General features: G+C 43.1%; 59 protein-coding genes (2 of these 59 cut by a window edge). 22 read left to right on the top strand and 37 right to left on the bottom strand.

Annotated features, from left to right (window positions below; genetic code table 11):
• The 8 genes from L0U88_RS16440 to L0U88_RS16405 all read left to right on the top strand — a co-directional run.
• Positions 1-834, top strand: the final stretch of a protein-coding gene (locus L0U88_RS16440; protein ID WP_234867245.1) for a TonB-dependent receptor. Its footprint begins 1,416 nt before the window's first position; 834 of the gene's 2,250 nt are visible here — the last part of the coding sequence; its start codon lies off the left edge, out of view; it ends in the stop codon at positions 832-834.
• A gap of 12 nt (positions 835-846) precedes the next feature.
• A complete protein-coding gene (locus L0U88_RS16435) occupies positions 847-1,488 on the top strand; it encodes a hypothetical protein (RefSeq protein WP_234867243.1) in 642 nt (213 codons plus the stop codon).
• Between the two features lies 1 nt (position 1,489).
• Complete coding sequence (locus tag L0U88_RS16430) at positions 1,490-2,104, top strand: hypothetical protein (protein WP_234867241.1); 615 nt, start codon at positions 1,490-1,492, stop codon at positions 2,102-2,104.
• Between the two features lie 21 nt (positions 2,105-2,125).
• Complete coding sequence (locus L0U88_RS16425) at positions 2,126-2,416, top strand: winged helix-turn-helix domain-containing protein (RefSeq protein WP_234867239.1); 291 nt, start codon at positions 2,126-2,128, stop codon at positions 2,414-2,416.
• Between the two features lie 70 nt (positions 2,417-2,486).
• Positions 2,487-3,419, top strand: coding sequence for an ABC transporter ATP-binding protein (locus L0U88_RS16420; protein WP_234867238.1), 933 nt, complete (start codon positions 2,487-2,489; stop codon positions 3,417-3,419).
• On the top strand, positions 3,397-4,236 hold the full coding sequence (locus tag L0U88_RS16415) for an ABC transporter permease (RefSeq protein WP_234867236.1): 840 nt from the start codon (positions 3,397-3,399) through the stop codon (positions 4,234-4,236). The genes L0U88_RS16420 and L0U88_RS16415 overlap by 23 nt, the downstream gene beginning before the upstream one ends.
• A 1-nt stretch (position 4,237) precedes the next feature.
• The gene (locus L0U88_RS16410) at positions 4,238-4,927 is read left to right on the top strand and encodes a LolA family protein (protein WP_234867234.1); all 690 of its coding nucleotides are present in this window, start codon (positions 4,238-4,240) and stop codon (positions 4,925-4,927) included.
• A 91-nt stretch (positions 4,928-5,018) separates the two neighbouring features.
• Positions 5,019-9,284: a DUF8696 domain-containing protein gene (locus L0U88_RS16405; protein ID WP_234867232.1), complete on the top strand. Its 4,266-nt coding sequence runs from the start codon at positions 5,019-5,021 to the stop codon at positions 9,282-9,284.
• Positions 9,285-9,291: 7 nt separating this feature from the next.
• Here L0U88_RS16405 and pdxA read toward each other — a convergent pair whose 3' ends face one another.
• Positions 9,292-10,383 (bottom strand): 4-hydroxythreonine-4-phosphate dehydrogenase PdxA, encoded by a 1,092-nt coding sequence (gene pdxA / locus L0U88_RS16400; RefSeq protein WP_234867231.1) that lies wholly within the window; start codon positions 10,381-10,383, stop codon positions 9,292-9,294.
• A 78-nt stretch (positions 10,384-10,461) separates the two neighbouring features.
• On the opposite strand from pdxA, the gene rsmA reads away from it, so the two are divergent.
• The 6 genes from rsmA (at position 10,462) to L0U88_RS16370 (ending at position 16,375) form a co-directional block, all read left to right on the top strand.
• Positions 10,462-11,226, top strand: a complete 765-nt coding sequence (gene rsmA / locus L0U88_RS16395; RefSeq protein ID WP_234867229.1) for a 16S rRNA (adenine(1518)-N(6)/adenine(1519)-N(6))-dimethyltransferase RsmA — start codon at positions 10,462-10,464, stop codon at positions 11,224-11,226.
• Complete coding sequence (locus L0U88_RS16390; RefSeq protein WP_234867227.1) at positions 11,219-12,142, top strand: NAD(P)-dependent oxidoreductase; 924 nt, start codon at positions 11,219-11,221, stop codon at positions 12,140-12,142. The genes rsmA and L0U88_RS16390 overlap by 8 nt, the downstream gene beginning before the upstream one ends.
• Positions 12,143-12,240: 98 nt before the next feature.
• Complete coding sequence (greA, locus tag L0U88_RS16385) at positions 12,241-12,714, top strand: transcription elongation factor GreA (protein ID WP_234867225.1); 474 nt, start codon at positions 12,241-12,243, stop codon at positions 12,712-12,714.
• Positions 12,715-12,805: 91 nt separating this feature from the next.
• Positions 12,806-15,184 carry an alpha-L-rhamnosidase gene (locus L0U88_RS16380; protein ID WP_234867224.1) on the top strand — a complete coding sequence of 793 codons (2,379 nt, stop codon included), beginning with the start codon at positions 12,806-12,808 and terminating at the stop codon, positions 15,182-15,184.
• A 67-nt stretch (positions 15,185-15,251) separates the two neighbouring features.
• A complete protein-coding gene (locus L0U88_RS16375) occupies positions 15,252-15,959 on the top strand; it encodes a toxin-antitoxin system YwqK family antitoxin (RefSeq protein ID WP_234867222.1) in 708 nt (235 codons plus the stop codon).
• The gene (locus L0U88_RS16370) at positions 15,956-16,375 is read left to right on the top strand and encodes an HIT family protein (protein ID WP_234867220.1); all 420 of its coding nucleotides are present in this window, start codon (positions 15,956-15,958) and stop codon (positions 16,373-16,375) included. The genes L0U88_RS16375 and L0U88_RS16370 overlap by 4 nt, the downstream gene beginning before the upstream one ends.
• Here L0U88_RS16370 and ruvC read toward each other — a convergent pair.
• The gene (gene ruvC, locus L0U88_RS16365; RefSeq protein WP_234867218.1) at positions 16,359-16,928 is read right to left on the bottom strand and encodes a crossover junction endodeoxyribonuclease RuvC; all 570 of its coding nucleotides are present in this window, start codon (positions 16,926-16,928) and stop codon (positions 16,359-16,361) included. The genes L0U88_RS16370 and ruvC overlap by 17 nt on opposite strands.
• Before the next feature lie 22 nt (positions 16,929-16,950).
• On the opposite strand from ruvC, the gene L0U88_RS16360 reads away from it, so the two are divergent.
• Entirely contained in the window at positions 16,951-17,967 is a 1,017-nt protein-coding gene (locus tag L0U88_RS16360; protein WP_234867216.1) for a lysylphosphatidylglycerol synthase transmembrane domain-containing protein, read from the top strand.
• A gap of 1 nt (position 17,968) precedes the next feature.
• On the top strand, positions 17,969-18,763 hold the full coding sequence (locus L0U88_RS16355) for a DUF3108 domain-containing protein (protein ID WP_234867214.1): 795 nt from the start codon (positions 17,969-17,971) through the stop codon (positions 18,761-18,763).
• A 24-nt stretch (positions 18,764-18,787) separates the two neighbouring features.
• Here L0U88_RS16355 and L0U88_RS16350 read toward each other — a convergent pair whose 3' ends face one another.
• The 5 genes from L0U88_RS16350 to L0U88_RS16330 are packed head-to-tail and all read right to left on the bottom strand — an operon-like array spanning position 18,788 to position 22,990.
• Positions 18,788-19,651 (bottom strand): MBL fold metallo-hydrolase, encoded by an 864-nt coding sequence (locus tag L0U88_RS16350; RefSeq protein ID WP_234867213.1) that lies wholly within the window; start codon positions 19,649-19,651, stop codon positions 18,788-18,790.
• Positions 19,632-20,972, bottom strand: coding sequence for an MFS transporter (locus L0U88_RS16345; protein ID WP_234867211.1), 1,341 nt, complete (start codon positions 20,970-20,972; stop codon positions 19,632-19,634). Before L0U88_RS16345 ends, L0U88_RS16350 begins: the two co-directional genes overlap by 20 nt.
• 27 nt (positions 20,973-20,999) lie before the next feature.
• On the bottom strand, positions 21,000-21,830 hold the full coding sequence (locus L0U88_RS16340) for an undecaprenyl-diphosphate phosphatase (protein WP_234867209.1): 831 nt from the start codon (positions 21,828-21,830) through the stop codon (positions 21,000-21,002).
• A 10-nt stretch (positions 21,831-21,840) separates the two neighbouring features.
• A complete protein-coding gene (locus L0U88_RS16335; protein ID WP_234867208.1) occupies positions 21,841-22,101 on the bottom strand; it encodes a DUF3098 domain-containing protein in 261 nt (86 codons plus the stop codon).
• A 16-nt stretch (positions 22,102-22,117) separates the two neighbouring features.
• Positions 22,118-22,990 carry a cell division protein FtsX gene (locus L0U88_RS16330; protein ID WP_234867206.1) on the bottom strand — a complete coding sequence of 291 codons (873 nt, stop codon included), beginning with the start codon at positions 22,988-22,990 and terminating at the stop codon, positions 22,118-22,120.
• Positions 22,991-23,134: 144 nt separating this feature from the next.
• On the opposite strand from L0U88_RS16330, the gene leuS reads away from it, so the two are divergent.
• Positions 23,135-25,912, top strand: coding sequence for a leucine--tRNA ligase (gene leuS, locus L0U88_RS16325; RefSeq protein WP_234867204.1), 2,778 nt, complete (start codon positions 23,135-23,137; stop codon positions 25,910-25,912).
• Positions 25,913-26,349: 437 nt separating this feature from the next.
• Here the strand turns inward: leuS and L0U88_RS16320 are convergent, their stop codons facing one another.
• The 13 genes from L0U88_RS16320 to L0U88_RS16260 all read right to left on the bottom strand — a co-directional run bounded on the left by L0U88_RS16320 (position 26,350) and on the right by L0U88_RS16260 (position 35,043).
• Complete coding sequence (locus L0U88_RS16320; RefSeq protein WP_234867202.1) at positions 26,350-26,976, bottom strand: hypothetical protein; 627 nt, start codon at positions 26,974-26,976, stop codon at positions 26,350-26,352.
• Complete coding sequence (locus L0U88_RS16315; protein WP_353620673.1) at positions 26,976-27,332, bottom strand: GNAT family N-acetyltransferase; 357 nt, start codon at positions 27,330-27,332, stop codon at positions 26,976-26,978. Before L0U88_RS16315 ends, L0U88_RS16320 begins: the two co-directional genes overlap by 1 nt.
• A 282-nt stretch (positions 27,333-27,614) precedes the next feature.
• Positions 27,615-28,001, bottom strand: a complete 387-nt coding sequence (locus tag L0U88_RS16310; RefSeq protein ID WP_234867198.1) for a phytanoyl-CoA dioxygenase family protein — start codon at positions 27,999-28,001, stop codon at positions 27,615-27,617.
• Positions 27,992-28,330 carry a phytanoyl-CoA dioxygenase family protein gene (locus L0U88_RS16305; protein WP_234867196.1) on the bottom strand — a complete coding sequence of 113 codons (339 nt, stop codon included), beginning with the start codon at positions 28,328-28,330 and terminating at the stop codon, positions 27,992-27,994. The genes L0U88_RS16310 and L0U88_RS16305 overlap by 10 nt, the downstream gene beginning before the upstream one ends.
• Entirely contained in the window at positions 28,330-28,575 is a 246-nt protein-coding gene (locus L0U88_RS16300; protein WP_255723185.1) for an arginase family protein, read from the bottom strand. Before L0U88_RS16300 ends, L0U88_RS16305 begins: the two co-directional genes overlap by 1 nt.
• A 125-nt stretch (positions 28,576-28,700) precedes the next feature.
• Positions 28,701-29,237: a DinB family protein gene (locus tag L0U88_RS16295; protein ID WP_234867193.1), complete on the bottom strand. Its 537-nt coding sequence runs from the start codon at positions 29,235-29,237 to the stop codon at positions 28,701-28,703.
• 15 nt (positions 29,238-29,252) lie between these two features.
• Positions 29,253-29,618, bottom strand: a complete 366-nt coding sequence (locus tag L0U88_RS16290; RefSeq protein WP_234867191.1) for a DUF2200 domain-containing protein — start codon at positions 29,616-29,618, stop codon at positions 29,253-29,255.
• On the bottom strand, positions 29,615-30,328 hold the full coding sequence (locus L0U88_RS16285) for a carbon-nitrogen hydrolase family protein (protein ID WP_234867189.1): 714 nt from the start codon (positions 30,326-30,328) through the stop codon (positions 29,615-29,617). The genes L0U88_RS16290 and L0U88_RS16285 overlap by 4 nt, the downstream gene beginning before the upstream one ends.
• Complete coding sequence (locus L0U88_RS16280; RefSeq protein WP_234867187.1) at positions 30,325-31,596, bottom strand: serine hydrolase domain-containing protein; 1,272 nt, start codon at positions 31,594-31,596, stop codon at positions 30,325-30,327. The genes L0U88_RS16285 and L0U88_RS16280 overlap by 4 nt, the downstream gene beginning before the upstream one ends.
• Before the next feature lie 13 nt (positions 31,597-31,609).
• Positions 31,610-32,227 carry a succinate dehydrogenase/fumarate reductase transmembrane subunit gene (locus L0U88_RS16275; protein ID WP_234867185.1) on the bottom strand — a complete coding sequence of 206 codons (618 nt, stop codon included), beginning with the start codon at positions 32,225-32,227 and terminating at the stop codon, positions 31,610-31,612.
• Positions 32,228-32,295: 68 nt separating this feature from the next.
• Positions 32,296-33,375, bottom strand: coding sequence for a transglutaminase domain-containing protein (locus L0U88_RS16270; protein WP_234867183.1), 1,080 nt, complete (start codon positions 33,373-33,375; stop codon positions 32,296-32,298).
• Positions 33,376-33,617: 242 nt separating this feature from the next.
• Positions 33,618-33,947 (bottom strand): hypothetical protein, encoded by a 330-nt coding sequence (locus L0U88_RS16265; RefSeq protein ID WP_234867181.1) that lies wholly within the window; start codon positions 33,945-33,947, stop codon positions 33,618-33,620.
• Positions 33,948-33,969: 22 nt separating this feature from the next.
• Entirely contained in the window at positions 33,970-35,043 is a 1,074-nt protein-coding gene (locus tag L0U88_RS16260) for a serine hydrolase domain-containing protein (protein ID WP_234867180.1), read from the bottom strand.
• Positions 35,044-35,202: 159 nt separating this feature from the next.
• Between L0U88_RS16260 and L0U88_RS16255 the strand changes: the two genes are divergently transcribed.
• Positions 35,203-35,883 (top strand): DUF2202 domain-containing protein, encoded by a 681-nt coding sequence (locus L0U88_RS16255; protein WP_234867178.1) that lies wholly within the window; start codon positions 35,203-35,205, stop codon positions 35,881-35,883.
• A gap of 3 nt (positions 35,884-35,886) precedes the next feature.
• Here L0U88_RS16255 and L0U88_RS16250 read toward each other — a convergent pair whose 3' ends face one another.
• From L0U88_RS16250 to L0U88_RS16185, 14 genes are all read right to left on the bottom strand, one after another.
• Complete coding sequence (locus L0U88_RS16250; protein WP_234867176.1) at positions 35,887-36,687, bottom strand: bestrophin-like domain; 801 nt, start codon at positions 36,685-36,687, stop codon at positions 35,887-35,889.
• Positions 36,688-36,762: 75 nt separating this feature from the next.
• A complete protein-coding gene (locus tag L0U88_RS16245) occupies positions 36,763-37,473 on the bottom strand; it encodes a CPBP family intramembrane glutamic endopeptidase (RefSeq protein WP_234867174.1) in 711 nt (236 codons plus the stop codon).
• A 49-nt stretch (positions 37,474-37,522) separates the two neighbouring features.
• Positions 37,523-38,095, bottom strand: coding sequence for a Crp/Fnr family transcriptional regulator (locus tag L0U88_RS16240; RefSeq protein WP_234867172.1), 573 nt, complete (start codon positions 38,093-38,095; stop codon positions 37,523-37,525).
• Positions 38,096-38,109: 14 nt separating this feature from the next.
• Positions 38,110-39,054, bottom strand: coding sequence for a hypothetical protein (locus L0U88_RS16235; RefSeq protein ID WP_234867170.1), 945 nt, complete (start codon positions 39,052-39,054; stop codon positions 38,110-38,112).
• A gap of 34 nt (positions 39,055-39,088) precedes the next feature.
• Complete coding sequence (locus tag L0U88_RS16230; RefSeq protein ID WP_234867169.1) at positions 39,089-39,634, bottom strand: hypothetical protein; 546 nt, start codon at positions 39,632-39,634, stop codon at positions 39,089-39,091.
• Positions 39,635-39,683: 49 nt separating this feature from the next.
• Positions 39,684-40,943 carry a S41 family peptidase gene (locus L0U88_RS16225; RefSeq protein WP_234867167.1) on the bottom strand — a complete coding sequence of 420 codons (1,260 nt, stop codon included), beginning with the start codon at positions 40,941-40,943 and terminating at the stop codon, positions 39,684-39,686.
• A gap of 31 nt (positions 40,944-40,974) precedes the next feature.
• Positions 40,975-42,057: a hypothetical protein gene (locus tag L0U88_RS16220; protein ID WP_234867166.1), complete on the bottom strand. Its 1,083-nt coding sequence runs from the start codon at positions 42,055-42,057 to the stop codon at positions 40,975-40,977.
• A gap of 21 nt (positions 42,058-42,078) precedes the next feature.
• Positions 42,079-42,729 carry a hypothetical protein gene (locus L0U88_RS16215; RefSeq protein WP_234867164.1) on the bottom strand — a complete coding sequence of 217 codons (651 nt, stop codon included), beginning with the start codon at positions 42,727-42,729 and terminating at the stop codon, positions 42,079-42,081.
• Positions 42,730-42,752: 23 nt separating this feature from the next.
• Complete coding sequence (locus L0U88_RS16210; RefSeq protein ID WP_234867162.1) at positions 42,753-43,277, bottom strand: hypothetical protein; 525 nt, start codon at positions 43,275-43,277, stop codon at positions 42,753-42,755.
• Positions 43,278-43,301: 24 nt separating this feature from the next.
• Complete coding sequence (locus tag L0U88_RS16205; RefSeq protein ID WP_234867161.1) at positions 43,302-43,919, bottom strand: hypothetical protein; 618 nt, start codon at positions 43,917-43,919, stop codon at positions 43,302-43,304.
• Positions 43,894-44,295 carry a hypothetical protein gene (locus L0U88_RS16200; RefSeq protein WP_234867159.1) on the bottom strand — a complete coding sequence of 134 codons (402 nt, stop codon included), beginning with the start codon at positions 44,293-44,295 and terminating at the stop codon, positions 43,894-43,896. The genes L0U88_RS16205 and L0U88_RS16200 overlap by 26 nt, the downstream gene beginning before the upstream one ends.
• A 12-nt stretch (positions 44,296-44,307) precedes the next feature.
• Positions 44,308-45,192 carry a hypothetical protein gene (locus L0U88_RS16195; protein ID WP_234867157.1) on the bottom strand — a complete coding sequence of 295 codons (885 nt, stop codon included), beginning with the start codon at positions 45,190-45,192 and terminating at the stop codon, positions 44,308-44,310.
• Positions 45,193-45,197: 5 nt separating this feature from the next.
• Complete coding sequence (locus L0U88_RS16190) at positions 45,198-46,007, bottom strand: HEAT repeat domain-containing protein (protein WP_234867155.1); 810 nt, start codon at positions 46,005-46,007, stop codon at positions 45,198-45,200.
• A gap of 8 nt (positions 46,008-46,015) precedes the next feature.
• Complete coding sequence (locus L0U88_RS16185; protein ID WP_234867154.1) at positions 46,016-46,822, bottom strand: hypothetical protein; 807 nt, start codon at positions 46,820-46,822, stop codon at positions 46,016-46,018.
• A gap of 274 nt (positions 46,823-47,096) precedes the next feature.
• Here L0U88_RS16185 and L0U88_RS16180 point away from each other — a divergent pair, with 274 nt between their 5' ends.
• Positions 47,097-47,687, top strand: a complete 591-nt coding sequence (locus L0U88_RS16180; RefSeq protein ID WP_234867152.1) for a hypothetical protein — start codon at positions 47,097-47,099, stop codon at positions 47,685-47,687.
• A gap of 87 nt (positions 47,688-47,774) precedes the next feature.
• Here the strand turns inward: L0U88_RS16180 and L0U88_RS16175 are convergent, their stop codons facing one another.
• Together L0U88_RS16175 and L0U88_RS16170 are read right to left on the bottom strand one after the other, a co-directional pair.
• Positions 47,775-48,869 (bottom strand): hypothetical protein, encoded by a 1,095-nt coding sequence (locus tag L0U88_RS16175; RefSeq protein ID WP_234867150.1) that lies wholly within the window; start codon positions 48,867-48,869, stop codon positions 47,775-47,777.
• 123 nt (positions 48,870-48,992) lie between these two features.
• Positions 48,993-52,283: a S41 family peptidase gene (locus L0U88_RS16170; protein WP_234867148.1), complete on the bottom strand. Its 3,291-nt coding sequence runs from the start codon at positions 52,281-52,283 to the stop codon at positions 48,993-48,995.
• A gap of 116 nt (positions 52,284-52,399) precedes the next feature.
• Between L0U88_RS16170 and L0U88_RS16165 the strand changes: the two genes are divergently transcribed.
• Entirely contained in the window at positions 52,400-52,888 is a 489-nt protein-coding gene (locus L0U88_RS16165; protein ID WP_234867146.1) for a hypothetical protein, read from the top strand.
• On the opposite strand, the gene L0U88_RS16160 is transcribed toward L0U88_RS16165, so the two are convergent.
• On the bottom strand, positions 52,867-53,865 hold the full coding sequence (locus L0U88_RS16160) for a LacI family DNA-binding transcriptional regulator (RefSeq protein ID WP_234867144.1): 999 nt from the start codon (positions 53,863-53,865) through the stop codon (positions 52,867-52,869). The two genes, L0U88_RS16165 and L0U88_RS16160, sit on opposite strands and share 22 nt — an antisense overlap.
• 296 nt (positions 53,866-54,161) lie before the next feature.
• Between L0U88_RS16160 and L0U88_RS16155 the strand changes: the two genes are divergently transcribed.
• Together L0U88_RS16155 and L0U88_RS16150 are read left to right on the top strand one after the other, a co-directional pair.
• Entirely contained in the window at positions 54,162-57,158 is a 2,997-nt protein-coding gene (locus L0U88_RS16155) for a SusC/RagA family TonB-linked outer membrane protein (protein ID WP_234867142.1), read from the top strand.
• A 20-nt stretch (positions 57,159-57,178) separates the two neighbouring features.
• Positions 57,179-57,671, top strand: the beginning of a protein-coding gene (locus tag L0U88_RS16150) for a RagB/SusD family nutrient uptake outer membrane protein (RefSeq protein ID WP_234867140.1). Its footprint extends 1,028 nt past the window's final position; 493 of the gene's 1,521 nt are visible here — the first part of the coding sequence; the start codon lies at positions 57,179-57,181; its stop codon lies off the right edge, out of view.

Here is a 57,671-nt window from a genome sequence, read left to right as displayed (position 1 = left end):
GTGGAGCATTCTTCCCTGCTGGGTCGCGCTAATATGGTACCCCGACTTTCCATGGCTTACAAACTGGGAGAAAAAGGACAGGCTTCTCTTGCCTATGGCATTTTTTATCAAAAACCGGAACGCAATCAGCTATTGCTGAACCCGGATCTTCGTTTCACCAAAGCGGCTCATTATATCGCGAATTACCAGGTGATCAACAGTTCCTATACATTCCGCGCCGAAGTGTTTTATAAGAAATACGAGGATCTTGTTAAAACTTTCCCGTCCACGAATAATAGCGGTAAAGGATATGCGAAGGGAATTGAATTCTTCTGGCGTGATAAAAAAACGATTGAAGGAGTAGATTATTGGGTGTCTTATTCTTACCTGGATACCAAACGGGATTACCTGAATTTCCCTGGAAGTCTGCAGCCTAATTTTGCTGCTAATCATACCGCCTCACTGGTCGTAAAGAAATTCATCACCAAGTGGAAGACCCAGTTCAATGCGTCCTATTCTTTTGCAACGGGAAGACCTTACTACAATATCCGTTTTGACCAGGGTGCTAATAAATTCATAGTTGCTGATCAGGGTAAAACGATTCCCTTTAATAACCTGAGCCTGAGTGTAAATTATCTGCCGGCAATTGGAAGATCCGGTGCAAATTCCTTTACCGTTTGGGTGTTATCGGTGAACAACGTCCTTAACCAAAACCAGATTTTCAATTATAACTATTCCTACGATGGTTTAACCAGAAGACCGATTCGTCCGGCTGCCAACCAGTTCTTTTTCATTGGCTGCTTTATCAGTTTTGGTGTAGATCGTTCGCAGGATGTGATCAATAGTAATCTTTAAATATCAACTGTTATGAAACAAACAGCTTTTTTATTGCTTTTCATGCTGGGTTCTTTTTCTCTGTTTGCGCAATCTGAGAAATACCAGAAAACCATGCAACAGCGCATTGCTGAAATAGAAACCGCAGTTCAAAATGGAAACATGCCTGCACTTGCCAATACTTTTGAACGTATTGCGGAGGCTGAAAAAAACCAGTGGCTTCCGTATTACTATGCGGCCTATTGCCAGGTTATGACTGCCTTACTGGAGCAGGATAAATCAAAAGTGGATCCTATCGCTGATAAGGCAGAAGTTCTCCTCAAGAAGGCAGAAGAATTGGCCGGTGGAGCCAATAGTGAAATAAATGTCATCTATAGTATGATTGCAACGGCTCATCTGACCGTGGATCCTGCAGCCCGTTGGATGCAATATGGACAAAGTTCATCCGCTTTTCTGGAGAAGGCCAAAGCCCAGGACCCCACCAATCCGCGTCCGCTATACCTGGAAGGGCAATCCAAATTTTATACACCTGAACAATTCGGGGGTGGTAAAGCTGCTGCAGCACAGGTACTGGAAAAAGCGATCGCTATGTTTGATCAGTTCAAACCTGCTTCCGAGCTCCATCCAACCTGGGGGAAAGCAGCTGCGCAATATTTCTTAGCTCAATGCAAATAAAATGGAAAGAAGAGTACAACCTGAAATGCCAATGAGCAGTGCTGAAAGCCTGATGCTGATCGAATCCATGATTAATAAGGCAAAAAATCAATTCAGTGAAGACGGACATCTCTATTTGCTATGGGGATGGGTGGTCTTTATTTGCAGCCTGGGTCAGTACATCGGTATGCGGTTTTTGAATATTCAGTCCAGCGCTTATATATGGTTGCTTACCATTCTAGCAGTCATATATATGGTGTTTTACCTGGTCCGGAATAAAAAACAGCGCAGGGTCGTTACCTATACCGATGAGGTAATAGGGGCGACCTGGATTGCGTTCAGTATAGGGCTGTTTTTGACTGGCTTTATCCTTGGTCAGGTATTAGGTGCTAAATTTTATACGGTGCTCAACCCGATTTATCTTACTATCTATGGTATTCCAACCTTTGTTTCTGGAGTGGTGTTGAAATTCAGACCACTGCAAACAGGGGCTGCAGTATGTTGGGGACTGGCGGTTTTATCTACATTTATACCGGTTACCGAACATTTGCTCTTAATTGCCGTTGCGATGCTGGTTGCCTGGATCCTACCGGGATACCTGTTAAAACGGCGCTATAAAAATCAATCTGTGAATTAAAGAGGAAGGAGATGCGTTTTCATGTTTAAAGAACTGGATCCCATATTGCATACCCCCCTGAGGCTGGCCATTGTTTCTTTACTGATTAGCGTAAAGGAAGCAGAATTCACCTTTATTAAAGAGAAAACCAATGCAACCGCCGGTAACCTGAGCGTGCAGATCAGTAAACTAAAAGAGGCAGGCTATATTGATGTGGTAAAACAATTCAGGGACAATTATCCGCAGACTATCTGTAAGATAACTCCTGAGGGGGTCCGTGCTTTCGAAACTTATGTCAAAAACCTGCAATCTTACCTGAATGCCGGAAATTAACGGTATTTAAGGCATCGCTGCTCAACAATGGAATTCATCCGCTGTTATAGTTAGCAACTAATTGGGCAGGATGCAACCTTTGATTGAAGTCAACAAACTGGTTAAAAAATTTGATACCCTGGTAGCAGTGGAAAATCTTTCTTTTTCCGTTTATCAGGGAGATGTGTATGGTTTCCTTGGGCAGAATGGAGCAGGAAAATCAACAACCCTGCGGATGCTGCTTTCCCTGATACTGCCCAGTTCTGGCAGTATTCGCTTATTCGGAGAGGAGCTCACGCCTAATCACAAATCTATTCTAAACCGGGTTGGTGCCGTTATTGAGCGGCCTGATCTGTACAAATATCTAACCGCAATAGAGAACCTGCGCATATTTGCAAGGATGAGCGGGGTTAGGCCCAGTCATCGCCTGTTAATGGATCAGCTTGAAATGGTGGGACTTGCAGAAAGAGCCAATAGTAAAGTTGCAACTTATAGCCAGGGTATGAAACAGCGATTAGGCATTGCCGTTGCATTGGTACATAATCCTGACCTGGTGATTCTGGATGAACCCACGAACGGACTGGATCCCCAGGGAATTGCAGATATGCGAAACCTGATCCTTCGATTGAGCCGTGAGTTCCAGAAAACGGTAGTGGTTTCATCGCATTTACTTACTGAAATTGAACAGATCGCTACGCGAATGATCATTCTCGACAAGGGGAAAAAAATGATGGAGGGATCTGTGGCGGATTATTTTCAGCCAGCCAGTAATAAAGTTCACCTGGGTGTGACCAATCCTGAAAAAGCCATTGAATTATTAAAAAAGGAGCCCTGGGGTTTACAGGTGGAACTGTCCAGGGAAGAATTGATCGTTTCCCTTGCTTCCCACCAGGTACCTGCTTTGAACCGTTACCTTGTTGAGCAGGGAGTGGAAATTCAATCCATTCGCTCCGTGAATTCGCTCGAAGCCTATTTTTTATCCTTAACCTCCGGAAATCAGCATGTGGCAGCTTTTACGAATTGAATTGTTTAAGATTTTCAAACGACCCCGTACGTATATCAGCTTTGCTGCCATTGGCGCTATTGTGGCGCTTATTCTGCTGGCTTTTTATGCAGATGGCACCAATTATATGGCATTTGGTATGCAAAGCCTGACCCAGAGTTTTGACATTCAGGGCAAAGTACTCAATGGTTACCTGATTTGCTTTATCATTTTGCAGACCCTCCTGATTCACGTACCACTGCTGATTGCGCTGGTTGCGGGAGATCAGATTGCAGGTGAAGCCAATATGGGAACGCTTCGATTGTTGATTACGAAACCGGTAAGCCGAACAAAACTATTGCTGGCGAAATTTTTTTCCTCCACCATTTATACCATTCTCCTGCTTTGCTGGATGGCTTTGTTGTCGTTAGTCGTTTCTATTTTAATCTTCGGTACCGGCGACCTTATGATCCTGAAAAGCGAGGAGGTAGTGATACTTGAAAAAGCAGATGTGCTATGGCGCTATTTTGCAGCTTTTGGTTTTGCAGCCATCGCAATGACCACCGTTGCAGCGCTCTCATTTTTACTTTCGGTTTTTGCTGAAAATTCTATTGGTCCGATTGTTACCACAATGAGTATCATTATTGTTTTTACTATCCTGACCACTATGGATATCCCCATTTTTAATGCGATCAAACCGTTTCTGTTTACCACGCACATGATTGGGTGGAAGGGCTTTTTTGATGCTCCGGTACAATGGGAACCCGTTTTACAATCCGCAGGTATTTTATTGTTCCATATCATTGCCTTCCTGGTTGCCACAATTCTGATATTCCGTAAAAAAGATATTCTGTCCTGATATGAAAAAATACTTGTTTATATCCTGTTTCCTACTGCTTTTCTCAAGCCTTCAGGCCCAGGATGCAGATAAATTGCTGGCAGCAATTAAGGCCAAACTCGAATCTGTAAAGGATTATACAGGGGAAGCTATACTTTCAGTAAATGTTTCATTTATGAATGTGCCGGATTCCAGGGTAAAAGTTTACTTCCTTCAACCCGATCAATTTAAAATTTTAAAACCAGATGGAATATCAATTCTGCCGAAGGGGGGTATGAGTATCAGCCTGAACTCCCTTATTTCAGGGAAGGAGTTTACTGCAGTACCAGCAGGGTATACTTCGATGAATGGACGTAAACTGGCGACGATCAAACTTTTGCCGGTAAACGATAACAGTGATATCGTATTAAGCACCTTGCTGGTAGATGAAACTACCGCACTGGTATGGAAAACTACTACTACAACGCGCGAAAACGGCACGTATGAATCCATCCTGGAATATGGTCGTTTTGCGCGTTGGGGATTGCCTGACAAAATTCTTTTTGTGTTCAATACCAATACGTTCAAGCTACCAAAAGGGGTAACGATGGAATACGAAGGGAGCAAAAAAGCCGCCACATCCAAAAAAGAGGGAGATGGAAAAGGCAGGGTTACGCTGGTTTATTCCAATTACACCATCAATACCGGTTTAAAGCCTGCCTTATTTAAGTAGTTCTCCGTGTTTTAAGGGTTTTCCATTATTTTTTGTGTAAGAAAAAATATTAATCTCAGTCGGTCGTTTTATAGGAGTCCAACCCTAGATTATGACCACCCGAATCCGTAAAATAGGTTATTTGTTACTGGCAAGTTTACTTGCCTTTCTTGACATTCAGTCGCAGAATCCTGCCACCCGCTCAATAGTTGTGGGTATTGGCAGAACCTCCTGTAACTCAGGAAACAATCGCCTGACTCATTTTGAGTTTAATGAACCTTTGAACAGGTTGAATAAGTTTCCATCTGACTGTAACCCCTCCCTTGGCGGACCAGGTTTTTCCATTTATGGTTCATTGGTTGATTATAACCCCAAAGACAATATGTTGTATTATTTCCGCTGGGTTGGAAATGATACTTATGTGTGGAGATGGACACCAGGTACCTGTCCGACCGGTAGCCTGGCACCGCTGCGAGTGTTTACCAACGCCAACCTCACAGCATCCTTTGATTCAGATGGTTATGCCTGGATGGTGAACATGATAGCAACAGGAAATCCAGTTCGTCATAACCTGACTTTACAGCGCATTGATTTTACTACAGGAGTTGTAGGGGCAGCAGTGCCAGTGACGCTTCCCAGTGGTGTGAATATTTATGAGAAAAGCGGCGACTTCACCATTACCCCTGGTGGTCAGTTTTATTTTGCTTTTGACAATAAGTTGATGACCATGAACTACACTGATTATGGTTCATTGCCCATTAATGCAACTTATATTGATACCATTCGGCTTCCAGCACCTAACCAGGATTTGATTGGTCTGGCATATGCAGGCGGTCAGTTTATTTCATCATTTGTACGTTTTTCTCCCAATACCTGTATTCATAGCCGGATTAATATGTTAACCGGCGACCGTTTCAATGTTACTCCCAATTCTACATTTAGCTCCTATGACAATACCAGTATTACTTCTGGTATTGGTTCCGCCAAGCGACTGGTTTCCTTAACGCCTACCGGAACTGCCGGAGAATATGATGTAGTGTATGATTTGCATGTCAAAAACTATGGGAACTATCCCATTTCCAACCTGCAGGTATTTGATACGCTGTCAAATATCAATTTTGCAGCGAATGTTGTCAGCTCTTCAGCAAGCCTGATCTCCAATCCGGCTGGTGTGGCTTTGAATCCTTCCTATAATGGTATCACAAATACACAATTGTTGGCAGCAGGCCAAACGCTCAAAAATTTTCCGGTTAATGAAAACAACTTTACAATTCGTTTGAATGTTCGCATAAGAAATATTCAGCGGGGTAGAATATATTACAATTCTGCTACTGTAACCGGAACTGGATTTGGGAGCACGGCAACAGGGTTTGGTGTAAATTTAAGAGATGTTTCAACCGATGGCTCGAACCCTGATTTAAACCTCAATGGAAAACCGGATGATGCAGGGGAGTCGGTGCCTACACCATTTGTTGTAACTGTAGCCGGTGAAGCGCCTCCATGTCCGGCTATCAATCGTGTCCTTTATTCGGATGATTTTGGTGCCGGCAACACCAATACAACCCTCAGAACTGGTGTTTCTACGGAATATACCGGATCTACAGTATTCCCTTTAGCTGAGGACAGATATATTGTTACCGGTAACCCTGCAACAGGCAATTCAACATACTGGAATTCTATGCCAGATCATTCAGGTAACCTGAACGGCAGAATGATGGTAGTTAATGCAGACGTTCAGCATAATGTTATATATAGCACAACCATTGATAACCTTTGCTCCAATCTTAAATATTCACTCAATGTTTGGGTTGCCAATATCAGCAACGCCAATCAACGAACATTCTGTTCGGCCGTTGGCGGATTTAAATCTCCTCGCCTAATGTTCCGGGCCCGTGATGCAGTTACCGGGCTTGTGCTTACTGACCTTACTAGTCCTGAAATAACTAGTTCCTCCTGGGAAAGACATGGGATTCGATTTGTATTACCTAATGGATATAGTTCCATAATACTCGAAATTATTAATCAGGGTGAAGGTGGTTGTGGTAATGATCTTGCATTAGATGATATCGAGTTTGGCCTTTGTGATGCAGAACCGGTAATTAATACAACAGCGGTAAGTGCAGGTTGTATTGGGGGACCAGCAACCTTTTCTGCAACACTAAGTGATCCAACTATCATTGATGGCACCATTCAGTACCAATGGCAAACCAGTACCGATAGTATTAGCTGGACAAATATTTCCGGTGCCACCAATTCAACATATTCCATTTCTGCTGTTGATGCTTCACACCAGCGCTTTTACAGGGTTTTAGTTGCATCTGGCGGTAATATAAATAATGCACAATGCCGATATACTTCTCCCGGGTTTTATCTGGCACTTAAAAATCCAAGTACAGCACCACCTTTTGCAATTCGAATTAATCGGACACAAGTTTGCCCTGGTAGCCCTACCCAACTGACTGCGCTTGGAGGCACGTTTGGAACAAATGCAAGATATGTTTGGTACGCAGGTGGGTGTGGTTCAGGGACGCCAATTGGTACAGGTCCAACTATTACAGTTGCACCTACCGCCACTACTACTTACTTTGTACGGATTGAAGGTGATTGTAATAACACTGTCTGTGTAAGCAGAACAGTAACCGTTGCTTGTGACATCGATGATGACGATGACGGTATTCCTGATATTGTTGAAAACAATGGTCTGGATCCGGATCTGGATGCAGATATGGATGGTGTTCAAAACTACCGAGATGCTGATACCCCTGGATTTGTAGATGTTAATAATGATAACATTGATGATAGATTCGACTTCGATCTGGACGGAACAATCAACTCACTTGACCTTGACAGTGATAACGATGGCATTCCTGACGTTGTAGAAGCCGGTGGGGTTGATGCAAACGGAGACGGTCGTATTGATAACTTCACTGACCCCGACGGTGACGGTTTATCGCAAAATGTGGATGCTTCCAACAGTGGTGCTGTAGGTTCCGGAGTTGGGCTTGGACTTCCTGATACCGACGGCGATGGTATCCCCAATATGTTTGATCTGGATAGCGACAATGACGGCATCTATGATGTAATAGAAGCAGGCGGCCCGGATGCTAACAACGATGGTCGTATTGATAACGGAGCACGTATTCTGCGTACCGGTGCGGATACCAATAATGACGGTCGTGCAGACAGCTATCCGTTTTTTAATATGGATCGTGACATGCGCCCGAATCCCTATGACCTCGACAGCGATGGAGATGGCATAACGGATCTTCGGGAAGCCGGTTATCCGGATACAGATTTTAATGGAATGCTGGATGCAGGTACACCCCGTCATTTTGTATATCCCAATTCAGATGGCAGAGGTCCGTTTGATTACCTGGACATAGATTCAGACGATGATGGTGTGCCAGATAATATTGAAGGATTGGCAACAATCAGCTATCAGATGCCAACCGGACTTGATTCAGACAATGATGGTATCGATAATGCCTATGATGGAATGACTGGTTTCGGAGGAGTTGGTATCGTGCCTAACGATGAAGACGCAGATGGTATCCCAGATTACCTTGATGAGGATACAGATGGAGATGGTGATCCGGATATTATAGAAGCAAACGATTTTAACATGAACAATCGGCCAGATGATACTATTACCTTAACCGGAAATGATACTGATGGTGATGGTTTGGATAACCGCTTCGATCGGGATAACTCATCCGCAAAAGGGACCTCAGCCTATATGGGCAATGGGGGCTCACTAACCGGTGATCCGAATCCGGGCTCCAATACCATGGTGCAGAGACATTCAACTGCATCTACCGAACGCGACTGGAGAGTATACCTGTATATCCTTTCTACCCGATTTATTCAGGTAAGTGCCTTCCAGCAAAACAATGGTATTCAACTGAACTGGGAAATCAGTACCACTGAACCGGTTGATTATTTTGAAATTTTGCGCAAGGATGTAAATGGTGCCTATGTTGTGGTTGGTACCGTCCAGAATAGTACCGGTTTCTTTGATACCAAACCTGGTACCGGTTCGGGTGTGCAATACCGTATCAAAGCAGTTAACCGCTCAGGTAAATTTGTGCTGAGTGATGTAGTTCTCGTTAAACTTTCTGTGGTGGAACAGGTATCCGTTATGCCTAACCCGGCACAATCTTACCTGCAGGTGATCATCAGCGCGAAGGAAAAACAATGGCTGGATTGCCAGCTGATGGACGACCGTGGCCGACTGGTTTACCAGCAATCACAACAACTTCAGAAAGGAAACAATACCATTCAGATTACCGGTTTAGGAAAGTTTGCACGCGGTATGTACCTGCTGCGACTGGTGTCTAACAATCAGGAAGTAATTACCCATAAGATAATTCTCAGATAACGATTGCTTACTCTTCAATTTTCTCATCAACCGCATTCGCAAGAAGGCGGTTGGTGAGTTTTTTCATGGGGTTCGCCCTGTTTTCACGATATGCTGTACGCTGACGTATGATGTCAATACAGGTGAAAATAGCACTGATGAAAGAACTCTCATCGCCTTTATTCTTACCTGCAATATCAAAGGCTGTTCCATGATCAGGCGAAGTGCGTATAGCAGATAAGCCCGCAGTGAAATTCACCCCTTCTCCATGAGAGAGTGATTTGAAAGGGATCAGTCCCTGATCGTGATACATGGCCAGTACAGCATCAAATCGCTCATGATAACCTCTGGCGAAAAAGGCATCTGCTGAAAATGGCCCCTGCACTATCGCATTGTTTTGCTGCTTGTATTCCTTGATGGCCGGTTTGATGATATTTTCTTCTTCTGCGCCAATCAATCCTTCATCACCTGCATGCGGATTCAATCCCAGTACCGCAATTTTTGGACGATCAATACCAAAATCCTGTTTCAGGCTGGCTTCTATCAGTTTCAGTTTGGATACAATAGCTGCTTTTGTTATATGAGGACCTATCTCCTGAACCGGCACATGCTCCGTTAGCAGGGCTACCCGCATATTACTGGCCACCATCATCATCACCACTTCTTTTGCGGCAAATGCTTCTTTGAGATAAGGTGTATGGCCAGTGAATGGAAAACTATCTCCCTGTGTATTTTTCTTGTGTATTGGTGCAGTTACCAGGCCCTGAATTTGTCCTGCTTTCAACGCTTCTACGGCCGCAGTCAGAGAAAGAATCGCATATTTGCCTCCTTCCGGTGTCAACTGCCCAGGCGTAATAGCTACTTCTTCTTCCCAGCAATTGAATACATTTACCTGCTTGGGATTGATGCGGGTGAAATCCTTGATCTGCTGAAAATTAAAATTGCTGTCAGGTATGGATTTCCGGTAAAAATTGATCGCCTTGTTGGATGCAAAGATGATGGGCGTGCAAAGTTCCAGCAGTTTGTTATTGGATACTGTTTTGATGATCAGTTCGAGTCCGATTCCATTCAGATCGCCGCAACTAATCCCAATCAGTGGACGTATAGATTCTGTTGACATATGTTCTATCTCGTTGAATAAGCAGTAAAAATACAGTATTCAGCGGCCGCGCCCAATACTGTATTTTTGCTCTATTCTATGTACACGCTTAAAAAATCACTGGGCCAGCACTTTCTTCGTGATGAAAACATCTGTCGTAAAATCGTCGATGCCCTGCAGGAACAGCCTTTTAACCGCCTGCTGGAAGTAGGTCCGGGTGGGGGAGCACTCACCAAATACCTGCTGGAACTGCCCGGGATTGATTTCCGCGCTGTTGAGCTGGATGCCGAAAAAGTGCAATTCCTGGAAGCCACCTATCCGGCTTTAAAAGGCAAGCTAATCCACCGGAGTTTCCTGGATATCGATTGCCCCTTTGAACAACCGTTTACTCTGGTTGGAAATTTTCCCTATAACATTTCCACTCAAATCCTGTTTAAAGTATTGGAGTGGGAGAATCAGGTAGAACGGGTGATCGGGATGTTCCAGAAAGAAGTAGCCCAGCGGGTTGCAGCACCTCCAGGTTCAAAAGTGTATGGCGTGATAAGTGTACTGGTGCAGGCCTGGTATGAGGTGCAGTACTTGTTTGATGTTCCTCCAGGCTGTTTCAAGCCCCCTCCTAAAGTGATGAGTGGCGTAATTGCGCTGGTGCCACGAAATGAGGTGCCGGATATGCGCAGCCGGAGAGATTTTTTCCTGCTGGTGAAAACTGCGTTTAATCAACGCCGTAAGACCCTGCGTAATGCTGTTAAATCCCTGTTTCCTCCTGAAGTATTGACGGACGCGATCTTTCAGCAACGGGCAGAACAGTTGTCTGTAGCTGATTTCGCAGCGCTGACTTTTAAAATGAATGGTAAAAATGGATAAGGTATTAATCACGGCGGGGGTTCATCCCTGGTTGCCGGAAAAGTTGAAATCGCTCGGATTTGAAGTTGATTATCAGCCGGCTATTACCTACGATCAGGTAGTTGCGGGCATTGCTGATTATATCGGTATGATTGTGACCACCCGAATTAAAGTGGATCGCAACCTGCTCCAAAAAGCGGATCGTTTAAAATGGATCGGCCGCCTTGGAAGCGGGCTGGAACTGATTGATCTGGTCTATGCCAGGGAAAAAGGAATCCGCTGCGAAAGCAGTCCGGAAGGCAACCGAAATGCTGTTGCCGAACACGAACTGGGCATGCTCTTATCTCTTCTGAACAAACTGCATTCCAGCGCTGAAGAAGTTCGCCAGGGAAAATGGTTAAGGGATGCCAACAGGGGAACCGAGTTGAGTGGCAAAACTGTTGGGATTATCGGATTCGGTCACACCGGTGGTGCTTTTTCCCGGTTGCTGCAGCCTTTCGGGGTAACTGTCCTGGCTTATGATAAATACAGGTTCGGATTTGCCAAAGACTATATCAAGGAAGCCAGCCTGGAACAGATCGTCCGATATGCACAGGTGATCAGTTTACATGTGCCCCTTACTGAAGAAACCCGGCACCTGGCCAACGATTCGTTTTTTAACAAGCTGGAAAACCAGCCTGTTTTCCTGAATACCAGCCGTGGAAAAGTGCATGATACTGGCGCCGTTATCAGGGCCCTGGAAACCGGGAAAATTGCTGCCGCCGGACTCGATGTGCTTGAAAATGAACAGCTCAGCACGTATACGGAAGAGGAGAAGGCGCGCCTTTCCTGGCTCTGCTCTCAACCCAATGTGCTGGTTACTCCGCATATTGCAGGATATAGTCATGAAGCCTATCTGAAGATGGCTGAGGTGATCGTACAAAAGCTGTTTGGTTAATTAAATTCCCTATATTTGCTACATCTGAGTGCAACGCTTTCGCTATTCGCTGAAGGCGTTGTTCTTTTTTTTTACTTTTTAACCAAAGGAGGTTAATTATGGCAGATGTAATTTATGTGTCAAAAGAGACCCTTGAACAAATGAAGGAAGAGCTCCACCATATGAAAGCGGTGGAACGTCCTGCTGCCTCCAGAGCGATTGCCGAGGCGCGGGAAAAAGGAGATTTGCGTGAGAATGCTGAATACGATGCAGCCAAAGAGGCGCAGGGAATCCTGGAAGCCAAGATCAAAAAACTAGAAAGCGATCTGGCTGTTGCCAGGATTCTGGAAGCAGATTCCATTGATACCAGTAAAGTATCCATCTTAACAAAAGTGACCGTTTCAAACCTGAATACGAAGAAAACCATGACCTACCAGATTGTTTCTGAAAAAGAAGCAGATCTGAAAGCAGGAAAGATTTCCGTAACCTCTCCAATCGGACAGGGATTGCTTGGCAAAACAGTAGGTGAGGTTGCCGAGGTGAAAGCTCCGGCAGGCATTCTGAAATTCAAAGTAGAGCAGATATCGCTTTAAAAAAAGGTTGACAGCAAATTTTAAAAACGGTCATCTTTCAGGTGACCGTTTTTTTTGCCCGGATCTTGTTAATTTCAGACAAACTGCGGGTATGCGATTGATTCTTGTCTGTTTGTTTCATCTTTTTGTTATCGGAGCTGGCACAGCCCAGTCATCTTCAACCATTAATTGGAAGGGGAAATGGATACGTGATCCCAGAACCCATTTTTTTGCTGATGAGAAAGCCTACCAGGAAAATCCGGCGCCGGTTTTTAAAAAGGAATTCCGGCTGCGTAAGCGATTGCGTTCTGCTATGCTGCATATCAGCGCACTTGGCTATTATGAAGCTAGCCTGAATGGAAAAAAAATCGGTAACCGCGTACTGGAGCCTTCTCAAACTGATTATGCGCACCGGATATTTTACAGCAGTTATGATCTAACGTCAGAGCTTAACCGACAAAGCAACTCATTGGAGGTTGTGGTTGGTAATGGCTGGTACAATCCAATGCCGCTTCGCCTGTTCGGTCGCTTTAATTTGCAGGAAACGCTTCCTGTTGGGGAACCTGCGCTGCTTGCGCAGCTGGAACTAATTTATAAAGATGGCAGCAGGCAGTTTATCACTACAGATGAATCCTGGCAGGTGGCCGAGAGTTCCATCCGGAGAAATAGTATTTACCTGGGAGAATGGATTGATCTGCGTGTGAACAACAACGTTAGTGAATGGCGAAAGGCTATCAAAGCTGATCCGACAGCAGGCAAACTGGAGGCGCATCGTAGTCCATCTGTTGTTATTGGCGATACATTGGCTCCTGTTGCCATACACTCAACTAAAACCGGATGGCTGCTGGATTTTGGCACCAATCAAACCGGTGTATTGCAACTTAAAACCCGCCTCCCGGCTGGAACGAAACTGAAGGTCCAATATGGTGAACTCCTGTACCCGGATGGAAGTCTGAATAAAATGACCAGTGTAACCGGTCAGATAAAAGCTGCCGGTATTGGTGGCCCGGGCGCTCCTGACACTGCTTACCAGGAAGATATTTTTATTTGTTCAGGCGGAGAAGATCTGTTTCGGCCGAAGTTTACTTATCATGGTTTCCGATATGCAGAAATCCAGGGCTATCCGGGCAGGCCGGATACTTCAGCTATTCGCGCGCTGGTGTTGCATGCGGATGTGAAAGAAACCGGCAGCTTCTCCTGCTCTAATCCCCGTATCAATGAATTGATGGCGATTTGCAAGCGAACTTTTTTGAGTAATCTGATTGGTGTTCAGTCTGATTGTCCGCATAGAGAAAAACTGGGATATGGAGGTGATATTGTAGCAACGGCAGAGTCTTTCATTCACCTGTTTGATATGTCAGCTTTCTATGCTAAAACAGTTAACGATTTTGCAGATGCCGCCCGGCCCAATGGAGCGTTTACCGAAACAGCCCCCTTTGTTGGTATTGCAGATGAAGGATATGGCGAAGGATCCGGACCTATTGAATGGGGTACTGCGCATCCTGAATTGTTGTGGCAGTTGTACCGGTATTATGGAAATAAAAAACTGCTGCAGGATCAGTATCCGAACGCCAAAAAATGGGTGCAGTTCCTGCGCAGTAAAGCAGTCGATCACCAGTTTCATACTACGATTGGAGACCATGAATCCGTTGCACCCAAAGATATTTCAGTAAGCGCGACTTCCTTTTATTATTACAATGTGAGCCTGTTAGCGCGACTGGCATTTATTCTGGGAAAAGAGGAGGAAGCGATGAACTATGTTGGATTGGCGGAACAGATCAAACAACGGTTTGTGGAAACCTATATTAGTAAGGATTCCGGTAAGGTCGGGATTGGAACCCAATCTACTCAGGCGCATGCATTGTATTTCGGACTGGTGCCTTCTCAATTGAAAACAGCGGCTTTCGATTACCTGGTCAAGGATATTACGTCAAGGCAATCCGGTCATCTCAGTACCGGAATTTTTGGTACGAAATACCTGCTGGAAGTGTTAGGGGAAAATGGCAGAGCTGATCTCGCTTATGATATCATCACAAAAGAAGGTTTTCCCGGCTGGATGCACATGATGGATAATGGCGCTACCAGTTTGTGGGAACATTGGGCTTACAGTGATAATACTTTTTCGCATAATCACCCGATGTTTGGGACGGTAACGGAGTTCTTTTTTAAATGGATAGCAGGGATAAGGAGGATGGAGAAGGGGGGAATGGAAGATGGAGGAAAGGAGGAGGGAGGAAAGGAAGAAAGGTTTGTTGTTCAACCGGATACCAGGAGGCTGGAATGGGCAAAAGCTGCCGTGGGCGCCAAAAATGGGCAGCTTAGTGTAGCATGGAAAAAGACAGGAAATCAGCTGGAGCTGGTGTTGGAGGTGCCTGCTAACACTATAGTACAGTTGCAATTACCTACAACTGAAACCTCGCGAAACCTGAAAACAACTATCCTGAAACAGGGCAAACATACCATCCTGCATACCCTCCTGCATGGCTGGTAACAATTCGGTAACCTTGCGGTAACATTGGGGATACATTCTGGTAACACTGGCCTGATAGTTTTGCGCCATGATTTGGCGACTCCTTTTCATGCTGTTATTTTTCCCCTTGGCCATTCAGGCACAGAAGACCATTAAATGGAATGGCTTGCAGCTGAATGCCATTGATAAAAAAGGTCGCAAGCAGGGCGACTGGCTTTTCTTTGACAAAAAAGGCAATGCGCTGATGCAGTGCCAGTTTCAGAATGATAAAGTGGTAGGCCCCCGGGTATTCTTTAATGAAGGGGATACTGTACTGGTTCGCTTAACCCCCACCGATAGCCTTGAGCATTTTATCTTTTATCACAAGGGTGAAAAAATTAGCGGTGCTTTTGTGCAAAATGAAGATCGCTTCCGGATCGAACTGGATCACATTCCCGCAGGTTTTGGCTCAGCAGAACTGGCCGAACTTAAGCGCTGGTATGCTGTGAAGATCGAGCCGGTGTACATGTTCGCTACTCAAAACCTGATCGATTATTTCAGTGCTGCCTATTATAAAGCGAATGCCATTCCCAACTGGAATCATACCTTTGTGGTCACCATCAATGCATCTGGCAAAGTGACCCATGTGGAATGTCCGTCAAGAGATGAACTCTGGACCGAGAACCTTGAGAATGAAGTTTTTGGCATGTTCTACAACATGGGACGCTGGCAGCCATTTTTTGATACCTGGGAAACCCGGGATATAAAAATTACGATGTCATTGGGGGCAGATTTGCAAACAATCACCTCAAGATGACCATATTCACCAAGTTGATCAACGGCGAAATTCCCTCTTATAAGATCGCTGAGAATGACAAATTCTACGCCTTTCTGGATGTATTCCCCATGACACACGGCCATGTGCTGGTCGTGCCAAAAATGGAAGTAGATAAATTCTATGATGTGCCGGATGCCTACCTGGCGGAAATCCTGGTTTTTGCAAAACCCATCGCGCGCGCTATTGAACAGGCATTTCCCTGTCAGCGGGTAGGTTCTGCTGTAATCGGACTGGAAGTACCACATGCACACCTGCATTTGGTACCGTTGCAATCTGCAGACGACCTGAATTTCACCAGGCCAAAACTGAAAGTGAGTCCGGAGGAATTAAAAACCGCACAGGAAAAAATCCTGGCATATTTGGAAAATCCTGAAGTATTCAGACCGGTTTCCTGATCCGGTGCTCGTTTTTCTTAAGGAAATCTTCCCAGCCTTTTAATTTGGAACCTGCTCCGGGAATGGGAGAAGATGTCTGGTAGTGATGACAGATCGCTACTGCCAATGCATCCGAGGCATCCAGGAATTCGGGTTTCTCTTCTATCGTGAGTATGCGCTGTAACATCGACCAAACCTGGTGTTTATCGGCATTGCCATTCCCGGTGATGGACTGTTTCACTTTTTTGGGAGAATACTCACATACTTCGAGTCCGGCTTGAATGGCGGCAGCAATTGCCACACCCTGTGCTCTTCCCAGCTTGAGCATACTTTGTACGTTTTTTCCAAAGAAGGGTGCTTCGATTGCAAAACTGGTCGGCTGGTATTCCTGAATTAATTCGGCCACCCGGCGATGAATCAGCTCCAGGCGGATATGCTGGTCTTTTTTAGCGTTCAATTTTAGCACATTCATGTGCAATAGTTGGAGCTTTTGACCGTTCACTGCTATCAATCCATAGCCCATAATAATGGTGCCTGGATCAATACCCAGAATTATTTGTGAGGTTTTTTTCAACGAGCGCTTATTTTTAACCCGGATGGTATCCAGCAAAAATATCAAAATCTTTCTCAACTACTGGTTGGGACCCCTGATATTCATTTGGTTGAGCTGGTCGATCTATCGGCAACTGAGTAGCCAGCCCGATTTGACAACCACCTGGCAACAAATGCAGGAGACCCTGAGAACCGAACATGCCTGGAAACTGATTGCTGTGGTTGTGCTGATGTTGGCTAACTGGGGACTGGAAGCATTGAAATGGAGAGAACTCTTATTGCCCCTGCATCGTATATCCATGGTAAAGGCGTTTAAGGCAACACTAGCCGGACTCGCATTTGCAGTGAATACACCCAACCGGATTGGTGAATATGGTGGGCGGGTGCTATATCTGCCGGAGGGTAAAAGAATGGCATCGGTATCACTGACCCTGATCGGAAGTTTCAGCCAGGTATTGGTAACATTGGTAGTTGGTACCATCTCACTCTGGATTTGGTATGCCAATTATCAATCTGTGGACCTGCCTTCGCATTGGAACCTACAGGAAATTTGGGTACCGGCACTGGGTTGGTTGCTGAGTTTTATCAGTGGTGCGGCTATCCTGCTGTATTTTCGCATCAGCTGGGTGGTAAGAGCTGCAGAAAAAATTCCGGGAGCGGGTAAAATCCTTCCGGTTTTGCAGGTGGTGGATCATTTACCGGTTACAATTTTGTTAAGAGTGCTTGGGTGGTCAGTGTTGCGGTACGCGGTATTTGTTATTCAATATATCTTACTACTGCAAAGTTTTAACGTGACGGATGCAATTGGAGTAGCTGCCTGGCTGATCAGCCTCCAGTTTCTGATCATGGCGATTATTCCTACTATTGCACTGGCAGATATTGGGATTCGCGGAAAGCTGGCACTGGAGTTGTTCGGAATGATCAGCACCAACCAGTTGGGTATCATTGCAGCAGCGCTGGGAATCTGGCTGATCAACCTTATTGGCCCGGCTATTGTTGGTAGTTTACTGATCATCCGGATTAAACTCGTAGGTTCCGGTCCGGTCAAAGAAAAGAAGTAGGATGAAAAGAATTTTAGTGTTCATATTCGTAAGCCTGGTGTTTTCCAAAAGACTGGATGCATACAATGAGTTTTGTGGCGTTCGTAATATCGCATTTAAGGATGGAGAATCTACCACCTACAAGGTTTATTATACACTCGCCGGCATGTATATCGGAGCAGGTGAAGCTAATTTCTCTGTCCGTTTAACCAACCTGAATGGAAACCCGGTGTATCATGTAATAGGAGATGGAAAAACCTATAGCTTCTATGACAACTTTTTTAAGGTGCGGGATAAATACGAGTCCTATATCGATACCTTTTCTTTACAGCCGCACAAGTTTATCCGGAATGTGTACGAGGGTGGGTATACGAAATTTCAAACAGTGAATTTTGATCACAAAGCCAATAAGGCGATCGCCAACTATGGCACGTTTGATGTTCCAAACTGCGTGCAGGATGTAGTGAGTTCCATCTACTATGCGCGTAATATCGATTTCGGCAAATACAAACCTGGAGATAAAATTCCTTTTTCCATGTTCCTGGATGATGAAACCTATAATCTCTACATCCGTTACCTGGGTAAGGAAACGATTAAAACCAAGTACGGAAAGTTCCGCGCCATCAAATTCAAGCCGCTGCTGGTGAAAGGAACCATTTTTGAAGGGGGCGAAAAGATGACTGTTTGGGTAAGCGACGATGGCAACAAAATCCCCCTGCGCGTGGAGAGCCCGATCAGCGTAGGAAGTGTAAAAGTTGACATGATGTCTTACCGCAACCTGCGTTATCCCCTCAGTAGTTTGGTAGGAGTGCGGTAGTCTTTCTTTACCCGGCCGGTGAGGTTACAACTCAGTTAATTTCAGCGTTTCCCCTGCCCGCACACCTTTTTCCGTCTGCACCAGTTCTGCCAGTTCAATTTGAGGATCGTGTTCGAAATAGAGCAGGTAGTTGTTTTCGACAGCCTCTGCAAGGAAGGATTTTTTCTCCTGCAGGGTGGTAAGCGGAAACATATCATAGGCCATCACATAAGGTATGGGCAGATGAGCAGCTGAAGGCAGGAGGTCTGCCATATACACAATCGTTCTGCCTTTGTACTTTATCTGAGGCAGCATCATGGAATTGGTATGGCCATTGACCAGCCTTACGGAGAAGTTATCAGTAAACTTCAGCTCTCCCAAACGGCCATCTATAGGCGCAGTTTCCCCTTCAATAAATTTCAATTGTCCCGACTCCTGGATGGGCAAAATATTATCCTTAAGAAAAGATGCTTTCTCCCGGTCATTGGGATGCACGGCCCAGTTCCAGTGGTCTGCGTGACTCCAGTAAGTTGCGTTTTTAAAAGCAGGCAGCAGTTGATCTCCCTGGCGGATAATCGCACCTCCGCAATGATCGAAATGCAGATGGGTGAGAAACACGTCTGTAATATCATCGCGATGAAAACCATGCTGGGAAAGCGAACGATCGAGACTGCTATCACCATGCAAATGATAATGCGAAAAGAATTTGGCATCCTGTTTATCACCAATGCCGGTATCAATCAGTATTAACCGGTTCCCATCCTGTACCAGCAGGCAGCGCATGGCCCAGGTGCAGAGATTGTTTTCGTCTGCCGGATTCAATTTGTTCCACATGGTTTTGGGAACCACACCAAACATGGCACCACCGTCCAGTTTGAAATAACCCGTATCAATTGTGTATAGTTGCATGTGCTTTATCGTAGGCTTTTTTGGTATAGAATAAGGCGATCAATCCCAGTACAAAGAAGATGCCTAATGCTATGATTGAATTGCGCATACTCCCGGTTAGTTCTTCGAGGTAACCAAATGTAAAGATGCCGATCACAATAGCGATCTTTTCTGTTACATCATAGAAGCTGAAAAAGGAAGTCGTGTCCTGGGTAGGAGGCAATAGTTTGGAATAGGTGCTACGGCTCATACTCTGGATACCACCCATTACCAATCCCACGCAGGCAGCGAGAATATAAAACTGCGTTTGTGTCTGTACGTAATAGCCAGCGATACACACCAGGATCCAGATGCTTACAGCTATAATCAGCACCCACATATTCCCGATTTTTTTTGACAACCGGCTCAAACCAATAGCGCCAATAATAGCTACCAGCTGTATCAGGATGATGGTGACCAGCAATTTGGGTTCATCCTCCGGGTTAGGGAAGATCTCTTTTTTTCCGAAACCTGCTGCTACCAGCATCACGGTTTGCACTCCCATGTTGTAAAGGAAAAAGGAAAGCAGGAATCGCTTTAAAACAGCCATCTGTTTGAGCTGTTTCCAAACCAGTTGCAATTCATGGAATCCATTTACGAGTACATGTTTTTTGGATTTGCGCTCCGCCTTGCTGCTGAGGGGCAATACGCGCAGCGTGAATTGAGCAAACCCGAACCACCAGATGCCTACTAGTAAAAAGGAAAATCGGGGACCAAGGGTTTTATCTTTTGGATCAAATCCAAACAAAGTTTCGAGAATTCCCGGATAGAGAATAAGAATGAAACAAATAATTTGTAATAATACTGATCCCACATACCCCAGTGCAAAACCTTTCGCACTGATGCGGTCCTGGTCCTCCGGTGCAGCAATATCAGGCAGATAGGAATTATAAAATACCAGGCTCGCCCAATACCCTAAAGCCGCAATGGAAAAGAAGATGATGCCTAACTCAATGCGTTCGGGGGTGAAAAAGAATAATCCCAAACAGGAGGCGGAGCCCATAAAACTGAACCAGCGCAGGTATACTTTTTTATTGCGCCTGTAATCCGCAATGGAGGAGAGGATCGGGCTGCTGAAGGCCACCAGCAGGAAGACCACACTGAGGGCATAATCCATCAGGGCCGTGTTCACAAACTCTCTTCCGAAAAAAGAAACTTTATGCTGGCCATTGCCATTTCCTGAAGAGGTTATTGCTACAAAATAGGCCGGAAAAATCGTGCTGGTGATGACCAGGTTATACGCACTGTTGGCCCAATCGTACATGGCCCAACCATTGATGACTTTTTTTGGTGCCGTCTGCATGCAGTTGCTTGGTTTTGGAACAGGAGGTTATCCATTATGGATGACACCTGTCCACAGCAATATAAGAAGAATTACCCCAGCCACAATCCGGTAATAACCGAACCAGCGGAAGCCGTGTTTCTGTAGAAAACCAATGAAGAATTTGATGGCCAGCAGCGCAACAACAAAGGCCACAATATTCCCTACAATAAATGCTATCAGATTGTCCTGGGAACTGAGCAGCATTTCATATCCTTTCTGTTCTACGCCATTTGCCCCGGGCCAGTCTTTTAATACCAGGGAATAGCCGGTTGCTGCTGCCATTGTTGGTACCGCCAGGAAAAAGGAAAATTCAGCTGCCACCTTACGTGATAAACTTTGCTGCATACCACCAATAATAGAAGCAGCACTTCTGCTTACACCGGGTATCATCGCCAGGCACTGCCAGATACCTATGATGATGGCTTTACCATAACTGATTTCAGCTTCCTCGTGTATGCTTGGATGTTGAAAACTGCGATCAATGAATATCAGTACAAAACCTCCCAATAACAGGGTGATGGCCACTGTAAGCGGACTCTCCAGCAGGGCATCAATCTGATCCGAAAACAGGAAACCCAGCAAAAGTGCCGGAACCACCGCCAGCGCCAGTTTGATGTAAAAACTGAAACTTTTAAAGTCCACAAATTTCTTCCAGTAAAGCACCACCACAGCCAGGATCGCTCCCAACTGGATGGCTACTTCAAATAATTTGGTGAAGGATTCGGTATGGATACCCAGCAGGGAGCTGGCAATGATCATATGGCCCGTAGAAGAGACAGGTAAAAACTCGGTCAGGCCCTCTACGATGGCTATGATAATGGCTTCAAGAATACTCATGGAAAAAAGATCAGGAGTTGGGCTTTTTGAAGATGGCCACTACTTCCAGCGCCAATCCGGCAATAATCAGAATCGGGGCAATGGTAATCCGCGTAGTGCTGTACACCTCTTTCTGCTCAAATACAGTTGGATCAGCACTTCTGCCACCCGCCATCAGTAATAATCCTAATGCAATCACGGCAATACCTGCCAGCATCCAGATATAGTTGGTCTTTCCGAATAAGCTTTCGGATGTATGAGAGGTAGGAGTTGTAGTTACTTTCTTAGACATGGTTGCAAAATAAGGATTAATAAAGATCATCCAATTTCATCTTCAGGTATTTCACCACGCTGCGGTGGGTACTCAGCAATGAAATCAGGATTCCTAATAATATGATTCCCGCTCCCAGAATAGCCAGCCAGGTGGTATCCCGCATGGCTTTCAGCTCCGGAAGCTGTTGTTCGGCAAAAAAGATCAGGGCGATGATGCCTGCAATCGCAATCACCCCGGCTATAGCCCCATTCAAAATAGCCCGCATATCCATCGGTTTGGCGATAAAGCCCCGGGTGGCCCCTACCATTTGCATGGTTTTGATGATAAACCGGTTGCTGAACATGGCCAGCCGGATTGTATTATCAATCAGCACAATAACTACTACACAGAGCACGATCGCAATAATCAGCAGTATAAGGCTGATTTTTTTGACATTCTCATTCAGATTATCCACCAGCGTGCGGGGGTATTGTACATCATTCACAGCTATATTCTGTTCCAGGTCGGCCTGGATAGCTGCCAGGGAATCAGAATGTACGTATTCATTAATTAGGGTAAAATCGATACTGGCCGGCAGAGGGTTGGCCTCCAGGATATTTTTCCAGTCGTCGTTCCCATCTGCCATGAATTTCTTCTTGGCATCCTCCTTCGTTACATAGGTGTACTGCCGCACATAGGGCTTACTGGCAATGTACTGCGTCAGCTCCACGCTGTCCTTGGAAGAGATATTCTCTTTCAAATACACCCGCACTTCCACATTTTCCTTAAAATATTGCCCCAGTTTGTTGGCATTGATCACGATCCAGCCCAGCAGTCCCAATATGAAAAGCACCAGGGAAACCCCCAGAATGGACATAAAATAAGATGGCTGGGAACGTTTCGCGGAGGATTTTCCGATTTGCGTCATGATTTGATGTTTCGATGGGTCAGTACTTGTCGACGCGGACAAAAATAGCGGTTTTAGCCTTTCTGTTTGTATTTTTGTCGCCCCTTGGCCGGTTCTTTTAAGGCCAATTTCACATTTAAAATATTGTTGATCCAAATAGCAAGCATGGAGTATAGTTTCAGGCAGATCGAAAAAAAATGGCAGGCAGAGTGGAAAGCGCAGCAGACTTACCAGGTTTCCAATGACTCGGACAAGCCCAAATGTTATGTACTGGATATGTTTCCCTATCCGAGTGGAGCAGGATTGCATGTTGGCCATCCCCTGGGTTATATTGCCAGCGATATCTACAGCCGGTTCAAGCGCCTGAAAGGGTACAATGTGTTACACCCGATGGGCTATGATGCGTTTGGATTGCCGGCAGAACAGTATGCCATCGAACATGGTGTGCATCCGGCTGTGAGTACCGAGACCAATATCCAGAATTTCCGCAACCAGCTGGATAATATTGGTTTCTGTTTCGACTGGAGCAGGGAAGTGCGTACCTGCGATCCTTCCTATTACAAATGGACACAATGGATCTTCCTGCAATTATTTGAATCTTATTATAACAGGGCTACCGGAAAAGCGGAGTCAATCAGCTCCCTGGTTGCCATCTTTGAAGAGAAGGGGAATGAAGGAGTTGTTTGTCCGGGTGAACCGGGACTGCAATTCAACGCGGCCGACTGGAAAGCCTATTCTTCTCATCGCCAGCAGGAAATCCTGATGAACTACCGCCTGGCCTATTGCGGTTATGGAGAAGTAAACTGGTGTGAGGCACTGGGAACAGTGTTGGCAAATGATGAAGTGGTGAATGGTGTAAGTGAGCGTGGTGGTCATCCCGTGGTAAAAAAGAAACTACGCCAGTGGTACCTGCGCATCACAGAATATGCAGATCGCCTGCTGGAAGGTTTGGATCGCATTGAGTTCAGCGAGGCCATGAAGGAAATGCAGACCAACTGGATTGGCAAGAGTTATGGCGCGGAGATTGATTTCGCCGTGAAGTCAGAGAAAGGATCAGTGTCCAGTCTGAGAGTATATACCACAAGGCCCGATACCATTTTCGGCGTGGACTTTATGGTTGTGGCACCGGAATTGGATATTGTAGAGGGATTAAAATCTGAAGGGCAGGCTGCTGCTGTAGAGCAATACCTTGATTATGTGAAGAGCCGCAGTGAGCGCGAGCGGATGGCTGAGAAAAAGATTACTGGTGTTTTCACAGGTTCTTATGCGATCAATCCTTTTGATGGAAGAGAAATTCCGATCTGGTTATCAGAATACGTGCTCGCAGGTTATGGTACAGGTGCCATCATGGCCGTGCCTTGCGGAGATGAAAGAGATCATCGTTTTGCAGAACATTTTTCCATTCCCATCACCAATATAATTGGAGCACAGTATGATGGCAAGGAAGCCAATCCTACCAAGGATGCGATTCTCGAGAACAGTGGTTTCCTGAATGGTATTGGCATGCGCGAAGCAACTGAAATCGTGCTGAAGAAACTGGAAGAGATGGGTATCGGCAATCGCAAAGTGAATTACCGGATGCGGGATGCAGCGTTTAGCCGTCAGCGTTATTGGGGTGAACCCTTCCCGGTTAAATGGCAGAATGGGGTGGCGAAAGCCTTACCGGCGTCTGACCTTCCACTCGAATTGCCTTATGTGGAATCCTACAAACCCGGACCAGAAGGGGAGGGCCCCCTGGCAAATATTCCGGAATGGATTGCTGCAGAACTGGAGACCAATACCATGCCTGGTTATGCTGGATCTTCCTGGTATTTCCTGCGGTATATGGATCCCAAAAACGACAAGGAGTTTTGCTCCAGGGCGGCCAGTGATTACTGGGGACAGGTGGATTTGTATATCGGTGGAACCGAGCATGCGGTAGGACATTTATTATACAGCCGGATGTGGACCAAAGTATTATACGATCTCGGACATATCGGCTTTGATGAGCCTTATAAGAAACTGGTAAACCAGGGCATGATCCAGGGAAGCAGTCGGTTTGTTTACAGGATCAATGGCACGAATACATTTGTATCGAAGGGCTTGTTGAATGAGGAAGGAATGTATGAAGGCAAGCTGGTTGACAAACTGCATGTGGATGTGAATATCGTGGATGGATATGCGCTGGATACAGAAGCGTTTAAGAAATGGAAACCCGAATATGCCCAGGCTGAATTTGTGCTGGAGAATGAGCAGTATCTCTGTGGTTCGGAAGTGGAGAAAATGTCCAAGTCCAAGTTCAATACTGTGAACCCGGACCATATCGTAGAGAGATTCGGCGCGGATACCTTCCGTATGTACGAAATGTTCCTTGGACCGGTAGAGATCAGTAAACCATGGGATACCAAGGGCATTGAAGGAGTACATCGTTTCCTTAAGAAGTTCTGGCGTTTGTATGTGGATGAGAACAAGGGCCTGAACCTGACAGATGAAGCTCCAACTGCGGCAGAATTGAAGGTTTTGCATCGCACGATTCGCAAGATTGAAGAAGATACCGAGCGTTTTTCTTTTAATACGGGTGTGAGTGGATTTATGATCTGTGTGAATGAATTAAATGAGCTGAAATGCCGGAAGAAAAGCATCTTGTTGCCATTGTTGGTATTGCTGGCTCCTTATGCGCCGCATATTACAGAAGAGTTATGGCAACTGGCCGGACAGGCAGGATCCGTATTGGATGCAGCTTTCCCCGAGTTTAAGGAGGAATATGTGCGGGAGTCGGCCAAGGCATATCCTGTAGCAATCAATGGTAAAACGCGTACAGAGATCACCATTGGTTTGGAGGCTTCCCAGGCGGAAGTGGAGGAGATTGTGCTGGCAAATGAGCTGGTGCAGAAATGGCTGGAAGGGAAGGCGCCGAAAAAGATTGTGTATGTGAAAAACAGGATGATCAATGTGGTGATTTAGTCGATTTGAGCACTGATGAAATTTCCAAAAAACCGTCGTAAATGTCCATTTATCGACGGTTTTTGCTTGAAGGGCGAAAGAGTTTTTAAAGGGCGAAAAAACACTACATCTTTGTATCAGCAACAGAGAATAGTAGTCCCTAGATCCTAAACCAATCCAATACCTCTGAAGCGACCGTAGAAACAGCAGAAACCAATCCAATCCTTTGAAAGCAGCAGTAAACGAATCCGACATCCGCGAAAACGAGTAGAATCCAACCCAATGAAGAAGATTTATCAATGCGTCCATCATTGGTAGATTGATTGTCCGGGCTCCCTGAAAATGATGAGCTAAACAAAAAAAAGTAAGCAGTTATTGAAAGGCCTATTTCTATGAAACCGTAGGTTGTTGACTCGTCCGGAAAAAATTGAACCGCCCCTCGTGGGCGGTTTTTTTATTTACTCTTCATCGGAATATATACGTTTTTCAGTGCCGAAAAGTACACCTGCATTCCGAAAATAATTTCTAAGAAGTTCATATTTCTCATCACAGAAATCCCCGCCCTTTACTTTTTTTGAACTTAATCTGTTTCCAGTACATTGAAAGCAAACTTCAATAAATGCGAATGTTTTCCCTTTTGAATCATTAAACAGGATGGCATTTCTTGGACTGTAACAAAGTCCCTCGTCAATAGTGAAAAAGGGCCCCTGGTAGGAAATATTATAAAGGATATGAGTTAATGAGTCAATTTGCGAGGCTGATAAGGTTATTATTTCTTTCACCCTTTCCTGGTTGATTATGCCTTTTTTTACAGGCACTTCTCCACCCATTATAACATTAGCTGGCATATCAAATGAAAGTAACTGAACCTGCTTTGCTCTATTGAATGGATAATTTTGAAGTCGTTGTTTTGGTGTATAGCTATTTGTTTCAATACAATGACGATTCGCACTGTCCATTATTTTTTCCTCCGCAGTTAAATGCCTAACTTCTCCTTTAATAACTGTTGGTTGTGCTGTTAAATTGGAGAAGATCCCAAGCAACAACAGGATAATAAGTATGCGCATTTTTTTATACTCAATCATTATTTAAGAATAGCTAACTCTTTTTCCATCAATACAATATTTCTTGACTCAACCTCTATTCTTTCCACTAACTGCCAACCACCTCTTTTATAAAGTGATTCGGCGGTGTAAGTATATAAGTGGAGTTTTGATATTCCTTCTTTTTTGGCCTCTTCTTCTACTTTTTCACAAAGCAGGGCGCCGTATCCCTTGCCTCTCTCCATCGGAATCGTGTATACCAATGCCAACCAATGTGTATAGATATTCAGTCTAGGTATCTTTTCCAGGATACGAACGGTATTGTATACGCCAGCTGTTCCAATAGGAACTCCATCACTGGTCATGACAAGTTGAAACTGATCTTTTTGCCGAGTAATGGCAGTTAGTCTTGATAAGGTCGTCTCCAGAGGGGAATTTCCATTCCATTTGATACCAGTTGGCTATTTGCTGAAAGATATCAGATTGATTATATGTTAGTCGGCTGCATTCTAGTCCTGCCATACTCCAAAATAAATAAATTTTAAATACCTATTTCTTACTCGAGCTCTTTTGCCGGATTTGACTTTCTATCGATTGGCCATCTATCAATGCATAATGTGGTAATACTCTGAGTATTCCTTTTTGAAAACCTTTTCAGTGATGCAGGACTGGAGAAGATTCTAACTGTTATAAGAGAGGGGGATAGATTGCTTCTCTGACCAGCTCAATCCCAGCGGTAATTCAGTTCCGCTAAATTCAATATGTACCACTCTTCTTCGACGATTATTGATAGTTCTGCCCGAAGCATGTAGCAGGAGTGGTTTCATAAGCATGACTCCTCCTGCATCTACTGAGCAGGTTTGTTCGAGATGCTGGTGATTTATTTCATCGGGACGTACAATTCCATTTGTGTTTGAGCCAGGAATGACTCTCAATGCACCGTTTTCGGCAGTTGCAGAATCGAGATGAATTCTAATGGTAAAGTTATCTTCTAATATTTTTGAAGTCGGCTGAACAGCGAATTGGTTCTGCTTGATCGTCCAGGGCCCAAATCCCTCTAATTCCATTTTTTTTTGTCTACCGAAATGGTGAGGTCCTGATGGTAAGCAACAAACCAGTTCGATTCAGCTGGTTTATCAAAATAGATAGATTTAACTACAAAATATTCTTTTCCAAACCGACTCAAAAGTAGGTTTTGGAGATTGTTATTAAACAGCAGCGGGATGCACGCTGGTATCTCTTTTAGAAATTGTCGAATAGCAAAAAGATCGGCGGATTTCCGGAATGTTGCTTTATTGCTCGTATTCTCATTGATAACAGTTATAATTTCCTCTATTTCAGAAGATGAATAAACTGTGTCAATTACTTCAAAACCATTTACATTAAATACATCCATTACTTCACAGAATTTATTGTTTCGCAAATTCTTTTTACAAATTCTTTTGTATAATAACCACTCGGGTCAAGATCCGGATCAAGAATAGTGATTTGCAGGCCCGTTGCCTTATCACTAATTAAAAGCGGTTCCAGAAGCTCAGATAATTCTGAATACCATAATCCATCTGGTGTTCGACTGTCAACTGCGGGCATTATTTCATCGTTAAGTACATCTACATCTAAATGAATCCAAAAACCGTCCAGTTTTTCCTTCCCAGAGGGTGTAAGCGTACGATTTTCCTGATCAGCCCATCCAGTATTTCAAAATGTTGTGTGCTTGTTAGATTTTCCGGTGCTACTGATTCCTTGTGCATGTTATCGAAAAGGGGTTAGATTATTGTAAAGGTACTTTCTCCTTCCCGAAAGGCCCACTCCATATGTTCAATCAAATGTTGACGTATTAGCAGTTGCAGTTGTCCTACGTGATGAGCTGTGTGACGCATATTGTAAAGCAATATTTCAAGAAAAGGGTAATCCATGTCCCCTTCTTCGGCTCCTTCCGTGAAGCGGGTTTGCATCGTTTCTTCAGTTATTGAAAATATAAGCTGCCTGCATTTTGCACGAATGACTTCAACATAATGCATTAATTCTTTTTTGGTGTAAATCGCATCAGGTATCATATCTCCAATGGACTCAGCTGGTCTTTTTTCCTCAGGTAACTGTGAAAAGGGAAGAAGAGGCGAAAAACTTGAAGGTGGAAAACTGGAGTAATAATCAAGGAATAGTATGGTGTGATAAGTGAGATAATAGGCGCGCTTATGTTGGGAGAAGAAATCATCCGGAACAGAATGAATACAATTAGTGAGCATATCGATGCTCGCGCCAAACTGGTTCCATAATTGTTGACTGAAGAGTTTATCTGGCATAGTTGTTGCCAAATATCAGGATTCGCGTAATATTTTTTCCATTTTTTTGCCCTTGGCCAATTCATCTACCAGCTTGTCGAGGTATCGTACCTGCTGAGTTAATGGGTTCTCAATTTCCTCTACCCGGTATCCGCAAATCAACCCGGTTATCAGATGTGCATTTGGATTCATTGTTGCCTGCTGAAAGAAGGTTTCGAAACTGACTTTTTGCTCAATCAGCTCCTGAATTTTAGCCTCATTGAAACCGGTCAGCCATTCGATCACCTCGTGCAATTCTGCTTTGGTTCTGCCTTTTTTCTCCACTTTCGTTATATAATGCGGATAAACGGATGCAAAGCTCATCTTCGCAATTTTTTCGTCATGTGCTGCAGTGGATTTCATACTATTTGATTTGTTTCCGTATCATAAATTAGCAATCCTTCTTCCGTTTTTAACTGAGCAATCCTTCTTCCTTCTTTTGACCAGATGGTGCTTTGTCCGGCAGCCTCAAAATCATCACAGGGGCCGATACAGTTTACCATCACAACCGGCATTGCATACTTTCGGGCAACTTGTGGGAAATAGGCCATCGCCTTATCTACACCCTGTTGTGATTTGGCCACACTTGCCAGGTAGAGATTGGCTCCAAGCTGATAGGCGCACTCAGAATGATCCGGCTGCAGACTTTCATAACAAATGGCGGGTGCGATTTGGTAGTTTTTAACCGGGATTACTACCTGCTTTTCACCGGCTTCAAAAAATGGAAACTCATCCGAATGTAATTGCTGTTTGAAATAGTATTGCCGCGATTGAAAGGGTTGAAAAATGACCATACCAATTCTTGGTTTTTCCCTACCAACTGTTGGCATTCCCACTCCGATAGTTATTGATAATTGGCTGCTAAGGTCCTGGAGTTCATCCAGGGTACTGTCATCCTCTTTCATTGCCAGTTGTTCTGCAAGCGCTGATTCATAACTGGTAATGGAAAGTTCAGGAAAAAAGATACAGTCGGCTCCTTGTTGGGCTGCCATCCGGATGTAATTTTTATGGATAGCCAGATTCGCTTCGATACTTCCTTTTACTGGTTTGATTTGCGCCAGGCTAATTTTCATTTCTGCTTATTAAGGTAGTAGATATTGTCTGTCTCCTTTATCTGTAGTTCTCTTCTTTGGGGAAAGAATTCAAAATAATACCCGCTGCCGGCGTGCATGAAATAGTTATTCCCAATTCGCTCCAGATCAAATACAACGCCCCTGGTTTCAACCGTAAGTTGATTTCCATCCACTGAACAGTTTACTGATAGCTCATTATTTGAATAATTTCCGGTATAGATTTTCAGATCTTCATCAGATCTGTTGCTGAAAGGAAGGCTAAAGGGTTCATCAAAGCAGATTTTCAGCACTCCTTCTATCAGATCCGTGCGTGGATAATGTATGCCGTTGGTACAATAGGCAATGGATAAATTGGCTTCCGGGTAATGCCATACTGCCGCATAGAATTCTTCTATTCTTCCATTGTGCCCATAACTTTTTTTACTGCCATACTTGTTGGCAAACATCCCCATTCCATACTCATTTACGATCGTTTTCATGCTGGCTAAGCTTGCCTGGCTGATAAGTTTATTTGCAAAGAGGGCATTGATGAAACGAATCAAATCATCCGGACAAGAAACAATAGCACCGGCACCGCCATGAATGCTTAAATCAGTTGATTTTTCGGGTGTCCAGTTTCCATTTTTGTTTTTGAAAGAGTAAACTTGCGGCGTTTTTATGCCTGCATCAGTTCCGAACCATGTATTCGTTAATTGGAGCGGATCGCTTATTCGTTTCTTTAAGACCTCTGCATAGGTTTTCTTTGAAATGCTTTCAATAATATACCCAAGTAAAAGAAAGTTGCTATTGCTGTATTCGGATTTTTCACCCGGCTGGAAATCACTTCCTTTTTGTTTGATAATAGTTAAAAGTTCAGCTTTCGATTTGGGTTGATCCATCCAGGTAGTAAAGTCCGTATCCTTCGTATAATCGTGCAAACCTGTTCTGTGATAGAGCATATCTTCAATGGATATGGATTCGGCATTGGGGAGATCAGGATAAAACCTGCTCAGCTTCTGATCTAAGGATAGCTTTTTTTCTTCAATTAACTGAAAGACGAGTACGGCTGTAAATAATTTGGTTACGGATCCAATTCTGTACAACGTGGCAGGACTTAATTCCTTTCGGTATGGAGGCTGTCCCTTTTTTGAGATAGCCAGGCTTCCCATTGCTACTCCCTTAGAAGAAAGCGTTGTTAAAAAACTGTCCAGCTTCCTGGTGTTGATTTGCTGGGCGTACGATGTGCTTATAAATAGCCAGAGAAATATTGAGAGAAGGACTGATTTCATCTAAGGCAACTGCTTATTGCCCCGTCAAGATACGATACTCCTCGGGTAATTCAATTCCGGAAAACTGGTTAGTCAATCCATAAAACAGAATCAATGTGAGTGCTGCTCCCAGAATCAAAATGCCCCATGCTTGTTGAATCGGGCTTAGTATCAAGATAGGTTGATTCATTTTTTTGCTGTGTATTGCCGCCAGGTGTCCGAAAAAAGAGAGGACGGCCAATGCATAATAGGGAATAAAAAACAGGTTGACCGGAAAACTGTTGATACCCGCTGCTCCAAAATAAAAATTAGTATCCAATTTTAAAAAGAATCGACCCGCCAAAACAGCACTGACATGGATCACCAGGAAAATGGCCAGATAAAGCCCACTATAAAGATGAATTTTATCAAAAAAGTTGGCGTTCCTGCTGCTATTCCTTCGAACTAGCCGAAGCCCGGATAGTATTTGAACCACCACTGCAACCAGTAGTATGATTTCAATAAACGGATGGCGGTATATTTTTCGAAGGCTATCCATTAACTCAATATGCCGCTGAATGCCAAAAATGCTGAAAAAATGATTGAATAAATGAATGCCTATAAAGAGAGATAAAATTACCCCTGAGAAGAAATGAACTTGTCTTGCTTTCATTCTAGTTGAATTACTTCAAAGGTCTTAAAAGAAGTTGTTGAGATTCTTGATGAAAGGTAAGAATTTCGTTACTTGTTTTTAATAACCACTTTAAATCGCATGATCCGTGTATAGTCAAAAAGGACATCAATATAATAAAGAGATTCATCTGTTACAGCATAACTGAACTCATAAACATCCCCGGTTTTATGGTAAGGTATATATTGTTGCTTTTTCAATGCCAGGGTATCGAGTTGAATTACTTTTTTTCGCTTCGACAATTGCTCCTCCTTCATTATATCTGGATTTCTAAATTGATTGGAGTTAATTTGAAGGAACTTGAATGGTCTTTTGTAGGCAATTTTAAACTGAATCGTATCGCCTTTTTTGGCTTCAATAATCCCTGTAGCCGGACTAATTAGCTGTATATTCTGAATTTCCCCTGGGTGGTAGTAGGGGTTGGCGGCGAATTTTTCTTTGGTGTAGTTAGGGATGAGCGCCCATTTTCCCGTTACAGGAAAATGATTGCGGGCAAAATCGGAAGGAGGGGTCATCCAATAGTACTCATCAAATTCTTTTATATAGCTGAGCAATTTGCCTTCTTCATTTTTGGTACAGGCCCCTGCCGCCCAGGTAGGGTCCAATAAATAATAGGCACTGTCAATTAAAATAACATTCCAACTGTGATCCATGGACCCTGCCGAGCCAACCTGGTAGTATTCGGTGCGTACATAACCCGGTACGATTTCTGATTGTATGCCTGCTATATCACACATCTTTTTGAAAAGCATGGAATAGCCCTGGCAAATCGCTTTATTCTTTTTCAGTACGTTGTCGATGTATTTTATCTCCCAGGCAATTCTTTTCGCCTCGCAGTCTTTATCGCCCTTGCATTTGTAAGCTTTCGGTTCTTTATTCCTCTTGGCGTACTTATTGACATATTTGTAATCGTATGCGATATTTTCTGTAATCCATCTGAAGATTGCTCTAGCTTTTTGTAGCTGATCTGGGTAACGATTGGTAAGTTCGTTGGTCAGGTTGGTGAGATCATTTTTATACTTCACCGTCCTCGCAAAACTGTCAACCGCGGCGAATTTGTTTTCTTTTTCCTGGGCGATACTTATAATGGAAAGCGATACTGCAACAATTAGTATAAAAGCTCTGTGCATTACTGAATACATTAATTCCTTTTATTCTTTTGCAGATCAGAAAGAGCATTTTCCAGATCGCTTTTGAGAAACACGATTTTTGAACGCTTGCCTACACAAGCAATTTCAACTTTCGCAGATGGATTCGATAAAAAAGTTGTTGCTATCTCCCGGATACAATCATCAACATGTATGGCTGCATGTGATGCAGCAGGTTCAGAATAACCGGTTCCCCGGTAATCAAAAAATACAAGCGATCGCGTTTACCTTATCTGCTTCCAGGTGGCTGACTTCAGGTAGTTTGGGAGGTTTCCTAATGTGGCAATACCCGGACCGCCATGCAGATATAAAAGAGGTTTTTCCTTAGTTGCACTTAGGGGAGATGCGACTGCAACAGCCAGTTTAAAATTGCCTGCTGATTTATTGAAAGCATCCCTGGATACCGGTATCATGTAACAACTGACGCCGGCACTATCAGCCCAGGAATCAGCAAGGCCGATTGTTGAGCAGAGGCATTTGAATTTTTCTGCCTGGGCATAAACGCTGACTGAATGTATCACCAGCCAGCATAGCGCAAGCACTTTAGATATCATACTCTAATTTACTGAATCCGGATCAGTTAATCACCGCACTAATTTTCTCCCAAAGCGCATTGTCAAATCCTGATACTGCAAAATCAGGATTGTCCGGATTCGATGCTTGTCCCATCCGAATCACTACCATTTTTTTGCTGGGAATTACGTATACGCGTTGATCACCGGCACCCATACCCGCAAACATATCTGCAGGAGCATTCGGAATAAGTGTTCCCTGGTACACCGTCTGATCACTTGGCAGCATATACTTGGATTTACCATTTAACCACCACATATAACCGTAAGAGGGATTGATGGCCTGGGAGGTAGTTGTACTTGCCGTAATAAAGGCTTCATTTACGACCTGCTCTGTATTCCATTTTCCTTTGTTCAGGGCCAGGATGCCAAATCTTGCCATGCTTCTGGCGGTACTATGATAGATCGTAAAGATGGTACCGAAATTCCATCTGCCATCCATACCGATTTTATTTTTGAGTTTGGCATTGAAGTACGCTTCAAATTCCTGGTTGCTGGCTTCCGCCACCACATCGGTCAGCTTCTGAAAAATATTGCTATAGGCCCAACGGGTGCCAGCATCGGCAACATAGGTCAGGTTGGACTTGATCATTAATTGTTTGGTGTCATCATTGCCGGATGTCATTGTCAGCAAATGCTTTACCGTGATGAGGTTCTCCTTCTCAAGCGGCATGCTTGTCCAACCTGTACCCAAATAATCGGATGCCTTATTATTGATGTTCACCAATCCATCCTGGGCTGCCAAACCGGTGGCAGTAGCAACCAGGGTTTTCCCGGCGCTGTTCCATTCCCATTCAGTGCTGGCATTGTGGCCATTGAAATATTCTTCCATCACAATCCGGCCATTTACCAGGATCATAAAGGATTTGGTATTATTAGCAGCAAGAAAATCTTTCAGGGACTGAACTGCATTCTGCTTCCATCCCAGGCTGGACAGGCTGGTGGTTTCCCAGGTGAAATTCCCCGAAACAGGAGGGAAGTATAGGGTATCGGGGGGCGTGGTTGGTCCATCACTATTGTCTTTACTACAACTTGCAAAAGATACAAGGATAAGCAGCAGGTAGGCGATCGGCTTCATAAAATTGGAACTTGGTTTTTCGTTGGACGCGCTTTTTTGCCGAAAGTTTAATCTCTCGTATTACAAAAATCGGTAACGTAAGGTTGAGGGTGATTATTGTGTAACTACAGTTACTAAACGACAAGGTGGCTTATGGTAACTTGAACAAAATTCTTCACAATGAAAAATTCAGCTAAAAATATAGGCAAACTCTTCCTGTTAGCAGTTTCATTGTTTCTATTTTCCTGTACAAAAGAGGATGTTTCGGATCAAGTGAATAATAACACTGATAACTTAAATTATGCCGGGCTGGAAGCTCAAATAAAAGGCTTGCCTAAAGAATCATTAAATACTGCAGAATTAGCCTCATTGTCGTTTATGCGGGAAGAAGAGAAACTGGCAAAGGATGTATATGTTACCTTATACAATAAATGGGGGGTAAATATTTTTACCAATATATCTGCCAGCGAACTCACTCACATGAACACGGTTTTGTTATTGTTGAATAAATATAGTTTAACAGATCCCGTTGGTTCAAATCCAGTTGGTGTGTTTAGAGACACATCGCTACAGAAACTCTATAACCAACTTGTGGCAAAAGGAAATACGAGTATTTTAGAAGCGTATAAAGTTGGTGCGACTATTGAAGACCTGGATCTGTTTGATTTAAAGAATCAGCTAATCAATATTGATAATCAGGACATACGATTGGTTTATGAAATGCTGATGAAAGGAAGTCGTAATCACCTGCGATCATTTTATAAGAATATCCTGAAAGTTGGAGGTTCTTATACTCCTCAATACATATCGCAGGCAGAGTTTGATGCAATTGTGGAAAGTGCAATGGCAACAGGATTTTGATAACTACTCTTTGCTGACTTTGTTTATAATTGACATTAAGTCTATCATACTTTCCTGACTAACTTTTGTAAGTCCCCTGTTAGGTCTGTCAAGGTCTATAATGAGTATAAATGATATGGTGATTACAAGACACAAAATTATTGCAGGATACCTGGCATGTGTAGCTGCTAATCCATTTCCATAACCAAGAATACCGATAGCTAATGCAGCAAAAAGCAATAGCCCAAGTAAAACTATCTCTGGAACGTGATTAGAAATGGCAATGTCCCGTTCTGTTTTAACATCAATCAGTTGGTTGATAGAGGTTGCAAATAATCCTGCAGGAACCGATAGTGGATTGTTTTCTGTAGCCGCAAATGCCTCATCCCACATTAATGTTTGTAGTTGTTTGGCTTCTAAGTTTTGCTGTTTTCTTTCCTCTAAAGGAACATTTGCTCTTGATGTTATACTGAATTCAACATTTACATACTGCTTGAACAATTTATTCATTTTTGCCCGTTGATTCTCTGGCAAAAGTTTGGATCTTAATACGGCGGTTCCAATTGCGTTTGATTCCTTTACCACCATTTGTTTCCTATTGTCAAAACGGGATAATGCCATAGCAAATGTAAAGCCAAGGAGAAAAGTGAATATGGTGAGAATGGCAGTTTGGATTGTAGAGATCTGAGCTTTCATTGGTTGGGTCATTTCAACCTTTGCCTTTAAGCCAATCCAGAAACCAGTTTCAACAGAAATGATCAAAAGAACCAGTGTCACAAGACCAATCAGCCATTGAGGCTGGCTGTATAAAAGTTCTTCGGTCATACATTTTATTTGATAAATATATCAAATATAGTTGACTGACATTGATTCAAAAATTATAGGATTACGCAAGTTTATTTATCCGATAGCCTGGAATATCCCAAACAATGCCGATAATATTATCATCCAGTGAATAATGATGGTAATATACAGCCGTTTTGTTAGTAATAAAATGATGCCAAATACCAATCCCCAAACCAGAAACCACCAAAACTGGTCGATGGATTTTAGTCCGTGTTGGAATATAAAGGGGATAGCAGCCAACGCTATAGCTAGCCATTTATTAACCCGATGACTTTCCAATGCCCGGATAGCAAACCCGCGGTAAACGATTTCTTCAGAAATACCCGCCGTGAGTCCCATGATAACAAAGACTATCCTTGCAGTAGTTGTTTTTGGAATAAGGGAAGAAATTGAAGCTAATCTGACGGGATCCACCTGCATATTGGCAAGAGATATCTCAATAAAGGCAACGATTCCAAAGCCGACCACCAAATATCCTGCGATAAAAAAAAGCGTTTGCTTATTATTCAAAGAATAATTCACAAATTCCCAATTAAGACTAGCTTTTTTAAGTATCCTGGAAATGAGCAGGATTTGGACCAGGTACCAAACAGTAACCAGGATCCAGAAAAAGAGGATGAAATCAAATCCAGCTGCTGTAAATGCTTCTTTCTTCAGTAACAGCAGGGAAAGCAGGGTGGAAATGATGGGAAATCCAAACAGTACCAACAACACCTGGGTTGCCGGAATTTTTGCTGATGCGTTAGCAGTAATGGTTGGTGGCATACTGCGAAAATAGATGTGCAGGGCAGTATACCAGTTACCATTTGGTAAGTCAGCTTAGTTTGCCGGACCGGATCCTGCTGAGACTTTGAGGCGTAATACCCAGGTAGGACGCCAGGTATTTAAGTGGGGTTCGGGTAATATTGGGATTGGTTTTCAGCATCTCGAGGTAGCGTTCTTTGGCGGTTTTGGTCAATAAGTCGATCTGCTGGTTTTGTTTATGAATATAACTGGCTTCGGCTGCAATTCGGCTTACTTTTTCTCCTTTTGCACCGGAAGCAAAGGTCTTTTGAAATTCCTGGTGGCTGATTCGGAAAATAGTAGCGTCTTCAAATAATCGCACTTCAATCGGAGTTGGTTGCCGGGTAGTGAAGGACATATAATCGTTGAGAAAATCTCGGTCAAAAGAGATGTCGATACAAACGAAATTATTCTTCTTCCAGATCAGGTTTCCTCCTGAGCCTTCCATGATGAAATTCATGTATTTCTCCACGCTGCCGGCAGGTTTGAGAATGGTTTCTTTCGGGTATTGAATCACTTCACCCAATTGTTCAAAATTGCGCCATACCTGGAGCTCCAGTTTTATGTAGGGGTCAAAGAATTCTTTTAGGAGTTGCGCTACCATATTTTTTCAGTATTTCAAATACACTCATTCCTGACTTTAATCTTATAACTTTCAAGTGTTGTTTTTAAATTTAGCCAGTCTGTATCTCTTAATGTTCCTGCTGGGTAAAGTTTATCTCTATAATCTTTTGTAATGATTCGGAGACAGTTTGGCATATTCCCCTGAGTTTCATAAACTATCTCTTTAATATCGGAAATGCGATAGGCTTTTTTAACCCAAAAGAAATTATGATTACGTATAAGAAAAAAACTGTTGGATACCTTGAAGTAATACATAAAATAGGAGTTTAGAAAAAACCAAAACAGACCTGCACCGGCTAAAAATATATTGCCTCCGTATGAATTTTTTATGCTATTATTAAAATGCGCATAGATGAGTATTATTATTAAAACCCAAAGAATAATCCCTCTAAAGGAAGTGAATTGGTTACCTTTAAATACTTCAAAAGTATCGATGATTGTCTCATTTGATTCAATGGATAATTCTTTTTTTTCTGTATAATTATTTTTATCTACAACGACCTGTTTAAGAAAGTATTTAAATTCCCAGGAGTTGGAGTACATGTCATTAAAAATGTATCGGATCTCATTATTACGAAATGTAATGGTTGCAGCCTCCATTGGAAGATTGTCTACATATTTAAAAGGTCGTTTTCCTGTAAGAGTAACTTTTTTTATATCTGTCAATGCATATGTTGTATTTCCAAATGAAATAAAATCTTCATCCAGTATGATTGTTGGCGCATTCTTTATGTAACGGTAAATGCTATAAACCGCAAGAGCATAACAGGCGATACCCATTATGAGCAAAAAAAATGTTTTTACCTTGACATCTCCTTCGCTACTTTCTCGGATGTAACCAAAAATGATTGCAGAACCCAAGGCAATGTAGAATAGAGCCAGAAAAATTATTGAAAAATAAAAATTATAGGGATGTCTTTTGGAGACAATTGGCGACATTAAACAGTATTTATTGATGAGTATTACCAGCGTCTTACTTTAGGCGTAAAGAGTTAAAAAACCTGGTAATTGAATCGTTTGGATAGTTCTCTTTGAGAGTGATGGTCTGAATGATGATTGATTTGTTTTTTACAAGAATCATTTTCATCCTGATCATTGCCAATCCTTCCTGGTATTCAATTTCAATTATTCTATGAGGATATATACCTGTTGTTCCTTCAGTCTGGCTTATTAATTTGCCCTTGCTTGAATTTACAGCTCCATTGATGGCGCCATCAAAAAATATATTCAGTTTATCTTTTTTATCAGAATGTATGGTTGAGTCCGGATAATCAGTATCAAAGAGCATATAGACTAAATTACTGTCGTTGCTATTTTCGTCGGATGCCCAAGCGCTTATGTTCATTAATAAAGTGCCAACCGCTGTTTCCAGGTATTGAGTGTTCTGTTGAAATTGATTTGGAAATTCAATTGTGTATTTATCTGTTTCATGTTTGTATTTGGTTGTCTGTGCCGTTCCTTCCTGGCTGCCTGCAAATAAGAGTAATAGAGTACTTAAAAGAATGCAGAATTTCTTCATATTTCTGGGTTGTGAGTTGATTAATTGTAGCATTGGTTTAGGTTATTAATTATTCGGCAGGTAATTTCCAGTAATTATAAACTTGTTTCAACCAGTCTTCCTGATTTGATAACTCCATGTCCGGTTGAATACCAATATCTTCAAATTTAAACATACCAGGCGTTCGCATATCGGTTGGATAAAAAACAAATTCCCCTCCTGCAATCAGAATATGCCTGCCATAGTTACTACCATAGGCCAGCATACCTTTGGTAGATTGACCTGCCAATACAACCCCTTTTAATTTGGATAATTTAGATGCAGTTATTTCTCCCTGGCTGAGGGTATAGGCATTGATTAAAACAACTACCCTGGATTTTTTCCTGATATGGTTAATCCACTTAATATAGAGCTTCGCCATGGAAGCTGCACCACCTGTATTATTACGCAAATCGAAAATAGTATAGGCTTGTGGATTGGAACGGGTTAGCAATTGAAACAGGCTATCGGATTGCTTCTTCAATTTACCATTGTTGGAAAAACTACTTACGCGCACATATTGTACTGAAGGAAGTGGTTCATTGAGCAAAAAGGGACTGGCAGTATCCGGCAGATTGGAATAATCTGAACCGTTTAATTGTTTTGTGTAAATACCAGTATAGTCGGACTGATAAAATTTCGAATACAGCAGTTGTTGATTGGAATATCGCTCAGTAGCGTAAAAGTTGAAATTTTTTGTTACTGGATGAATATAAATTGCTGAAAACCGGTTGTTTTCTTTTTCTCTTAACCAGGCCATGATGTATCCGGGTTTTACATAGGGTGATGAGGATTCCAGTACAACTCCCATATATTGCTGCTCACCTGATTTAATTACGCCCATCCTGTAATAGTTGCCATACAGAAAGATACCCTCCACTTCTGAAGCCGATTTGACAGCTAATTTCAGTTTTAGTGAATCCAGGTCCCAGTTAACGTTTGGCATATCCCGGAAATAGTCAGATGCGTGGAGTGAGTCAAGTTGTTCTTTTGTTTGAAATAGCTGGTAATTTACCCGTTGATAAAATCCCAGGTGATTGTCCTGAACCTGTTCCAGTAGTTCCGTTAATAAAAGAAAGCGTTGCCAGGCAAAGGTGGTATCCGGCCTTTCAAGAAGTTCAGCTTTCTTTTGCTGGTAAAGCTGTTTTCGGTCACCTTTAATTTGTTGCTTAAAAGACTTGGTTTTCCGTAGCAGTGAATCAAGTGAATTCACTTCCTGCTGAAACCGGGTAGTTTGAGCTATTGCAAAGGCTGGCAGGAAAAACAAGATAATTAAAGAGTATACACGCATTAATATACTAAGTGCTGTTTGAAAAGATTTATCACCACCACCTTACTGGCTCTGGTGAAGTGTCTTTTTTAAAAAATGTGTTGTCTATTTCAATAGATAATTCCATTGCTTCACTTTTTCTAATTTCCACTATATATTTTTTGGCATCCTGCCTTATTTGATTCCTGATTTTAGAATATGCTTTACATGGGTTATTCCAGATTGCCAGCACGAGATTCCTCTTAATATCGCGACTTTCGTTTATGCATGGCATGAAAGGCTTTCTGTTTAGTATGAAACTTAATATTTTGGCACTTCTCTCATTTTGATAACTCGCTACGGAATTAAAGAAGATTTCTGAATCGAAATAGAATCCTTTGCAAATATTTCTGTAAAATATTCTGCGGGAATATTTTTCATATATATCCAGGTAAGAATCATCCGGAAAATTTTCCATTAATGAGAAAGAATGATTTGACAACCATAAAATATTATCAGATAGCATTTGTTTAATAAAGGGGATGTCTTCTGGTTTTTTATAAGAGGCTAAAACATATAGTGCTTTTTCGTAGTGTTCGAACTGGTCATAAAAGTTCCGCTCCCGATTAAGCATTTTTTTAATAATCGGGTAATAGGTTTCATTCAATTCGACATGTCCTATTTTGTCAAATGCACTATTGAGGTAAGAGTGATGTAAGATTATTTCCCTGATGGTTGTGTTTAATGCTGCCGTATCAGTCCATTTGCCATTATGTAGCATCTCATCAGATACCCGATGATGAACGATACCCCATTCACCCTCGTTTACTGCCACTATCGCAGTATCTGATAAGTGATTCATAATAAGGTGAAAATGATCGAAACCAGGTCTTTCCAGCATCTCTCTAAGTGCAACTGCGCGTAAAACAGGATGTTCGGATTGGCTTAATTTTTCTAATTCTTTATCGGTAGCGTTCCTTTCTATGAATTTCGTATTGCTATCATATCCAACTATACCCTGCTCAACTGCCTTTCGTAAATACGGCTGTAAAGATTGGCTGAAATCTCTTATCGCAAAGGAATTACCACTGCTATTTGAACAGGCCACTAGCAATGGTATTACGACCGCAGAAATAAATAGTATCCTATGGTTCATTTGGGATGGAGTTGGTTAAAGTTATTTATTGGATAATTCAGTCGTTCCATAGTGAACTCCAACTTCTAAAAAAAACTGCTTAAGTAGTTTTAACTTATCAGTACAGGATTCGCCTAAATCAATTATTGTTGAACTGGTTTCCCAATTATCACATTCAAAGCAAATCTCAATGAAATCATAAACCTGGTTGTTTTGATCGATAAACAGGATGGCATTTCTGGGGTTGTAGCAGGTTGGAATGCTGCCTGTTAAGAAAACACCCTTGGGAGGGGTGTAGGTTGATTTTTTTCCGTAATTGTACAACAAATCTGTCAGTATATCTATCTGTGACGAACGTAGTGTGATGATTTCGAAAAGTTTACTATAGCAAACAGTATCATTCATTCGGGGTAAACTGTCCCTGTAATAGTTTAGATCATCAGTTGAATTATTTTTAAAGGATACCAATTGTATGGTAGAAGCATTAGAGAAAGGGTATTTTTTACTACGTTCCGCAGGAGTTAGCGCATACACCTTTCCACATTTCCTGCTTTCTTCATAGAGTATTTGCTCCTGTGCGGATAATGGCCTGCCAAATTGCTTTTCACTAAATGTTCTGTAACTACGGCAGGAAATCATCATAGTAGTTAAAATAAATAAAACCAGGTAGTCAGATAATTTGGATCCTTGCATGGTGGTTTGTTGCGTTGAATAATTTAATCATAAGTCCACTCCATTATTGTCAATACATTATTCTCTCTATCAATTGAAACAATTATAAAATAATAGGTATAACACCAGCTTTCCGGAATTAATAGCTTTTTATCATCAGGACTGAACCAGTCTTTTGATAGTACATAAAAGTAATTGTCATCTCCAAATTGTTGATGAATCTCCAGATACCTGTTAAGCAATGTTTTAAATTCGTCCTTATCATTACCCCAATCTGGTTCATTTGAGAAATCAAGTAGAAATTGTCTTGTTTTTTCTTTGTTTAATTTTCTGAAGTCGGATATGGATATTTTTTCAATATTGAATGCTTGACGTAAATAACCTATGCCTGGTTCTTTTTTTACGCAGTCACGTAAACTGTCATAAGAGAGGTTTTTTGATCGGATGAACCTGTCTACTATTTCATCATTGTTTATTTCTGCCTCTAATACAACAGCAAATTCAGTCAGGTTGATGCCTTGAAATTCTTCATCAATTTCTAAATGCCTGTTAAGTTCGAAGCTGATCATCAGAATTTGTTTCTAAATCAGATATTATTTCAAGTCACTGTATATATCAAACTTATCAAAAGCGATTTTCCCAAATTCTTTGGTGGTTTTAATGTTCGTCTCCATCTTATCAGGCTCGGTTGTATGATAATAGACACCGCCATCCTTGTTTAAATACCAGTTCTTATCCGCAGTAGAATATTTAAAGGTGATGATTCTTGTCCAGCGCCAGGCGCTTCCACCATAATGCTCAATAGAGAAGTAACCCTTTTTGATGACTATACCCATATAGGGATCGCCCATCATTCCGCCGCAGTTTACACAATACACCGCATTGTCATTCCGGGCCGCGAGTGTAAAGCTCTTGTTTGCCTGGCCGATTAAAATCAACAGCGGTCTTTTTACTGTATGATCCACATCATTTGCCATCGAGTCTTCCCCATTTATTTTCAACACCAATAGTTTATCAGGATATTTATCAAGATTTAAATCTCCTGTTGCGGAATCTAGTAGGGAGTAGCCCTCGGGGATAAATTTTTCGATACCTCCCTGCTTTTCATTCATACTGACGCTTGATTGAGCAAATCCAAATGTCTTAATAAATAAAATAAAAATTACAATCACCGCAATATTAAGGTTAGTTTGTTTTCTTCTTTTCCTCATAGTCCAGTTTCATATCTATGATTGTATCAAGATTTAGAATCAAATACAGCAATAATAATCCAATTGATAAGCCATTTAAAGGAGGTGATTGGATGGGTCCAATCCTAAAATAGAAAGTGGATATGCCAGCGGTCATTGAAAGTAATCCAAATGTTCCTGCAAGAAAAAATACCCCTGTTAAAATGACTGTCTTTGTGAAATTTGTAAAATAGAAATAGATAATAATTAGAAGAAATACTATAGTAACAAAGTGCTGCCATTGTGCAGTTGCTTCATCCCTAAATAAATTGATCCAGCCTGTAATTACAAATCCTAAAGCAATTAGTATCGTTATTCCTAGTAATATTCTTTTCTTCATTTTGTTATCAGTGGTCATTGGAAAGGGGTATCATTTATTCAGTTTTTCTTTGAATATCTTCTTGTCCCATGCAATAAGAATTGCTTCTAATTTTTCGTCTCGTTTTAGAAATTCCTGAACGGTTACATTTATTGGTTTATCAGATTGATTTGTGCTGAGAAATGCTATCTGTTCGTTATATAATTCAGTAATAATATTCCAATCTCCAACTGGAATGCCGACTTTAAGCCACAAAAATTCTTTTGTAGTAATTTCTCCTATTTTATTTACCAATTTTATTTTTTTAACCATATTTCTGGCAGAAAAGGAAGCTTCAAAGTATCCTCTGTAATAGTTGTTGGCCCCTCCTTTATCCAGGTAAAATATATTCGCTTTTAGTACGTCTTCCAAGGTTATTTCTGTATTGGAAATACAATCGGTGAAGACTATTCTATGTTCACCATCATTCCTATAATCATGATGATTAGTAACAATAGCTCCAGCAAATTGATGGTCATTTATTTCAATACTGATGATATCCCCCGTTTTGAAGTAGCATTGTCTAACTACAACTCTCTTTCGTTTAAGTGGACTGGGACGTGGGGTCTGAATTTTTAAAATAAACTCAGATAATACTTTAATTCTTTTTTGCAACTGTTTTTTGTCTTCAGCCCATAAAGACATCCATTTGTCATTTGTGGCCGCCTTCACCTTTTCCAAAGTATATGCTTCCAACTCTCCGCACATCCATTGTCCATAGGCGATTCCTGTCCAGATTTCTGAGTAGTACTCCTGAAATTTATTCGGTTGATGCTCTTTTTCCAGGTGTTTGCGTATTTTCTTAATATCATGACCGGAATTATACAATTCTTTGAATTCCGTCCAAACGTCAACCGTAGTATCATTCTGTAATATGCCGGTACCCCAGGTGCCCATTTGGTTTATTTATTTAATTCTTTTGCAAACTCGTTATCACTTTTTGTTGGACTATTTTCCAGCGCCAGGATAATTACATCTTTTAGATCTTCGTTCGTTAGGTACTGTTCTAGAGTAGGTTTTAGATTAGCCATTTTTTGTTGTGCAATTGCGGATATTACCCAGCCTTTTGATTCCATTTCCCAGGATGAGAGGAATTCAATCAATTTAGCTTGTAGTTTTTCGTATTTTTCAAAATATGAGAGTATTTGTATGGCAAATATCTGCTCAGTTCTGATTGGCGAATCAATAAATTTCCAGCTGGTTTTTTTGACGCTTTCAACATCATAGGTAATATACTTATTGATTAACAGAGATACTGGAAGTCCATCCGGCGGCGAAGTTAAAAGCTTAAATAAGGGTTCCGCAGAATTGGGTGCTTTGTTTTCCATTAGCGCGGTGGAACACCAGGTTTTAAGCAGTGAGTTTTCATCTGAGTTGATTCTTTTAATCAGTTCTGTATTAAAGCTTGTATCCCTGGCCAAACCTATGAGTCTGTACCCCAATGCCCGCTTATTCGAATCTGGTGAATTAAAGAGCACTGCTATATTGGTGATGTAATCATTGCAATAGCTGAAATCGTTCAATGAATCTACTGCCTCTAATTCGAATAGTAGATTATTTATTCCGGAAAATTCTTTAATTGTTGCCTTTTCCTGGTGAGCTATTTTGCTGATTTCATTTAATAATTGTGATGGCACTTTACAGCTTTTCTTTTCTATCAGCGAACAGGAATGAAGTGAGAATAAGATAATAGGTAAGTATATTAATTTCATAATTTTAATTAGTAAGTTCCCATAAACCAGTTTAAAGTAATACTATCCAAACTCATGTATTCCTTTGGTAAACTACGCAGTATTTTACCCTGATCTTTATTGGGATTAAGCGTTGGTTTAAGTGTCTTTATGAATGTTTTATTTTCTGGATCCAGTTGATATAAATATTCAATTGTATCGATCTGTGTTCCGACCCAAGTAAATTTGTATAATCCTGCTGCCCCAGGGTGATCATATGTTAGTCCGAGAATTGTTTTTTCTTCTGGATAAAATGTGGGGTTTAGAAATATATAGGGTGATGTAAAGGCACCTGTTTGTTGTTGGTACAGGTAAACATGATAAACATCTGCTAAACAGCAACCCGAAGAAGGATAGGTGTGGACAATATAATCATTGAAAGAATCCCCATTAATGTCTCTGATAGTGTCATTGAGATAATTCAACTTCCATTCGGTTCTTTCTGCAATCAGTTTAAAATTGTTTTTTTCTATACTATAAATAGTTAATGCTACCTCGGCTGGTGTAACTCTTCGAATTAAGAGATGTTTGTTGTTTTCATCAAAGAGATTCCCCATGACTAATGCCGTTTTTATTTCCTCTGATGAGTCTTCATATGGCTGATAGAATTCATAACTGAATGATGTTTTTGCCTTATTCTGGTCTGCAATAACTAGCGCATCAGCTAGTGTTTGAAGAATGAGTAAACTATCTGCGTTCTTCGTTTCCACTGAAACCAGCTGGTTTGCCTGTTTAGGCGATTCATTACAACCTGTAAGCGCTGTAATTAGAATAATTGCGAGGATTGTTTTTACCACTACTATTTGTTTTCCAAATCGGAGTTGTTTTCGGATTCGGGTAATGCTTCGCCACCTGAGTCCCGGAGAGGGGTCAAAGGATAAGTTTGACAATATAGATATTCCCCTGGATTGATGCAAGTGACTGCTTGTGATTCAATTGATTCAATTCAATCGGTTGATAATGCACTGATTATTATTAGTTTATTAGATATTATACGTAGGATGTACGTAAGCATATTGAAAGATTAATGAAAGATGTGTTTATTTCTTATATTACACTAAATCAATATCTATGGCAATCGTACAGAACAATTTGCTCTTCCATAATTTCCATGGCAAGTTTGGAAAAAGCATGGTATTTCGGGTGGTGCGTGGTAAAACAATCGTCAGTAAATACCCCGATATGAGCCGAGTGGAGCGTTCCCCCGATCAAAAGGCCTATAATAATCTATTTCGGGAAGCAGTTCAACATGCAAAGTCTGAACTCATAGACCCTAACACCAAAGCAGCAGTGTTGAATCGGATGAAAAGGAATCCCAAATTGAAGGATCGGAACCCTATGAATGTGTTGGTGTCTGAGTATTTAAGAGAACGTTCCTATATCATGTCCAGGGAGGAAGCCTCAATGCTGGTAGTACAATACAATCAAAAATACCAGTTGAACGAAAGACAATCGGCTGCACTGAAATTCCTTCTTATCTATGGGGAAATAAACAACACACTCTATTTACAGATCAATAAAGTTTCCCGACCAACCGCTACCCGTGATTTGGCAGATTTAGTCACAAAAGGTATCCTCCTTTCTAAAGGAAAAGGTCCGGCTACCAGCTATAAATTGCAGGATAAATTACTTGATGAGTCAATTAACCTATTCAAAAATTGAATCAAACAGGCAGCATAATTGAATCAAAACAAGTTTTAATTGAATCAGAATTGAATCAAATCCGATGAATTGAATCAGCTAGCGCGTTCACTCTTTCAACAACTCCGGATTTACCAGCCGGATCATCGCACTGCTTTGCTCATTGGCGAAGAGCCTGGCCTCAAATCTCTTGTCGCCCACAATCGCTACCATAAAGGAAGTGTTCGGGGGGATGCTTCCCAGGTTCTCGGCTACCATTACCAGCTCATTGTCCGCCTGCAGATCAGCCGCATTGATCTTAATCGTATAAGCCTCCTCCGTTAACCGGATATTTTTAAATAACAACCTGCCATTCAGGAAAAGCGCTATAGAATCACCATCCACCTGGGCATTGTCGTAAAAGCGCAGCTCAATTGTCTTAGCCGTGATAGGGATCACCGTTTGCAGGACATTCTTACGGGTTGTGAATTTCTTTTCCACCACATCTATGGGTGCAGTTGCCACTGGAGCAGGAGCTGGTGTGGTTGCAACAGGAGCAGGGGTAGGGTTTGCAGCACCCGGCTCGGGAGCACTCACAGCAGGCGGAGGATTGCTCTTACCCGGAGCAACTATCACCATCACAGGTTTCATATTCTTCTCCTCAGGAAAATTCACTTTCGCCGTAATCTGTGATATACTATCAATCAGGATCGGATCATTACCCCCCACGAAATAATTATCTATGATGAAATCCCACTCATCATTGAAGATGGGTTTGGACATTTTCTGGAGATGAACTTCCCCATTTTTACTGTTTTGTTTATCGCGACTTGAACTGGTGCCATCAAGGTACATTTCCTCGCCCCCCGGACAATTAAAATCTGCTACCATCATCTGTGCACCGGCATCCGGCCGAAGTTGCATAATACCTCCGGTGCCATAATCATCCAGCAACATCTCATCCCACCAGATCACTGAATTGGTATTGGGATCAAAATGCCCGCGTAAACTGTATCGCTTGTACTTGTTCTTCTTCTGGTAATAATAGGCAACCCCAACTAACTCATCTCCCGATTTCACAATCTTCACTTCTGCCTGCTGCCCCTTGATCTTGCCCCTCCACACACCCGTAATGGTTTGTGCATGGACGCTGAAAGAAATAGCCAAAAACAATAGACTGAGTATAAAAAAAGGGCGGCGACTGATTCCGGAGGAGTTCTTCATGTTGGATAGTTTCACGCTCCAAACTAACGAAGGAATCCCCCAAAATCGTTCGCCACCCCTTATTTTTATCTTTCCCTTAAGGAAATCCACCTTTCTCACGTCTCACGTCTGACGTCTCACCTCTTAAAATGCCTTCTTTTCATTGATCGTCTTCAACATCTCCTTAACCGCCGCCTCGATCTGTGCATCCTTTCCATTCAGGAAATCTTCGTACGAAAGTGGTACCCTTATATCCGGCTCCAGTTGTAAATTCTCGGTAGGTCTTCCTTCCTTGCCAATTGTTGCAACCATAGGAATGCCAAATACAATAGTCGGATCAATCTGTGTCTCCCACCATACTGCTGTACCTGTTCCCGGAACCGGCATGCCGATCAGTTTACCCACGCCCTGCTGCTTGTACACATAAGGGAAGATAAAGGCATCGGAATAGTTGCCCTCACTCATCACCACACAGCTGGGTTTGCTCCACCTGCCGGCCGGCTCCCCATCTTTCAGGCGATTGCCCTGGGGCGCAAAATCCAGGTACCGTTTGGCACTCAGGAATGTCAGCAGGTCGTCGTGCAACCAGCCACCTCCATTGAAGCGGGTATCCACAATCAGTGCTTCTTTGTCACCATTTTTACCCAGCACTGCATCAAAAGTGTTTCTGAAACTGCCATCGTTCATGCCCTGCACATGCACATAACCCACTTTACCTCCACTGAGTTTGTTCACCATCGCATCCATCTTCTTTACCCAGCGTTTGTACATTAGAGATGCCTCATCCTGGAAGCTGATCGGTTTGGTGGATTCCTCCCAGCGTTTGCCGGATGTTGGATCATACAAACTGAGCAAGGTATTCTTCTCTGCTTTGCGATTCAATAAAGCTGTCCAGTCGTTCTCCTGGCTGATTGACACGCCATCAATCTTTTCGATCACCACACCCGCTTTCACTTTACTTTCTGCACGATCCAGTGGTCCGCCTTCTATCACCTCCGTTACGATCAGGCCATTGCCGCCCTTGCTTTCATCATAGAGCAGGCCGAGTGCTGCAGTGGCATCGGGGTTTTGCATTTGCGGACTATAACGTCCTCCTGTATGCGAAGCATTCAGTTCACCCAGGAGTTCACTCAGCAGTTCCTGGAAATCATAGTTATTGCTGATATGGGGCAGGAAACGTGCATAGTCTTTTTTCAGTCCCTCCCAATCAATGCCGTGTATCTTGGGATCATAGAATTTCTTCTGTACCTGTCTCCAGGCATGATCAAAAATATATTCGCGCTCTGCCGCGGCATTTAAGACCATTTCGCCGTCAATGGAAATTGGACTAATCTTACCTGCCTCATCAATCTTCACCAGGGCACCGCGATTGGTTACAAACAGACTCTTACCATCCTTGCTCATCTGGATACCACTAGGTGTACCACCAAGTTTGGCCAGTATCTTGGTTTCCTTGGTGCGCGGTTCTGTAACCCAGAGATCATACCCTTTCTCAAAAGCCGCCAGGTAATAGATCTTAGAACCATCTTTGTTCACTGCATAATCCGCAATGGAGCTGGAATTAATGGTGAGCCTTGCCACCCTGTTCTCCAAATTCTCCAACAAGGGTGTCCACTTCGGTTTTTCCTCTTCAGGCGCCTTCACCTCCTTCTTCCCTTTCTTCCCTTCTCCTTTTCCTCCCTTCTCCATTACCCCCTCTTCCTTTTTTCCCTCTTCCTTTCCTCCATTCTTCCTCTCCTCCACCAACGCATACTCTTCCTTACTCAACTTAAACTTATCATAGAGGTCCTGGTCTAAAAACCCTGCATATATATCCACTTCCCTGCTGCCCTGCATGGCCAGTGATTTCCGGCCTTCTTTGGAACTGGTCCAGAACACTGCTTTACCATCCATGCCCCATTTGGAATTACCCTGACCAAAGCCACTCTTGATCGGATGCTGAATACCTCCGCTGCCATCGGCCTTGATCATGGCCATGTTATCTGAAAACATTTTGCCATCACTGTCATCACTGATGATCCACTGGCCATCGGGACTCCAGTTGAAATCCCAATCCCCATCTGAATAGGAATAATTATGCCCGGTGGGCAGGAGTGTGCGGGTTTTCTTAGTGGCAAGATTATATACTTTCAACTGATTACGCTCTGCTACATACGCGATCTCCTTTCCATCCGGAGAAAACTTCGGCTGGTATTCTTCTTCAGAGGTAGCAATCAGGGGAGTTTCATTTATAACTGTTGCTGCATAGAAATAAGGCTCTTCCGCGCGTGCAATGGTTGCCTGGTAAATATCCCAGTTATCATTACGCTCGGCAGCATAAATCAATGCTTTGCCATCCGGACTCCATTGCACCATTCTTTCCTGCTCTGGCGTATTGGTAATACGTTTGGTTTGTTTGCCTTCTACACTGGTTACAAAGATTTCGCCACGCGTTACAAAGGCAATCTCCTTGCCATTGGGTGATAATGCAAACTGCGTTACGTTTCCATTGATAGATACATTCTTCGTTACACCAGCGCGACCATCATTAAATATTTGAACAGCTAACTTCTTCGGTTGCTCACCCTCTTTCATCGTATAGATCTCACCGTTATAAGTATAACAGAGGGTATTGTCTTTACTCGCAGTTAAATGCCGCACCGGGTGGCGATCCAGTTTGGTCAGCTGTTGTTCCGCCATCCGGTTTAATACAGGTGCCTTGTAAATATTCTGGGTGCCGTTTTTCTCACTCAGGTAATAGATGAACTGGTCATCGCCGCTGAATACCGGCTCCCGATCCTCTCCCTCATAACCAGAGATTTTGCGAAAGGTGTTGGTGGCTGTTTCCATTACCCATATATCGCGGGTAACAGATGAGTTGTGGTGCTTACGCCAGGCATCTTCGTATCCCTTGCGATCCTGGAATACGATCTGAGTACCTTTGCTGTTATAGCGTGCAATATCCATTCCGGCTGAGCTGAGCAGGATATTACGTCCACCTGTAACCGAAACGCTGTATAAATTCTGAAACAAACGCGGACTGTAAAAGCGAATATTCTCTGTAGGAATATTCCTCGCGCTTCCAAAGATCACCTGTTTGTTATCGGGTGAAAAATCAAAAGGAAAATCAGGTGAACTGTGATGTGTTAATCGAACGGGTGCGCCACCTGTTGCAGGCATTACAAATACATCAAAGTTGCCATAACGGTCAGATGCAAACGCAATGCTTTTGCCATCTCTGCTCCAAACCGGCATCATATCCTGTGACTCGTGAATGGTGAGGGGGATGGCAACCCCGCCGGTTGCATCCACGCGATAGATATCGCCCTTGTAACCAAAGGCAATGGTTTTGCCATCCGGACTAATACTGGGATATCTCATCCAAAGCGGATTTTCCTGGGCCTGCAAGCCTGTGCCGAGCAGGCAGACCAACAAAGCCTTATACATGTGTTTCATACTACAGCTGTTTAGAGCATTAAAGTTAAGGATGGATCAATTGCACGCGCCCCATGTTTAAACAAAGCGATTTCAATTGCCCCGATTGATGGAATTTTAATACAAATGATTTTGATATGGCAACACCTGGAATGGTATTAATCGACGCCCTGAGGAAAACAGCTTCCAATCTGAGGAGCGGTGCTTATTATGCCTGGGGCCATCATGGCGGATGCAATTGCGGTAACCTGCTGCAGGTGGTTACCCAACTCAGCAAAGAAGAGATCCTTCAGTATGCACATACGGGGGTAGGAGAGTGGACGGAAATTGCGGAGGAGTATTGCTCGGTAACCAGTGTGCCACTGGGCCTCATGATGACCAAGTTGCAGGAGATCGGGCTTACCCCCACGGATATTCATAATATAGAATACCTGGAGGACCGCGACGTGCTGAATGCCCTGCCTGGTGGGTTTCGCTGGCTGAAACGCAACCAGCGGGAAGATGTGATCCTCTATTTTGAAGCCTTCGCCAACCTGCTGGAAGAAAAGCTATTGCAACAGGTTCCGGTGGAAGCTCTTTTAAAGGAATCCATGAACACCCCGGTTCAGGAGGCGTTTACCACCTGAACCTCCATATAATGTGTCTCGGGCACTATGGGCAGCTGGCGGATGAGTTGAAACAAGAGCGCAGTGGCCGCCTGCCCCATTTCATACCCCGAGGTGCGCACATAAGGAAATTCAAAGGGCAGGTACCGGGGGAGTTCTCCATCGCTGATAGCAGCCAGGTGGAGCTCCTCTGGGATCCGTACCTTCTGTTTATATAAAACAGGCAGGATACCGGAAAGCAGTTCATCACTCATTACAAAAAGTCCGGCCGGCCGGGCCAGAGATTCCCAGGCTTTCTGGAACTGGTCACCTGCTTCTTTTGGATCGTCGGTAATCACGCGTTGAACGCAGTCGTCCTGCCAGTTGTGTTGGCGCAATGTTTCATTAAACCCTTCCAGCCGGTCCTCGGTAATTGAGAGCCGGGTATCGGCAAACACCCCCATGATACGCGAACCTGCTGGCAGCGAGGCAATCAATCGCTCCACAGCAAGGGAAGCAGCTTCCTTACCAGGCATCACCACCTGGTGGGCCAGGGAGTTTTGAACAACCTTATCGAAAAATACAATCGGCACTCCGGCAGCCATCAGCTCCTGGAAATGTTCGATATCGTGGCTTTGGCGGGATAGGGATACCAGCACGCCATCCACCCCCATATTGGCGCAGATCTCGGCGTTTTCAATTTCCCGGTCGAGACTGTCATTGGAGTGGAGAACCAATAAGTTATAGCCCTTGGCGTGGGTTGCTTCTTCCACTGCTTTGATAAGGGAGGGGAAGAAAAAGGAGGCGATTTCGGGAATAATAAGGCCTATGGTGTGACTGCTGCCCCGGCGGAGGTTAATTGCCATGAGGTTTGGCTTGTAGCCCATTTTTTCGGCCAGTTGTTTGATTTCCTGGCGCAGAGAGGCACTGACATCGGGATGGTCGCGCAGGGCCCTGGAAACTGTGGAGGGGTTGATGTTCAGCTTTCTGGCGATATCTTTTATTGTAATACGAGCCACAAAAAAGTTATTTTTTAATAAAAACTTGCTAATTTTAACTCAATATGTATTTTTTACACAACAAACGTTTGCGAAACCGTTTGCAGGTTAAAAGGTAAAAAAACATTGATAAAAAGTTGGAATTTGATTGCTGTTGGTGCTGTGAAAAGCTGGATAAGAAGTTTAAGCAGCGTTTCAACATAGATGATTGCCTATAAAAAACCGGGGTTGTGCCCGGGATTTTTGGGGGTGGGGTTTAAAAAGTTTTATATCAAAATCAATATAAAAACCGTCACGAAAACCAAAACACAACAACTATGACTGTTGCATTGCCACGCTGGGTAAGAGGCCTCTCTATCCTCTTGCTTTGTATGTTCCTCGGCTCCTCTATACAGGCCCAGGAAAGAGTTATTACAGGAAAAATCACAGATTCAAAAGAAGGGACGCCAATTATTGGGGCTACGGTTACCGTAAAAGGAACAACCATTGCAACCTCTACTGAAGTAGATGGTACCTTTCGTTTGGGTGGTGTGCCAGCCGATGCCAAAACACTGGTAATTACTTCGGTTGGATTTGCTACAAGAGAAGTAGCGATTACAGGTTCTGAAATTTCAGTTGCTCTTACTTCCTCTGACGCTGCTTTAAGTGAAGTAGTGGTAGTAGGTTATGGAACAGCTCGTAAAAAAGACCTGACAGGTTCTGTTGCCCAGGTAAAGGAAAAGGATTTCAACCAGGGTATCATGAACGCTCCGGATCAGTTGATCCAGGGTAAGGTAGCTGGTGTTCAGGTACTGAACAACAGTGGTCAGCCAGGCGGACAAACTTCTGTGCGGATTCGGGGTAACTCCTCTGTTCGTGCCGGTGGTCAGCCTCTTTATGTAGTGGATGGAGTTCCCCTGGATGGTCGTTCTGCACGTCCGGGATTGGATGCCCGCGGTTTGGGTGCTTCTCCGGATGCTAACCCGCTGAACTTTTTGAACCCTGCTGATATCGCAAGCATGGACGTATTGAAAGACGCGTCTGCAACTGCGATCTATGGTTCAAGAGGTGCCAATGGTGTTGTTTTGATCACCACCAAAAGAGGTAAGAGCGGTGCTCCTAAAATTGATGTAGGTACTCAGGTTGGTTTCAGTGAAATCCTGAAAAAACTGGAAGTGTTATCTGCAAGTGAATACAGAGATGCACTTTCTACATATAATATTAGTGGTAGCGACTGGGGTGGTAATGTGGATGCGATGGATGCCATCACCCGCAAAGGCCTTTTCCAGAACTACAATGTAAGTGCAAGTGGTGGTAATGAAAATGCCCGCCTGCGGTTGTCTATGGGTTATTATGACCAGGAAGGTATCATCATCAAGTCTGGCATGAAAAAATATACTGCCAACCTGAATGGTAACTTTAAATTCCTGGAAAGCAAAAAACTCGGCTTGGATATCAACGTGATTACTTCACAAGTGGTTGAAGATATCGCACCTGTTGCTACCAACTCCGGTTTTGAAGGAAGTTTGATTGGTCAGGCGCTGCAGTGGAACCCAACCCGTCCGCTTCGCAACCCTGATGGCAGCCTGAATATCAAAGGCGGTGGTTTCCCCAATGCCAACATCAACCCGTTGGCGGCATCTGAAGCTTATTCAGACAATTCCAAAACTACCAATGTACTGGCAAGTGTTTCTCCTTATTTCAAGTTCAATGATCACCTGGAATACCGCATGCTGATGAGTTTGAACTATGGTACCGGTGTTCGTAGAACTGAGATTGCCCGTTGGATCAATATTCCAGGTGTTGAAAACCTCGGATGGGGTAATGTTCAGAATAATGAACTGACTACCCAGCAGATTACACACACATTGAACTATAACAAGCAGTTAACCGATGCCTTGTATTTCTCCGGTACGCTGGGTTATGAATACATGAAATTCCAAAACAAAGGATTTGGTGCAGGTGCAGAAGGATTTACTTCCTCTGCGATTCCTTACACTAACTATCTGCAGGGTTCTAACCAGGCCAACCGTGGTATTGGTTCTTTTGCAGATCCTTCCTCTGAATTGCAGTCTTTCTTTGGTCGCGTGAATGTTAACTGGTTGGATAAATACCTGTTAACTGCTACTTTCCGTGCAGATGGTTCCAACAAATTCGGTTCGAACAACCGTTATGGTTATTTCCCCTCACTGGCTGCTGCCTGGAATATCTCGAATGAAGAGTTCATGAAAGGAAGTACTTTCTTTGATAACCTGAAACTCAGAGTAGGTTGGGGTGTAGTAGGTAACCAGGAATTCCCTGCGGGTGCTGCACAGGATCGTTACGCATACACTGGTGCCAATGGTGCTTTTGCCCTGATCAACGTAGCTAACCCTGATTTGAGATGGGAAAGATCTGAGACCTTCAACTTCGGTTTGGATTACTCAGTTATGAAAGGCAGACTGTCTGGTTCTGTTGAATACTTCATCAAGAATACAACTGACCTGCTTTTCAACTTTGAAGCCAAGCCACCTGCACCTGCTTCCCGTTACTGGGTAAACCTGCCGGGTGAGGTTATCAACTCTGGTCTGGAATTCACTTTGAACTGGGCTGCTATTGAGAAAAAAGACTTCCAGTGGAACGTAGGCATCTTTGCTTCCTTCCTGAAGAATGAATTGAAGAATTATGATGGTCCGGCTGTACTCACTGGTGCTATCAATGGTCAGGGTCTGACTGGTGCCTTCGCACAGCGTATGGCAAATGGTCAGCCTTTGAACGCTTTCTTCATGGGTCGTTTCCTGGGAATCGACAGAGATGGTGCTGCACAGTTTGAGGGTGGTGATCCCAATAACAATGCCAACCGTTTCTTTGTAGGTAATCCAAACCCAACCACCCTGCTCGGTTTCAGTACTACGCTTGCTTACAAAAAGCTTAGCCTGAACATGAACATGAATGGTGCTTTCGGTCACGATATCTATAACAACACAACCCAGGCTACCCTCGCAATCGGTAACCTGAATAATAACCGGAACATTGCGAAAACAGTTTTCAATACTAATTTGTTAGAAAGTACTGCAAACTCTCAACCCGTATCAACCCGTTACCTGGAAAAAGGTGATTATTTCAAAATGGCCAACATGACACTGTCCTACTTTATTGGGGACATTGGCAAGAACTTTAAAGGGGTTAACGTATACCTGACTGGTCAGAACCTGTTTATCCTGACCAACTACAGTGGATTCGATCCCGAAGTGAACACTCCGAAACCTGTTGATGGTGTTCCTTCCTTCGGTATTGAGTACACCCCTTACCCTTCTGCCAGAACATATATGATTGGACTTAGTGTATCACTTTAATTCTTAAATAACTATTTAATATGAGATCTATAATTATTGCAGCAACCTGTTGGATGGGCGTGGGCCTGCTTACGGGTTGTACCAAACTGGATGAAAAACTCAATGCGGAATTAACGCTTGAGGAGGCGCAGGAAATTGCAGATATCAACGGTTTGCTAAGAGGCTGCTACAACTCATTCCGTGGACCCTTCCAGGATCAAACCGGGGTATTTGCCCTTCAGGATATGTCATCTGATGACTGTATCGGACCTACACGTGGTGGTGACTGGGATGATAATGGTGTATGGCGCGTACTGCATACCCACACCTGGGATGCTGAAAACCAGCGTATCCGTGACAACTTCAACAACCTGCTTCAGATTGTGTTTAACACAACCAACCTGTTGACGTTTAGTCCGCCCGCTGATGCTGCTGCACAGGCACTTGCCCTGCGTGCTTATGCCATGTTCTATGTACTGGACCTTTACAACCAGGTTCCTGTACGTGAACCAGGTGAAAACCTGCTGCAGGATC

The sequence above is a fragment of the Flavihumibacter fluminis genome (assembly GCF_021491375.1).
Lineage (GTDB): Bacteria > Bacteroidota > Bacteroidia > Chitinophagales > Chitinophagaceae > Flavihumibacter > Flavihumibacter fluminis.
This window is presented reverse-complemented; position numbering and strand designations above follow the sequence as displayed.

What these genes read in the sequence shown, in the direction of transcription:
- L0U88_RS16435 (WP_234867243.1), top strand. Translation starts at nt 847, where the DNA reads ATGAAACAAACAGCTTTTTTATTGCTTTTCATGCTGGGTTCTTTTTCT.
- L0U88_RS16430 (WP_234867241.1), top strand. Translation starts at nt 1,490, where the DNA reads ATGGAAAGAAGAGTACAACCTGAAATGCCAATGAGCAGTGCTGAAAGC.
- L0U88_RS16425 (WP_234867239.1), top strand. Translation starts at nt 2,126, where the DNA reads ATGTTTAAAGAACTGGATCCCATATTGCATACCCCCCTGAGGCTGGCC.
- L0U88_RS16420 (WP_234867238.1), top strand. Translation starts at nt 2,487, where the DNA reads ATGCAACCTTTGATTGAAGTCAACAAACTGGTTAAAAAATTTGATACC.
- L0U88_RS16415 (WP_234867236.1), top strand. Translation starts at nt 3,397, where the DNA reads ATGTGGCAGCTTTTACGAATTGAATTGTTTAAGATTTTCAAACGACCC.
- L0U88_RS16410 (WP_234867234.1), top strand. Translation starts at nt 4,238, where the DNA reads ATGAAAAAATACTTGTTTATATCCTGTTTCCTACTGCTTTTCTCAAGC.
- L0U88_RS16405 (WP_234867232.1), top strand. Translation starts at nt 5,019, where the DNA reads ATGACCACCCGAATCCGTAAAATAGGTTATTTGTTACTGGCAAGTTTA.
- pdxA (WP_234867231.1), bottom strand. Translation starts at nt 10,383, where the DNA reads ATGTCAACAGAATCTATACGTCCACTGATTGGGATTAGTTGCGGCGAT.
- rsmA (WP_234867229.1), top strand. Translation starts at nt 10,462, where the DNA reads ATGTACACGCTTAAAAAATCACTGGGCCAGCACTTTCTTCGTGATGAA.
- L0U88_RS16390 (WP_234867227.1), top strand. Translation starts at nt 11,219, where the DNA reads ATGGATAAGGTATTAATCACGGCGGGGGTTCATCCCTGGTTGCCGGAA.
- greA (WP_234867225.1), top strand. Translation starts at nt 12,241, where the DNA reads ATGGCAGATGTAATTTATGTGTCAAAAGAGACCCTTGAACAAATGAAG.
- L0U88_RS16380 (WP_234867224.1), top strand. Translation starts at nt 12,806, where the DNA reads ATGCGATTGATTCTTGTCTGTTTGTTTCATCTTTTTGTTATCGGAGCT.
- L0U88_RS16375 (WP_234867222.1), top strand. Translation starts at nt 15,252, where the DNA reads ATGATTTGGCGACTCCTTTTCATGCTGTTATTTTTCCCCTTGGCCATT.
- L0U88_RS16370 (WP_234867220.1), top strand. Translation starts at nt 15,956, where the DNA reads ATGACCATATTCACCAAGTTGATCAACGGCGAAATTCCCTCTTATAAG.
- L0U88_RS16360 (WP_234867216.1), top strand. Translation starts at nt 16,951, where the DNA reads ATGGTATCCAGCAAAAATATCAAAATCTTTCTCAACTACTGGTTGGGA.
- L0U88_RS16355 (WP_234867214.1), top strand. Translation starts at nt 17,969, where the DNA reads ATGAAAAGAATTTTAGTGTTCATATTCGTAAGCCTGGTGTTTTCCAAA.
- L0U88_RS16350 (WP_234867213.1), bottom strand. Translation starts at nt 19,651, where the DNA reads ATGCAACTATACACAATTGATACGGGTTATTTCAAACTGGACGGTGGT.
- L0U88_RS16345 (WP_234867211.1), bottom strand. Translation starts at nt 20,972, where the DNA reads ATGCAGACGGCACCAAAAAAAGTCATCAATGGTTGGGCCATGTACGAT.
- L0U88_RS16340 (WP_234867209.1), bottom strand. Translation starts at nt 21,830, where the DNA reads ATGAGTATTCTTGAAGCCATTATCATAGCCATCGTAGAGGGCCTGACC.
- L0U88_RS16335 (WP_234867208.1), bottom strand. Translation starts at nt 22,101, where the DNA reads ATGTCTAAGAAAGTAACTACAACTCCTACCTCTCATACATCCGAAAGC.
- L0U88_RS16330 (WP_234867206.1), bottom strand. Translation starts at nt 22,990, where the DNA reads ATGACGCAAATCGGAAAATCCTCCGCGAAACGTTCCCAGCCATCTTAT.
- leuS (WP_234867204.1), top strand. Translation starts at nt 23,135, where the DNA reads ATGGAGTATAGTTTCAGGCAGATCGAAAAAAAATGGCAGGCAGAGTGG.
- L0U88_RS16320 (WP_234867202.1), bottom strand. Translation starts at nt 26,976, where the DNA reads ATGATTGAGTATAAAAAAATGCGCATACTTATTATCCTGTTGTTGCTT.
- L0U88_RS16310 (WP_234867198.1), bottom strand. Translation starts at nt 28,001, where the DNA reads ATGGAATTAGAGGGATTTGGGCCCTGGACGATCAAGCAGAACCAATTC.
- L0U88_RS16305 (WP_234867196.1), bottom strand. Translation starts at nt 28,330, where the DNA reads ATGGATGTATTTAATGTAAATGGTTTTGAAGTAATTGACACAGTTTAT.
- L0U88_RS16295 (WP_234867193.1), bottom strand. Translation starts at nt 29,237, where the DNA reads ATGCCAGATAAACTCTTCAGTCAACAATTATGGAACCAGTTTGGCGCG.
- L0U88_RS16290 (WP_234867191.1), bottom strand. Translation starts at nt 29,618, where the DNA reads ATGAAATCCACTGCAGCACATGACGAAAAAATTGCGAAGATGAGCTTT.
- L0U88_RS16285 (WP_234867189.1), bottom strand. Translation starts at nt 30,328, where the DNA reads ATGAAAATTAGCCTGGCGCAAATCAAACCAGTAAAAGGAAGTATCGAA.
- L0U88_RS16280 (WP_234867187.1), bottom strand. Translation starts at nt 31,596, where the DNA reads ATGAAATCAGTCCTTCTCTCAATATTTCTCTGGCTATTTATAAGCACA.
- L0U88_RS16275 (WP_234867185.1), bottom strand. Translation starts at nt 32,227, where the DNA reads ATGAAAGCAAGACAAGTTCATTTCTTCTCAGGGGTAATTTTATCTCTC.
- L0U88_RS16270 (WP_234867183.1), bottom strand. Translation starts at nt 33,375, where the DNA reads ATGCACAGAGCTTTTATACTAATTGTTGCAGTATCGCTTTCCATTATA.
- L0U88_RS16265 (WP_234867181.1), bottom strand. Translation starts at nt 33,947, where the DNA reads ATGATATCTAAAGTGCTTGCGCTATGCTGGCTGGTGATACATTCAGTC.
- L0U88_RS16260 (WP_234867180.1), bottom strand. Translation starts at nt 35,043, where the DNA reads ATGAAGCCGATCGCCTACCTGCTGCTTATCCTTGTATCTTTTGCAAGT.
- L0U88_RS16255 (WP_234867178.1), top strand. Translation starts at nt 35,203, where the DNA reads ATGAAAAATTCAGCTAAAAATATAGGCAAACTCTTCCTGTTAGCAGTT.
- L0U88_RS16250 (WP_234867176.1), bottom strand. Translation starts at nt 36,687, where the DNA reads ATGACCGAAGAACTTTTATACAGCCAGCCTCAATGGCTGATTGGTCTT.
- L0U88_RS16245 (WP_234867174.1), bottom strand. Translation starts at nt 37,473, where the DNA reads ATGCCACCAACCATTACTGCTAACGCATCAGCAAAAATTCCGGCAACC.
- L0U88_RS16240 (WP_234867172.1), bottom strand. Translation starts at nt 38,095, where the DNA reads ATGGTAGCGCAACTCCTAAAAGAATTCTTTGACCCCTACATAAAACTG.
- L0U88_RS16235 (WP_234867170.1), bottom strand. Translation starts at nt 39,054, where the DNA reads ATGTCGCCAATTGTCTCCAAAAGACATCCCTATAATTTTTATTTTTCA.
- L0U88_RS16230 (WP_234867169.1), bottom strand. Translation starts at nt 39,634, where the DNA reads ATGAAGAAATTCTGCATTCTTTTAAGTACTCTATTACTCTTATTTGCA.
- L0U88_RS16225 (WP_234867167.1), bottom strand. Translation starts at nt 40,943, where the DNA reads ATGCGTGTATACTCTTTAATTATCTTGTTTTTCCTGCCAGCCTTTGCA.
- L0U88_RS16220 (WP_234867166.1), bottom strand. Translation starts at nt 42,057, where the DNA reads ATGAACCATAGGATACTATTTATTTCTGCGGTCGTAATACCATTGCTA.
- L0U88_RS16215 (WP_234867164.1), bottom strand. Translation starts at nt 42,729, where the DNA reads ATGCAAGGATCCAAATTATCTGACTACCTGGTTTTATTTATTTTAACT.
- L0U88_RS16210 (WP_234867162.1), bottom strand. Translation starts at nt 43,277, where the DNA reads ATGATCAGCTTCGAACTTAACAGGCATTTAGAAATTGATGAAGAATTT.
- L0U88_RS16205 (WP_234867161.1), bottom strand. Translation starts at nt 43,919, where the DNA reads ATGAGGAAAAGAAGAAAACAAACTAACCTTAATATTGCGGTGATTGTA.
- L0U88_RS16200 (WP_234867159.1), bottom strand. Translation starts at nt 44,295, where the DNA reads ATGACCACTGATAACAAAATGAAGAAAAGAATATTACTAGGAATAACG.
- L0U88_RS16195 (WP_234867157.1), bottom strand. Translation starts at nt 45,192, where the DNA reads ATGGGCACCTGGGGTACCGGCATATTACAGAATGATACTACGGTTGAC.
- L0U88_RS16190 (WP_234867155.1), bottom strand. Translation starts at nt 46,007, where the DNA reads ATGAAATTAATATACTTACCTATTATCTTATTCTCACTTCATTCCTGT.
- L0U88_RS16180 (WP_234867152.1), top strand. Translation starts at nt 47,097, where the DNA reads ATGGCAATCGTACAGAACAATTTGCTCTTCCATAATTTCCATGGCAAG.
- L0U88_RS16175 (WP_234867150.1), bottom strand. Translation starts at nt 48,869, where the DNA reads ATGAAGAACTCCTCCGGAATCAGTCGCCGCCCTTTTTTTATACTCAGT.
- L0U88_RS16170 (WP_234867148.1), bottom strand. Translation starts at nt 52,283, where the DNA reads ATGAAACACATGTATAAGGCTTTGTTGGTCTGCCTGCTCGGCACAGGC.
- L0U88_RS16165 (WP_234867146.1), top strand. Translation starts at nt 52,400, where the DNA reads ATGGCAACACCTGGAATGGTATTAATCGACGCCCTGAGGAAAACAGCT.
- L0U88_RS16155 (WP_234867142.1), top strand. Translation starts at nt 54,162, where the DNA reads ATGACTGTTGCATTGCCACGCTGGGTAAGAGGCCTCTCTATCCTCTTG.